Origin of the sequence: Microbispora rosea (assembly GCF_900156315.1) — a bacterium.
Taxonomy (GTDB): Bacteria; Actinomycetota; Actinomycetes; order Streptosporangiales; family Streptosporangiaceae; genus Microbispora; species Microbispora rosea.
Genome location: NZ_FTNI01000039.1, coordinates 1 through 56,350 on the forward strand (window position 1 = coordinate 1; position 56,350 = coordinate 56,350).

The following is a 56,350-nucleotide window of genomic DNA, read 5'->3' on the forward strand; positions in this document are numbered from 1 at the left end:
TGCCCGAGCAGACAGTGCACCTCGCCGGCCCTGACCTCAAGGTCCACACCGTCCAGCGCGCGTACGCCGGGGAACTGCTTGACGATCCCCCTCATCTGCAGCAGGGGGTGTTCGTCGCCCATGGGGATCTCCCAAACGATGATCAGTTGGCGGAGTAGACGTGATCGCTGATGAGGCGGGTGGCGCCGATGACACCCGCGGTGTCGCTGAGTTCTGACAGCACGATCGGCAGGTTTCCGGTGGCGAGCGGCAGCGACCTGCGGTAGACCACGCTTCTGATCTCCGCGAGCAGCAGGTGGCCGAGCTTGGCCACGCCACCCGCGATGATCACGAGGCCGGGGTTGAAGAAGCTGACCAGGCTCGCCAGCACCTGACCCACCCGGCGTCCGCCGTCGCGGATCAGCCCGATCGCGCCCGCGTCGCCCTGCGCCGCCGCGGCGGCGACGTCCTCGGCCGTCAGCGTGCCCGCGACCGCGAGCCGTTCGGCCAGGTAGGGCGAGCCGCCCGAGCGTGCCACCACGACGGCCTCGCGCGCCAGCGCGGCGCCGCCGAAGTACGCCTCCAGGCATCCGGAGTTGCCGCAGGAGCAGACCGGCCCGAGGTCGTCCACCCGGATGTGGCCGATGTCGCCGGCGCTGCCGGACACCCCGCGGTAGATCTTCCCGTCCACCACGATGCCGCAGCCGATACCGGTGCCGATCTTGACGAGCAGGAAGTCGCCGACGTGCCGCGCGAGACCGGCGTGCAGCTCCCCGAGGGCCATGATGTTGACGTCGTTGTCGACCACCGCGGGACAGCCCAGCGCCTGCCCGACCGTCTCCCTGACCGGGTAGCGGTCCCAGCCCGGCATGATCGGCGGCACCACCGGAACGCCTTCGGCGAAGCTCACCGGCCCGGGGACGCCGATGCCGGCGCCGCTGAGTTCGGTGAACAGCCCGTCCCTGCTCAGCTTGCCGAGCAGTTCGACGGCCCGGTCGAGCACGAAGGCGGGCCCCTCTTTTATGTCGCAGGGCTCGCTCAGGTGACCGAGCACCTTGAGCTCTCCGTCGGTGACCGCGACGTCGATCGAGGTGGCGCCGATGTCGATCCCGGCGAACCGGATGTTGCGGGCAAGTCGCACGCGTCCCGAGCGCCTGCCCCCGCGTGAGGCGGCCAGTCCGTCGGGCTCGGCGAGTCCCAGCTCGATCAGCCGGTCCAGCTCGACGTTGAGCTTGGAGCGTGACAGGTCCACCACGTCGCCGAGTTCGGCGCGGGAATGCCCGCCGTCCCTCAGCAAACGCAGGAGCGCGGCCTGATGGACGTTCTCCGGCCTGATGGTCGTCCTCTTCACGTACGCCTCCGCGTCCCGGTGATTGGCTGGAAACGTACCCCTTTTCCGCTGATCAGGGAAGAGCTTTTATCGTTTCGATGCAACCTTTCGCTGAAATCAACAAAAGTTAGGAACGGCTGACGGGGTAGGAGTGCAGGAGGACGGTTGGAGGGCGCATGCTGGGGTTGCCTGACGAGGTGCGCGGCTGCCTGTTCGACATGGACGGGGTGCTCACGCGCACGGCCCGGATCCACGCCGCGGCGTGGAAGGAGATGTTCGACGAATACCTGCGGGATCGGGCGGCCGCCACCGGCACGCCGTACGTGCCCTTCGACGAGGCCGGCGACTACGAGCGGTACGTCGACGGCAAGAAGCGCCTGGACGGCACACGGGGGTTCCTGCTGGCCAGGGGCATCGACCTGCCCGAGGGCAGGCCGGACGACCCGCCGGGCATGCCCACCGTCAACGGCCTGAGCAACCGCAAGAACGAGCTGGTCCAGGCGATCCTCGACCGGCAGGGCGTGGAGGTCTTCGAGGGCTCGCTGCGCTACCTGCGCGCCGTACGCGACGCGGGGCTGCGCCGCGCGGTCGTCTCCAGCAGCGCCAACACCGTGCGCGTGCTCGCCGCGGCCGGGATCGACGACATGTTCGACGCGCGGATCGACGGCGAGGTGGCCAAGGAGCGCGGGCTTGCGGGCAAGCCCGCGCCCGACATGTTCCTCGCCGCCGCCGAGGCGCTCGGGATCGCGCCGGTCGAGGGCGCGGTGTTCGAGGACGCGCTGGCGGGGGTCGCCGCCGGGCGCGCGGGCGGCTTCGCCGTCGTGGTGGGCGTGGACCGCGGGCATCAGGCGCAGGCCCTGCGGGACAACGGCGCCGACGTGGTGGTGACGGACCTCTGCGAACTGCTGGACGAGAAATGATCAAGCATCCCGCCTTCATCGTCGAGCCGTGGTCGGTGCGGGAGTGCCACCTGCACACCGACGTGCTCGCCCAGACCGAGTCGGTGTTCGCACTGTCCAACGGGCACATCGGGCTGCGCGGCAACCTCGACGAGGGCGAGCCGTACGGCCTGCCGGGCACCTACCTCAACTCCTTCTACGAGCTGCGCCCGCTGCCGTACGCCGAGGCGGGCTACGGCTACCCCGAGTCCGGGCAGACGGTCGTCAACGTCACCAACGGCAAGGTGATCCGGCTGCTCGTGGACGACGAGCCGTTCGACGTCCGCTACGGCACGCTGCACTCACACGAGCGGGTCCTCGACCTGCGGGCGGGGACGCTCATCCGGAAGGCCTGCTGGAGCTCGCCGACCGGGGCGCAGGTGCGCGTCACCTCGACCCGGCTCGTGTCCTTCACCCACCGGGCCGTGGCCGCGGTGCGCTACGAGGTGGAGCCGGTGGACCAGCCGCTCAACGTGGTCGTCCAGTCGGAGCTGGTGGCCAACGAGACCGTGCCGCCGCCGACCGCCGACCCCCGCGCCGCCGCCGCGCTGGAGGCGCCGCTGGTGCTGGAGGAGAACGTCACCGCGCGCAACAACGTGTGCGTCATGGTCCACTCCACCCGGGCCAGCAGGCTGCGGGTCGCCGCGGGGATGCGTCACGAGATCGAGGGCCCGGACGGCACCCGGGTCGAGTGCGACGGCGGCGGCAACGTCAGCCGGGTCACGATCGCCACCCGGCTCGTGCCGGGCGAGCGGCTGCGGCTGGACAAGTTCTTCGCCTACGGCTGGTCGGCCAAACGGTCCAGGCCCGCGATGCACGACCAGGTCGTGGCGGCGCTGGCGGCGGCCCGGCTCACCGGATGGGACGGCCTGTGCGCCGAGCAGCGCGCCTTCCTCGACGACTTCTGGGCGGGCGCGGACGTCGAGGTCGAGGGCGACGCCGAGGTGCAGCAGGCCGTGCGCTTCGGGCTGTTCCACCTGCTCCAGGCGGGCGCGCGGCTGGAGCGGCGGCCCATCCCCGGCAAGGGGCTGACCGGCTCGGGCTACGACGGCCACGCGTTCTGGGACACCGAGAGCTTCGTGCTGACGGTGGCCACCTACACCTACCCCCGGGCCGCCGCCGACGCCCTGACGTGGCGCGCCTCGATCCTGCCCCTCGCCCAGGCGCGGGCCGAGCAGCTCGGGCTGGCCGGGGCGGCCTTCCCCTGGCGCACGATCAACGGCGAGGAGTGCTCGGGATACTGGCCCGCGGGCACGGCGGCCTTCCACGTCAACGCCGACATCGCCGCCGCGGTCACGCGGTACGTCGACGCGACCGAGGACACCGATTTCGAGCGGGACATCGGCCTGCCGCTGCTCGTCTCGACCGCCCGGCTGTGGTGCGCGCTCGGCCACCACGACGCCGAGGGCCTCTACCGCATCGACGGTGTGACCGGCCCGGACGAGTACAGCGCCATCGCGGACAACAACGTCTTCACCAACCTCATGGCCCAGCGGAACCTGCGGGCCGCCGCCGCGACGGCCGTACGCCACCTCGACCGGGCCGAGCGGCTCGGGGTCACGCTGGAGGAGACGGCGATGTGGCGCGACTGCGCCGCCGCCATCTCCCTGCCGTACGACGAGCGGCTGGGGGTCCACGAGCAGAGCGAGGGGTTCACCGGGCACGCCGTGTGGGACTTCGCGGGCACGACGCCCGAGCAGTATCCGCTGCTGCTGCACTTCCCCTACTTCGACCTCTACCGCAAGCAGGTCGTCAAGCAGGCCGACCTCGTGCTGGCCATGCATCTGTGCGGTGAGGCGTTCACGCCCGAGCAGAAGGCGCGCAACTTCGCCTACTACGAGGCGCTGACCGTGCGGGACTCCTCGCTGTCGTCCTGCACTCAGGCCGTGCTCGCCGCCGAGGTGGGGCAGCTCGATCTCGCCTACGCCTATCTGGGCGAGGCCGCGCTGATGGACCTGCGCGACCTGGAGCACAACACCCGCGACGGCGTCCACATGGCCTCGCTCGCCGGGGCGTGGATCGCGCTGGTGGGCGGGTTCGGCGGCATGCGGGCACGCGACGGGCGGCTCCGCTTCGCGCCCCGCCTGCCGTCGGGCATCACCAGGCTCACCTTCCGCGTCCGCTACCGGGGCCGCCTGCTGCGGGTCGACATCACCCAGGACGGCACGACGTACCGGCTTCTGCACGGCCCGCCGCTCACGCTGTCGCACCACGGCGAGGAGCTCACGCTGGGCGCGCAGCCGCAGGCCCGGCGCAACGCGCCACCGCCCTTCCCCGACCTGCGGGTCAAGCAGCCGCCGGGCCGCGAGCCCGCACCCCGGCGGCCCGGGGACCTGTCCCGCGATCTCATCGGCCCGGCCGAGGAACCGGCCGAGGAGCTCTGACGGCCCGGCCGGCGCGACGAGGGAGGGTCAGAGCATCGCCTGCAGGGAGGCGCCGGCCTGCTGGCCCAGCGTGGTGGGGAGATAGGGCTGCTCGGCCATCACGGCCTCCCAGTTATCGCGGATCGCCTCGATGGTGAGGTCGTCGGTCCGCCAGCCCGGCCCCTCGGCCACGAACACCCTGGCGATCCGCCCCGCGCCGACCGAGAACACCTCGCCGGTGGTCTCGCAGCTCTCGTGGGCCAGGTAGGCCACCAGCGGGCTGACCCGCTCGGGGGTGAACCTGCTCTCGAACTCCGCGGGCAGCAGCGTCTCGGTCATGCGCGTCCACGCGACCGGGGCGATCGCGTTGGCCTTGATGTTCGCCCGCGCGCCCTCGATGCCGAGGGTCTTGGTGAGGCCCACCAGGCCCATCTTGGCCGTCGAGTAGTTGGCCTGGCCGAAGTTGCCGAACAGCCCGGCGGGCGAGGAGGTGTTCACGATCCGTCCGTACGCCTGCTCCTTCATATGCGGGAACGCCGCGCGGCTGACCAGGAACGAGCCGCGCACGTGCACGGCGATCACGGCGTCGAACTCCTCGACCGTCATCTTCCCGAACGACCGGTCGCGCAGGATGCCGGCGTTGTTGACGACGACGTCGACGCGGCCGAACGCGTCGAGCGCCGTCCGCACGATCGCCTCCGCGCCCTCCGGGGTGGCGACGTTGTCGGTGCTGGCCACCGCCTCCCCGCCGTTCTTCACGATCAGTTCGGCGACCTCCGCCGCGGGGCCGGAGGATGCGCCGGAGCCGTCGAGGGCGCCGCCGAGGTCGTTGACGACGACCTTCGCTCCGCGCCGGCCGAGCAGCAGCGCGTGCGACCGGCCGAGCCCGTGTCCGGCTCCCGTGACGATCGCGACCCTTCCGTCGAACCTCAGCTCGGACCCCTCAGCAGCCGTCATGGCGCCACCCTTCGATAAAGAGAACAAGGTTCTGGTAGCACTTTAACCTCTGGCGGCGGTGCCGGCCGGTGCCGCGTCGTGGTGCGCCAGACGGCTACGTCGCCGCCGGGTGCGACGGTATGGCCGCGGGCGGCCGTCAGGCGGACGGCGCGTACCAGAGGTCGGGCTCGCCCGGCACGCGGGTGACCCTGTCCCGCCGCTCCAGCCACACCAGGTGGGCGAGCGTCTCGTTGTTGGCCGCCCGCCGCATGTACGCGGGGATCTCCTCCCAGCTGCGCGACCAGGTGAGCCGGGTGGCGATGTCCCAGCAGGTGGAGCCGTCGCCCTCCGCCACGACGCGCCGCACCTCCGCCAGCCGCTCCTCGTGGTGCCCGATCACGTAGTCCACGCGCTTCGCCAGCTCCAGGAAGCGGTACTCGTGGGCGGGCAGCACCTCCTCGACGTCGAGCTTGCCCACCGCCCGCAACGCGTCGAGGTAGTCGGCGAGCGGGTTGGCCGTCGACTGGGGGTGCACGGCGACCATCGACGTGATCCGGGCGAGCACGTGGTCGCCGGAGAACAGCAGCCTGCGCTCCGGCTCCACGAAGCACAGGTGACCGGGCGAGTGGCCGGGGGTCCACATCGCCCGCAGGTTCCAGCCGGGCAGGTCGAGCCGGTCGCCGTCCTCGATGAGCCGGTCGGGCGTCGCCATCGTGACGAACTGGCGCACCATGACCGACGCCCCGGCGAGCTCCTGCGCCGTCATGTCCGGCACCCCGCACCTGACCAGCAGGGACCGCTCCCGCTGCACGAGCGACTCGATCGCCGACTCGTCGTAGCGGTCGTGCACGAGGCGGGCGTCGGCCGGATGCAGCCCGATCCAGGCGCCGGAGGCCTCCCGGATCCGCCCGGCCAGGCCGTAGTGGTCCGGATGGATGTGCGTGACCAGCACGGCCTTCACGTCGGTGATCTCGTACCCGGCCGTGGCGAGCCCCGCGACGAGCGCCTCGTACGCCTCCTCGGTGTTCCATCCGGCGTCGATGATCACAACCCCGTCCGGGATCTCCAGGGCGTAGACCAGGACGTAGCGCAGCGGGTTGATCGGGATCGGGACGGGAATCGACCACAGCCCCGGCCGCACTCGCTCGACCTCGGGCAGTCCTCCGCCCAGCCACGCCGCGCGCTGCGCCTCGTTCGCCGCGGTCACGATCACCTTGCTCATCCGGCTCCCGCCCCTTTCGCCGCCCTGCCCGCTTGATTGTGCCGTCTTACCGAATTTGGTTCTACTGGGGGTGCCTCGGAGCGGGACCGGCCGGGAGGCGTACGCACGCAAGCGCGGAGGCGAGGACGACCCCGGCGGTGAGCGCCCGGACGGGGCCCACGCCGGCGATCCCCGGCAGCGGCGCCAGGCGGGAGCGAGGAGCGCGTCCCGCTCGCGGACGACCGGCTCACCCGTGACCGGCCGCCGGGTCCCGGCGCGGATGGGCCGCGAGCACGACCGCGACCGGACGCGCGTCCGGGTCGTCCCGATCCCGCTCGGCGGCCTCCAGGAGCATGGCCGACACCCGCTCGTAGAGGGACGCCACCGTCGCCGGCGACAGCCGTACCACCACGTCGGACATCCCCGCGGCCTCGACCCACGCCTCGCTCCACAGGTCGCACTCGCGCTCGAAGTTCTCGACGTCGGCCGTGAGCTTTTCGAGCTGACGCCGCCGCGGGAACGCCGCGGCCTCCCGGCCCTCGGCGGTCGCGGCCATCTCCACGTCGCTCCAGGAGGTGAAGCGGTGGATCGCCCGCCACCGGCGCTCGCGCCGGTCGCGCCGGTCGGGATCGGCCTCCAGGAAGCCATACCTGGCGAGTTGGCGCAGGTGATAGCTGGTGGCGCCGGAGCTCTCCCCGAGGCGCCCGGCAAGCTCGGTCGCGGTCGCCGGGCCGTTCGCGCGCAACTCCCCCAGCAGCCGCGTCCGCAGCGGGTGGGCCACCGCCTTCAGAATGCGGGGATCGTCGACGTGGAAGACCTCGTGATCCATACGGCCGACGCTAACCTCGCAAAGATAGTTTTGCAAAAGTCTCTTTGCGGAAATGTAAGTTTCAGCCGCGTCCCCTCGCAATGGCCGGTCAGGCGCGTCTCGCCGCCCCGATCGTTGACGCCCACGGAAAGCCGAAGGAAGCATGCGAGTCGCCTCCCACCTTGGGAGCGCTCCCACTCTCCCCGAGGACCACTGTGCTCAGACGAATCGGCATCCTCGCCGTGGCGGCACTGGCCACGGCCTGCCTGACCGGCGCACCTCCCGCCACGGCGGACGAGGGCCCGGAACAGGTCCCCAACGGCACGTTCGACACCACCACCGACCCGTGGTGGCACACCGAGAACCTGAACTTCGAGCTGTCCGACGGCCGGCTCTGCTCCGACGTCCCCGCGGGCACGACCAACCCCTGGGACGCGATCATCGGGGTCAACGACATCCCGCTGGTCAAGGACGAGACCTACGCGTTCAGCTTCTTCGCCACCGCGAACCCCGGGAAGGTCGCCAGGGCGTACGTCCAGCTCCCGGTCGACCCCTACACGCAGTACGTGTCGGCCGCCCCCGAGCTGAGCGTCTCGGGCAACACCTACAGCTACACGTTCACCTCGCCGGTCGACCTGCCCAACGCGCAGGTCGTCTTCCAGCTCGGCGGCAGCGCGACGGCGTGGCGGTTCTGCATGGACAACGTCTCGCTCAAGGGCGGGGCGCCGCCTGAGGTCTACACGCCCGACACCGGCCCCCGGGTCCGCGTGAACCAGGTGGCCTACCTGCCCAAGGGCCCCAAGAACGCCACCGTGGTCACCGACGCCACCGAGGCGCTGCCCTGGCAGCTCAAGAACTCCGCCGGGACCGTGGTCGCGCACGGCACGACCACCCCGCGCGGCGTCGACGCCAGCTCCACCCAGAACGTCCACTCGATCGACTTCGGCGCGTACACGAAGGCCGGGACCGGCTACACGCTGACCGCCGACGGCGAGACGAGCCGGCCGTTCGACATCAAGCCCGACGCGTACGCCGGCCTCAAGCTCGACGCGCTGAAGTTCTACTACACCCAGCGCAGCGGGATCGCGATCGACGACGCCCTGCGTCCCGGCTACGGCCGGCCCGCCGGCCACGCGGGCGTCGCCCCCAACCAGGGCGACACGAACGTGCCCTGCCAGCCGGGCGTCTGCGACTACTCCCTCGACGTGTCCGGCGGCTGGTACGACGCGGGCGACCACGGCAAGTACGTCGTCAACGGCGGCATCTCGGTCGCCCAGCTCATGAGCGAGTTCGAGCGCACCAAGAACGCCGCGACCGCCAAACCGATCGGGAGCCTGAACATCCCCGAGAGCGGCGACGACGTCCCCGACGTGCTCGACGAGGCCCGCTGGGAGCAGGAGTTCCTGCTGAAGATGCAGCGCTCCGACGGCATGGTCCACCACAAGATCCACGACGAGAACTGGACCGGCCTGCCGCTGCTGCCGCACCTGGACTCGCAGAAGCGCGAGCTGCACCCGGTCTCCACGGCCGCCACGCTCAACCTCGCCGCGACGGCCGCCCAGGCGGCCCGGATCTTCGCGCCGTACGACGCCGGGTTCGCCGCGAAGAACCTCGCGGCGGCGAAGAAGGCGTGGACGGCGGCCAAGGCGCACCCGGACCTGCTGGCCTCCCCCTCCGACGGCGTCGGCGGCGGCACCTACGACGACGCCAACGTCAGCGACGAGTTCTACTGGGCCGCGGCCGAGCTCTACATCACGACGGGCGACAAGGAGTACAAGGACTTCGTCCTCGCCTCGCCGCACCACACGGCCGACATCTGGAAGACGGGCGCCATGGACTGGGGCAACGTCGCGGCGCTCGGCCGCCTCGACCTGGCGACCGTGCCCAACGCCCTGCCCGGACGCGACGAGGTGCGCGCCTCGGTGGTGGCCGGCGCGGACAAGTACCTCGCCGCGCTGAAGGCCCACCCGTACGGCCTGCCGTACGCCACGACGTCCTACGACTGGGGATCGAACAGCATCGTCGTCAACAACCTGGTGGTCATCGCCACGGCCTACGACCTCACCGGCGACGTGAAGTACCGCGACGGCGTGCTGGAGGGCATCGACTACATCTTCGGCCGCAACGCGCTCAACCAGTCGTACGTGACCGGTTACGGCGAGGTGGCGTCGAAGAACCAGCACACCAGGTGGTACGCCCACTCGCTGGACACCTCGCTGCCGAACCCGCCGCGCGGCACGCTCGCGGGCGGCCCCAACTCCGCCATCCAGGACCCGGTGGCCCAGGCGAAGCTCAAGGGCTGCGTGGCGCAGTTCTGCTACATCGACGACATCGGCTCCTGGGCGACCAACGAGCTGACGATCAACTGGAACTCGCCGCTGTCGTGGATCTCGGCGTTCGTCGCCGACCAGGGCGACGGCGCGGTCAAGGCGCCGGGCGGGTGCAAGGTCACCTACACCACGCACGGCTCGTGGCCGACGGGCTTCACCACCCAGATCACGCTCAAGAACACCGGCACGAAGGCGATCGACGGCTGGTCGCTGAAGTGGTCGTTCCTGGGCGGCCAGAAGATCGACATCGGCTGGAACGCCAAGTTCTCCCAGCAGGCGGCCACCGTGACCGCCGGGAACGAGTCGTACAACAAGACCATCCGGCCGGGCCAGTCGATCACCTTCGGCTTCAACGGCCAGGGCGCGCCGGGGGCCAACCCCGCGCCCGACCTGTTCACGCTGAACGGCGCCGCCTGCGCCTGACCCGATCCGCACCGGATCGGTAAGACTCCGGCCGCCGTCCCAGTAGGGCGGCGGCCGGTTCCATTCACCCCCTGCGCCGGGGGCGTTCCTCCTTGACCAAGGCGGCGAAACGGAAGGCGACCTCACCCCAGGCGGCCCGCGAGAGCGGGTCGTCGGTCACGGCGGCGGCGTACAGCTCGTCGACGTCGAGACCCCGCCTGCGGGTGTGCTCGACGTCCCACTTCCGGATGCGTTCCGGCCCGACCTCGGGGTGGAACTGCACGCCCCAGGCGCGGTCGCCCAGCCGGAACGCCTGGTAGGGGCAGCGTTCGGTCTCGGCGAGCCACACCGCGCCCGGCGGCAGGGCCGTGACGGCGTCGATGTGGTTCTCGATCGCCGGGACGGCCGCGGGCAGCCCGCCGAAGACCACGTCGTCCGCCGCCTCGGCCCTCATGGTGATTGACGTGCTGCCGTGCTCGGGCGCCCCGGCGTCGCCCTGGACCTTCCCGCCGCCGACCGAGGCCAGCATCTGGCCGCCCAGGCAGATGCCGAAGAACGGCGCCGACCGGGCGAGGGCCTGCTCGACGAGCGCGCGGGTGGCCGGCAGCCAGGGCGCCCTGTCGTCGTCGTCCGGCAGGTAACCGCCGCCGAGCACGAGCAGGCCGTCGTGCTCCAGTCGCGCCGGGAGGGCGGACCCGTCGAAGGCGGTGACCACGTCGACGGCGACCCCGGCGGCGTCCAGCCATTCCCCGAACCGCCCGGGACCTCCGTTCGCTCCGTTCTGTACGGCGAGCACACGTGGCGTGTCCGGCATGAGCCCGGACTCTACCGCCCTCGCCCCCGGACGCCGGGCGGCGGCCGCTCCCTCGCCCCCTGACGGGGGTCACAGGTCTGTCGTCCAGGGCACGTCCACCCAGGCCAGGGATGGCGCCACCCGGGCCGGCCTCGACGCGGTGGCGACGCTCGCCCTGCGGGCGTGGCCGTAGGCTGTCGGGCGTGATCGACGACATCTGGGTGGACGACGCCGTCACGGCGCTGCGTCCGGACTTCGCCGTCCTGGTGGTCTGCGCGTACGGCCTGCGCAACGGGCCCTCCGACGACCGTTCGCGAGCCTGGCTCGCCGACGCGGCGGCCGACGCCGTGCCGCTCGACGACGAGAGGATCGAGGCCTGGCGGGCGGCCTACCGCGCCTTCGGCGCCAAGCCCCAGCGCACCCGGCCTTCGGTCGACGCGCTGGTCCGCCGGATGCCGCTCCCCGAGATCAACCTGGTGGTGGACGCCTACAACAGCGTGTCCGTACGGCACGGCCTCCCGATCGGCGGCGAGGACCTGCGCCGCTACCAGGGCGCCGCCCGGCTGATGCGGGCCGCGGGAGACGAGCCCTCGGAGGAGGCGCTGGGCGACCCCGAGATCGGCGAGGTGGTGTGGCGCGACGACGCGGGCGTCACCTGCCGGCGGTGGAACTGGCGGCAGTGCGTCAGGACCAGGATCACCGAGGAGACGGTGGACGCCCTCTTCCTGCTGGAACGCCTCGAACCGCTCTCTCTCGACGCGCTGCGCGCCGCGGGCGACGACCTTGCCGGTATGCTGTCCGATATAGCTCCCAATATCCGGATCGAGTCGCGGCTCATCGGCTGACCAGTCGTTGTGACCAGAGGGTAAGGGACACCTCACCACCCAGACGGGCTATCCGCGCGTGACCTGTTTTATCGATCCTGGGAGGATGGGCCGGGACCTGCGACCCGCCGGGGCGCACGTCGGTGTGTGAGGCGAGTAGCCTTGGACAGGTTCACCAAACATCAACGCCGATCTGCGGAAGAGGGCGATTTCCGCCGTGTCGTCTGAGTCGTCGCGGTCAAACCCACTGGCAAGCTTTGGGCAAAATGAGTGGCTTGTCGATGAGTTGTACCAGAAGTATCTCGAAGATCCCGAGTCTGTTGACCAGGCCTGGTGGCACTTCTTCGCTGACTACAACGGGACGGCCAAGCCCGCTCCGTCCAAGTCCGCGGTCGGCGCGAACGGCGCGACCGCGACGGCCGCGCCAGAGGCTCCCGCTCCGGTGAGCCCGGCCCCGCAGACGGCGCCACCGCAGCCGAAGCCGCAGGCGAAGCCCGAGGCCAAGGCGCCCGCCAAGCAGCAGCCCCCGGCCGGCGCGGTCGAGGAGAAGCTGCGCGGCGCCGCCGCGCGCACCGCCGCCAACATGGAGGCCTCGCTGGTCGTTCCCACGGCCACGAGCGTCCGCGCGGTCCCCGCGAAGCTGTTGATCGACAACCGCATCGTCATCAACAACCATCTGTCCCGCGGACGCGGCGGCAAGATCTCCTTCACCCACGTCATCGGCTACGCGATCGTCCGGGCGCTGAAGTCCATGCCCGAGATGAACCACTCGTACGCCGAGGTGGACGGCAAGCCGGTCCTCGTCAAGCCCGAGCACGTCGGGCTCGGCCTCGCGATCGACGTGCAGAAGAGCGACGGCTCCCGCCAGCTCCTGGTGCCGTCGATCAAGCAGGCCGAGAGCATGGACTTCCGCCAGTTCTGGGTGGCGTACGAGGAGATCGTGCGCAAGGCCCGCGCGGGCAAGCTCGGCGTGGAGGACTTCCAGGGCACGACGATCTCCCTGACGAACCCCGGCACGATCGGCACGGTCCACTCGGTGCCGCGGCTGATGCCCGGCCAGGGCACGATCATCGGCGTCGGCGCGATGGAGTACCCCGCGGAATACCAGGGCGCCTCGGCGGAGACGCTGTCCCGCCTTGCCATCAGCAAGGTGATGACGCTCACCTCCACCTACGACCACCGGATCATCCAGGGCGCCCAGTCGGGCGACTTCCTGCGCCGCATCCACCAGCTCCTGCTCGGCGCCGACGGCTTCTACGACGAGATCTTCGAGTCGCTGCGCATCCCCTACGAGCCGGTGCGCTGGGTGCAGGACATCTCGGCCACCCACGACGACGACGTCGCCAAGTCCGCGCGCGTGCTGGAGCTCATCCACGCCTACCGGGTCCGCGGCCACCTCATGGCCGACACCGACCCGCTGGAGTACCGCCAGCGCAAGCACCCGGACCTCGACATCCAGTCGCACGGCCTGACGCTGTGGGACCTGGAGCGCGAGTTCCCGACCGGCGGCTTCGGCGGCAAGCCGCTGATGAAGCTGCGCGACATCCTCGGCGTGCTGCGCGACTCGTACTGCCGCACGATCGGCATCGAGTACATGCACATCCAGAACCCCGAGGAGCGGGCCTGGATCCAGGCGCGGGTGGAGCGGCCGCACTCCAAGCCCAGCCGCGAGGAGCAGCTGAACATCCTCCGCAGGCTCAACACCGCCGAGGCGTTCGAGACCTTCCTGCAGACCAAGTACGTCGGCCAGAAGCGGTTCTCGCTGGAGGGCGGCGAGTCGCTGATCCCGCTGCTCGACTCGGTGATCAGCGACGCGGCGGCGGAGCGCCTCGACGAGGTCGTCATCGGCATGGCCCACCGCGGCCGGCTCAACGTGCTCGCCAACATCGTGGGCAAGTCGTACGCCCAGATCTTCGGCGAGTTCGAGGGCAACATCGACCCCCGCAGTTCGCACGGCTCCGGCGACGTGAAGTACCACCTCGGCGCGAGCGGCGACTTCACGACCGTCGACGGCAACAAGATCAGCACGTCGGTGGTGGCGAACCCCTCGCACCTGGAGGCCGTCGACCCCGTCCTGGAGGGCGTGGTCCGGGCCAAGCAGGACCTGCTTGAGCGCGGCGAGGAGGGCTTCACCGTCCTGCCCGTGCTCGTCCACGGCGACGCGGCGTTCGCCGGTCAGGGCGTGGTCGCCGAGACCCTGCACCTGTCCCAGCTGCGCGGCTACCGCACCGGCGGCACCGTCCACATCGTGGTGAACAACCAGGTCGGCTTCACCACCTCCCCCGCGTCCTCGCGGTCGAGCGTGTACGCCACCGACGTCGCGCGCATGATCCAGGCGCCGATCTTCCACGTGAACGGCGACGACCCCGAGGCGGTCGTGCGGGTCGGCCGGCTCGCCTACGAGTACCGCCAGACGTTCCGCAAGGACGTCGTCATCGACATGGTCTGCTACCGGCGGCGCGGCCACAACGAGGGCGACAACCCGGCATTCACGCAGCCGCTGATGTACGACCTCATCGACGCCAAGCGCTCGACCCGCAAGCTGTACACCGAGGCCCTCATCGGCCGCGGGGACATCACGGTCGAGGAGGCCGAGCAGGCGCTGCGCGACTACCAGGAGCAGCTTGAGCGGGCCTTCACCGAGACCCGTGAGGCCGTCAAGCAGCCGCCGGCGCCCGGCGCGGTCCGGGTTCCGGAGCCCGACGAGCTGATCCCGTGGTCGCACGAGGACACCAAGACGGCGATCTCGGAGGAGGTCGTCAAGCGGGTCATCGACACCCAGCTCAACCTGCCTGAGGGCTTCACCGTCCACCCGCGTCTCGCCCCGGTGATCCAGCGCCGCGGCGCGATGGTCTCCGAGGACGCGATCGACTGGGCGACCGGTGAGCTGCTCGCGTTCGGCTCGCTGCTCATCGACGACCACCCGGTCCGCCTGGTCGGTCAGGACTCCCGGCGCGGCACCTTCGGCCAGCGTCACGCCGTGCTGGTCGACCGCGTCACCGGCGACGAGCACACCCCGCTCAAGACGTTCAACCAGGGCACCACGAAGTTCTACGTGTACGACTCGCTGCTCAGCGAGTTCGCAGCCATGGGCTTCGAGTACGGCTACAGCGTGGTCCGCCCGGACGCCCTGGTCGCCTGGGAGGCGCAGTTCGGCGACTTCGCCGACGGCGCCCAGTCGATCATCGACGAGTTCATCTCGTCGGGCGAGCAGAAGTGGGGTCAGCGCTCCTCGGTCGTGCTGCTGCTGCCGCACGGTTACGAGGGCCAGGGCCCGGACCACTCCTCCGCCCGCATCGAGCGCTACCTGCAGATGTGCGCGCAGGACAACATGACGGTGGCGCAGCCGAGCACCCCGGCGAACTACTTCCACCTGCTGCGCTGGCAGGTGCTGTCGGAGCGGCGCAAGCCCCTCATCGTGTTCACGCCCAAGTCGCTGCTGCGGCTCAAGGCGGCGGCCTCGGCCACCTCGGAGTTCACCTCCGGCGCCTTCCGCCCGGTCATCGGCGACTCGACGGTGGACCCGTCGGCGGTCCGCAAGGTCGTGGTCTGCTCGGGCAGGATCTACTACGACCTTCTCGCGCGGCGCGAGAAGGAGGGCAGGAAGGACGTGGCGCTGGTGCGCCTGGAGCGCATCTACCCGTTCCCGGAGAACCCGCTCAAGGCCGAGCTGGCCCGCTACGGCGCGGACGCGGAGCTGCTCTGGGCGCAGGACGAGCCCGTCAACATGGGCCCGTGGCCCTACCTGAGCCTGAAGATGGTGGAGAAGCCCGACCTGCTCGGGGGCCGCACCTTCCGCCGGGTCTCGCGTACGCCGAACTCCTCGCCGGCCGTCGGTTCGCACTCCAAGCACGACGAGGAGCTGCGCGGCATCCTGGACGAGATCTTCGGCTGAGCGAGGATTCCGTACCACTGAGGAGGTCCCCCACGCCCGTGGGGGGCCTCTCTCCATGATCAGGTCATTCACTGGAGCGAGGTATGTACTTCACCGACAGGGGGATCGAGGAGCTCGTCGAGCGCCGCGGCGAGGAGGAGGTCAGCGTGGGCTGGCTCGCGGAGCGGCTGCGCGAGTTCGTGGACCTCAACCCCGAGTTCGAGGTGCCCGTCGAGCGGCTGGCCACCTGGCTCGCACGCCTGGACGAAGACGACGACTGACGACCACGACCCACGAAGACGACTGACGAAGACGGCTGACGAGGACGGGCGCACGACGAGACCCAGGGTCCGGGGGCAGACGCGGAAAACGCGATACATCTTGACTTTGCACAAACGCGATATATCTTGTTTGTGGATGGTTCGTCCGTGCGGATGCCTACCCGCGCGGGCGCAGGACTTCGCGTGGAAGGGCCTGAGTGATGCCCCAGTGGACGATCGACACCCCCGGACGGCTCACGTTCGGAGCGGTCACCGCGCTCAACGTGCGCATCGTGGCCGGCCGGCTGGCCGTGCTGGCCAGTGACGGCCCGCCGACCCTCGAAGTGACGGAGGTGGACGGCGCGCCGCTGGTGGTGACCCATGACGACGACGGCCGCCTGACCGTCGCGTACAAGGACCTGACGTGGGACGGGATTCTCGGGTGGTTACGCCCGGGCCCGCGCAGGACCACGCTGACGCTGACCGTGCCGAGGACGTGCCCCGTCCAGGCCGGGGTCGTCTCCGCCTCCGCCGTCGTGGCGGGCATGGAGGCGACCACCGGCGTGAAGGGCGTGTCGGGGGAGATCGTCCTCGACGGCGTCAGCGGCGAGGTGCAGGCCGAGACGGTCTCGGGCTCGGTGGAGAGCCGGGGCCTGGCCGGCGACCTGTCCTTCTCGAGCGTCTCCGGCGACCTCACCGTGGCCGCGGGCCGGCCGCGGCGGCTTCGCGCCAACACCGTGTCGGGCCGCGTCACCGCCGACCTCGAACTGGAGCCCACCGGTCACGTCACCGTGAACAGCATGTCAGGCGCGATCGTCGTACGGCTCCCGCACGACGTGGACACCGACGTGTCCGTCCACTCGACCTCAGGCAGGATCGAGTCGGCCTTCCCCGAGTTGCGCGTCGCCTCGGCCCCGGGGGCCCGTTCGCTCAGCGGCCGGCTGGGCGGCGGCATGGCGTCCCTCTCGGCGATCACGGTGTCCGGCGCCGTCACCCTGCTCAGCGGCCAGCCCGCCGGCAGGAGAGAAGAGGAGAGAGCGTGAGCGAGCGAACAAGGCGACACCGTGGCGGGCGACGGCCGCTCCGAGCCGAAGGCGGGGAGACGGCATGAGCCCCGTGTTCGGGCACGGCAGGCTGCGGCTCTACCTGCTGAAGCTGCTGGAGGAGAGCCCGCGGCACGGCTACGAGATCATCCGGCTCCTGCAAGACCGCTTCCTCGGCGTCTACTCCCCCTCCCCCGGCACGATCTACCCCAGGCTGGCCCGGCTGGAGGACGAGGGCCTGGTCACCCACGAGGTCGTGGACGGCAAGAAGGTCTTCACCCTCACCGACAAGGGGCGGGCCGAGCTCAACGACCGGATGGACGAGCTGGCCGACCTGGAGCAGGAGATCACCGCCTCGGTGCAGGACATCGCGCGCGAGGTGAAGGAGGACGTGCGGCAGACCGTGCGATCCCTCCGCGAGGAGCTCACCCAGATGGCCAGGGACATCGGCCACGACAACCGCGACCCGCGGCGCGAGCAGAAAGACGAGTGGCGGCGGCAGCGCGACCACGCCAGGGAGGAGTGGCGCAGGCAGAAGGAGGAGTGGCGCCGCCACAAGCGCCAGTGGCAGGAGGAGAGCGAGCGCTGGCAGCACGAGTGGCGCCGGATCTGGGAGGAGTCCTGGGGGGCCGGCGGCGGCCGGCAGGGCGGGCACGACGCCGCGCTCAGCCGGATGCTGGCCGACTTCGTCGCCGACGTCCACCGGTCCTCCGGCGCGGGCGTGTCAGAAGGAGCCCTTGCCGAGTGCCGGGCCGCCCTCGACGAGGCCGCCGAGCGCATCCGCCAGGCGCTGCGTTCCTGACCTGGGTCGTCAGCCGGACCGCCGACGACCGAGCCGAACCGCCGGACGACCGGGCGTTCCGGCTCCGCCTCACGGCGCTCCGCCGCGCCGGGTCCCGTGGCCCGCCGCGGCGGACGGACGTGGGCCGGACGACGCCTTCCGCGCCCCGGCCCCTCGTCAGAGCGTGAAGACCACCTTGCCGAAGACCTCGCCGCGGTGCATGGCCGCGAAGCCCTCCTCCGCCTCGGCCAGGGGCAGCACCCGGTCGATCATCGGCCGGACACCCGTCTGCTCCAGGAACACCGCGAGCCGCGCGAGCTGCTCACGCGTCCCCATCGTGGATCCGATGATCGACTTCTGCAGGAAGTAGACCTGCGCGAGCTGTGTCGCGGCGACCATGCCGCTCGTCGCGCCGCAGGTGACGATCCGGCCGCCCGGGCGCAGGGAGCTGAGCGAGTGCTTCCAGGTGGCCTCGCCGACCGTCTCCATGACGGCGTCCACCCGCTCGGGCAGCCGTGCGCCCGTCTCGAAGACCCGGTCGGCACCGAGCGCGAGGGCCCGTTCCCGCTTGTCCTGCGAGCGGCTCGTCGCCCAGACGCGGAAGCCGCCGGCCCGGCCGAGCGCGATCAGCGCGGTCGCCACGCCGCCGCCGGCGCCCTGGACCAGGATGGTCGAGCCCGGCTCGAGCCCGGCCTTGTCGAAGATCATGCGGTAGGCCGTCAGCCAGGCCGTGGGCAGGCAGGCGGCCTCCTCGAAGGAGATCGCCGCGGGCTTGGGCACCAGGTTGCGGCGGGGCACCGCGACCTTCTCCGCGAACGTCCCGTCGTACTTCTCCGACAGCAGCGAACGCGCCGGGTCGAGCGTCTCGTCCCCGTCGACCGGCGTGCCGATGACGGAGTGGACGATGACCTCGTTGCCGTCCTCGTCCACCCCCGCCGCGTCGCAGCCGAGCACGATCGGCAGCCGCTCCTGGCTGATCCCCACGCCCTTGAGGGTCCACAGGTCGTGGTGATTGAGCGCGGCGGCCCGGACCGTGACGGTCGTCCATCCCTCCGGTACGACGGGCTCGGGGTGGTCCCCGAACGTCAGGCACTTGATCGGGTCGTCCGGATCGAACTGTGTGGCGGTGACGGCGAACATGCCAGAACATTACTCCGGCCGTCGCGCCCGGCCCGGACATCCCCCGCGCGGCTCGCCGCCGGGCGCCTTTTGATACCGGAGACCACCGCTGGGACCAGAGCGCCGGAAATCAAACAAGACCGGTCAAGAATGGCGCGTCAACCCGCCGGCGCCGCCACGCGACGCCGTACGGCCAAGGCACCATGACCTGGCACGATCAATCCCATAACCGCTCGCTATGGATAACAGATAGGGCAAAGTGCCGATTGTTCTCGTTATAGCCGCGGCAATTAGCAAGATCCGGTCATTAATCTCGGAGCGTTTTCCTGCGGAATGGGACGCACCCTCACCGTCCCAGGGAAAGGAGCTCCATGATCCCCCCAGCACGGCGTCTGGCCGTTCCCCTCACCGGCGCGCTCCTCGCGACCGGCGTGGCCGTCGCCATCCCGACGGCCTCCTGGGCCGCCACCGGCGCGGCCACCGCCATCGCGGCGGCACAGGCCGCCCCGGGCGACGTGACCGTCGAGGCCGCGCCCCAGACGCCCGACAAGGCCGCCGCCTTCTGGTCACCCCAGCGGTTGCGGGCGGCCACGGACTACACCGAGGAACTCGGCACCTCCGTCAAGGGCTTCGGCAGGGCCGGCGCCGCCATCCCGGACGGCAAGGCGGGCACGGTCCCGCCGATCGGCGCGGGCACAGGCGGAGCCGGCGGTTCCGGCACGATCAGCAAGCAGGTCAACCTGCCTCGCATGGTCGGCCGGGTGTTCTTCACCCTGCCGGGCAGGAACCCCCTGGACCCCAAGAGTTGGAAGTACTGCTCCGGCACCTCCGTGCAGGGCCGCTACCGCAACGTCGTCGCGACGGCCGGGCACTGCGTCTACGACCCGGTGACCACCCAGTTCTACGACAACTGGGTGTTCGTCCCGTCGTACTGGGACGGAGATCAGGCCGGGGAGGGAAAGGCGCCGTACGGCATCTATCCGGCGAAGTGGTTCCAGGTGCACGACGACTTCGTGGCCAGGGAGGACTACGACTACGACTACGCGTTCGTGAACGTGTCGTCGGGCTTCACGCTCACGCCCAGGAAGGACAGGGGCGTCACCCGGTACCCACGCACCCCGGCCGGCCGCCTCGGCGACAACGTGGGCGGCCAGGGCTTCACCTGGAACCGCAGCTCCAAGGTCACGGTCTTCGCGTTCGGCTATCCCGCCGGGCCGCACCCCGACGGCGACCGCCCCTTCACCGGACGGACGATGAAGTGGTGCTACGGCCGGTCGGTTCCGATGCCTGCCGTGCCGAAGCACGACATCCGGGAGCACCTCGGGATCGCGTGCGGCATGACCTCCGGCGCCGGCGGCGGCCCCTGGCTGATGGGCTACAAGAGCGCGACCCGCATGGGCTACCTGAACGGCATCAGCAGCGTGGCGTGGGACAGCGACGGCAACAACAGGTACGACAAGATCTCCTCGCCCTACTTCAACGGCGAGACCTACGACGTCTACAAGGTGGCCGCCAACCGGTGGACACCGTGACCGCGGACGTCTGACCGCACGGCCATTCGGTCAGGCAGGGGGCCCGGCGGGACGTCCCGCCGGGCCCCCTCGTGTCACGGCTCCCCTGCGCACCTTTACGTTCCCTGTACGCCGCGTGCGGTCGACTGGCATCGTCAGAAGTCGAACAGCGCCCCGGCGGCCGATTTCAGCTCACAGTCGTTGCCGAAGGTGCGCCCGAACTGGAAGTACTTCCCGTCCCATATGCCGCTGGCGGTGACCGTGACAGGTGCGTAGATCATCGTGCAGGGCTCGGCCGCGTTCACCCGTAGAGCGCTCGGGTCGACGCCCGCCCTGTTCAGCCACGCGCACGCCTTCTCCGCCGAAGGGTGCGAGCCGCCCACCGGAGAGCAGTTCAGGAACGCCGACCGCGCCGGCGGCTCCGCCTTCTCGCCGTTCGCGACGGTCAGGATCACCGCCCGCACCCGGGAGGCGACCGACGGCTGCGACGCCCGCAGGGCGACCTCGGGCGGCGGTGGAGCCGGCAGGGTGTCCGCCCGCGCCGGGGCCGACGTCGCCCCGGCGCCGGACACGCCCGGCTGGGCCCACGCTGAGGCAGAGGGGCCGGCGGCCAGCGCCGCACCGGCCAGTAGGACAAGCAGCGGTTTCATGCGATCCCCCCGTTTCCGCTGGTGACCAGCGTTCTCACGGGAGGCCTCCGGGGCAAGCGTCCACTCCGGACCTCACCGGAAACATGGCGTACCACAGATCACATCGGTTCCGCTCGATTCATAACGAGCTGGACAAGAAGGTGTGCCACAACCGTATGGATCTGGAAAAATCACCCCTTACTGACCATATCTCCGCCCCGAGAGGCTCACGGTGACCAGGAAGCTCACACTCGCCGCGGCCGGCGTCGTCGCCGCCGCGAGTGCGGTCGCCGTGATGTGGAGTCAGGAACCGGCCGTTCCCGCGACCGCCGTGGCCCACGCGGCCACGACGCCGGTCTCCGCGGTGACCGGCGTCAACAAGAACACCGGCGTCAACAAGAACGGGGTCAGCGCCTTCCCCCTCGCTTCCAGCCAGGCGGACGAGCAGCGGGTGGCGGCCTACTGGAGCCCCGAGCGGCTCAAGCAGGCGAGCAGCTACGTGCCGAGCACGAAACCGTCCCCCTCGACCAGGAGCACGACCTCCGCGGTGGAGGTGGGCCCCGGAGACGCGAAGACCCGCACGGGGGCTCCGCGGGCCGCGACGCCCCCGCCCGTGGCCACCCCGCCGATGGTGGGCAAGGTGTTCTTCAAGGTCGGTGACAAGGAGTACTGGTGCTCCGCCTCCGCGGTGCACTCCGCCCACCGCAACCTCGTCGCCACCGCGGGGCACTGCGCGTACGCGCTGTCGCAGGACAAGCCGGTGCAGAACTGGGTCTTCGTCCCCGGCTACCACGACGGCGTCGCCCCTTCCGGCATCTTCGTCGGCCACACGCTCTACATGCAGGAGGACTTCGCCGGCCAGGGCGACTTCGACCGCGACTACGCCTTCGTGACCGTGCACCGGGGCTTCTCCTGGCAGCCGTACGTGGAGAGCGGCAGGCTCAAGTACCGCTCCGTCGACGTGGGCCGGCTGGAGGACAAGGTCGGCGCCTTCCGTTTCGCCTCCGGCAAGCCGCTCGGACGAGCGACGTACGTCTTCGGCTACCCGGCGGGCGCCAATCCCGACGGCAGCCGCCCGTACTCGGGACAGGCGGTGAAGTCCTGCGACGGCACCACCGAGAAGAAGTTCGTCAGCGCGCCGACCTGGCAGCTCGAGCACGGGGTGCGGCTGCCGGGCTGCCCGTTCACCGCCGGCGCCAGCGGCGGCCCGTGGGTGACCGGCTACAACGCCGCCACGCGGACCGGCTACCTCAGCGGCATCACCAGCCTGACCTGGAACCTCAGCGGCGGCGGACGCCTCGACGCCGTCTCCACGCCCTACTTCAACCAGCTGACCAAGCGGGTGTACGCCCAGGCGAGCAAGCAGGGCACGGGCTGACCTTCTTCACACCCGGCGAACCTCTGTGTGTGATTTGCATCACACAGCAACGCTCTTCTCGACTGCGCCGCGTGCTCGATTTGACACGGACGGCGTCCGAGGGGACCTGCGCCGATCGCCCCGCACGCCTCAGCTCCTGACAAGCGCTGTCGAGGATCACGGAAAAGTCACGTGAGCGATGTGCCGGAAAACGCGTAAAACACGGATAAAGGCGAGAGGTACTGTCTTTACTAGCCCTTTACTGACGGGTGGGACGCATGTGGCGTGCCACGACAGCACCTGGAGATTCATGAACACGCGAGTCAAGCGCCTTATCCTCCCCATCGGGGGCGTGGCCGTCGCCGGCCTCGTCGGGGCCACGATGGCGGCGCCGGCTCAGGCCGCCGGTGACACGGCTCACGACACCCTGGCCGGCAGCGGCCTCGCCGCGAAGAACGTCATCGCCTACTGGCTCAACCAGAAGGCCTCCAACCTGGTCCACGCCACCCCGTACGGGTACGAGAGCCAGGTCAGCGCCAAGCACATCTCCACCGGCGGGCCGTCCGCCGACAGCAAGCCCGGCACCGTCTCCGCCGCCGGCGGCGGGAAGTCCGCCGGCAGCCTGAAGAACGTGAACCTGCCGCGCACCACCGGCAAGGTCTTCTTCCGCGGCGGCGACGGCAGGCCGCACTGGTGCAGCGCGACCTCCGTGCACTCGAAGTACGGCAACCTGGTCGCCACGGCCGGGCACTGCGTCTACGACACCAAGACGAACCGGGCCACCATGGACCGCTGGGTGTTCATCCCCGGCTACTACCAGGGCAAGGCGCCGTGGGGCATCTACGTCGGCAAGACGGCCTACACCCACTACGACTTCGACGTCTACGAGGACGGCGACCGCGACTACGCCTTCGTGACCGTCTACAACGGCATCAAGGCGGGGCGCGGCGGCGACCTGCGCAACGTCGCCGAGTGGAGCTGGAAGCAGGTCGACAAGAAGACCTACACCGGCCACGACCGCTTCCTGCGCAAGAGCAAGGGCGGCAAGTACTACGTCGTCAAGTTCACCGACGCCGGCCGGCTTGAGAGCAACGTCGGCGCGCAGGGCCTGGCCTACAACCAGAAGGTCGGCAGCTCGGTCTACGTGTTCGGCTACCCGAGCGGGTCGCACCCGGACGGCAACCACGCCTTCACCGGCCAGACCCTCAAGTGGTCGTACGGCAAGACCTTCGCCGCCAAGGCCCCCGCGGTCAAGGGCGAGGAGCTCGTGGGCGTCAAGTCGTCCTTCACCGGTGAGGGCTCCTCGGGCTCGTCGTGGCTGCTGCGGTACAGCAGCGCCAAGCGGCTCGGCTACCTCAACGGCGTCACCAGCGGCGTCTCGGACACCGACGGCAACAAGCGGATCGACACCAGCGTCTCCCCGTACTTCGACGGCGAGACCTACGGCGTCTACAAGGCCGCCGCCGGCAACTGGTCCGGCTCCATCGCCTGAGTCGCGGGCATCACGGCGCCGGTCCGCGAGTGGCATGCTGGGTGGACGGCGATCACGAGGAGATCAGGATGACCCACCCTTCCGGCACGCAGCCCGCCGTCCGGCGCACCCCCCTGAACGCGGAGGAAAGGGCGCGCGGTGAGATCGCCTTCTCGCAGCTCGTCGTCGAACACCTCACCACGCAGGGACGGTTCAGGATCACCGCGGACAGCCCGGAGATGACGGACCTGTGGCAGGCGGTCGCCCGCAGGGCGGGTGAGACGCTGCGGCGGCCGGTGGTCAGCTACGCCAACGGCCGGGACATCGTCATCACCTTCGCCCAGGAGGCCCCGGGTCTCACGTCACAGGCCTGAGCACCCCCAAGAAGTGCCCCGTCGCGCCGCGGCGGGGCACTTCGGCGTTCCGGGACGAACCGCGCTCCTTCCGCGTTGTTTTCCCGACTTGATCCCCGTCGCTGTATCTTCCTTCGCAGCCCGTTCACACCGCACTCCCGAGGGCGCCATCGGGCGAGGGAGACGTTCCACAGCAAGGAGATCCGGTTGAAGCGCATCCTCCCCCCGCTGTGGGGTGCGGCGGCGACGGCCGCGTTGCTCGTCAGCGGGACGGCGGTGCCCGCTCACGCCTACGAGATCACCGTGACCACGCCCCTCGTCACCGACGCGAAGGCGGCGGAGGTGATCTCCTACTGGCTCGGCGACGGCGGACGCCTGCTCGCGGCGGCCACCCCCGTCTCCGCGCCGGCCGGGATCGACGCCACTCCCCTCCCGGCCGAGGGCAGCGCTCCCGGCGGCGTACGGGGCGTGGTGCCGGCCTCCGCCGGGGTCAAGCGGGCCGCCGGTCCGTCGAGGAACGTCAACCTCCCGAGGACGACGGGCAAGGTCTTCTTCGTCGGCTCGGACGGCCTCCCCCACTGGTGCGCGGGCACCTCGGTGCAGTCCGATCACCGCAACCTCGTGGCGACGGCCGGACACTGCGTATACGCCACGAGGCCCACGGCCGCGGGCGCAGGAGAGTCCGCCCCGACGCCCTACCGCTACTGGGTATTCGTTCCGGGGTTCGCCGGCGGCGGCACGCCCTGGGGCGTCTACGCCGGCGAACAGGCCTTCGCCCACAGCGACTACACCAGATATGGCGACCTCGACCGCGACTACGCGTTCGTCAGCGTCCACGCGGGCGTGCTGCCCAAACGCGTCACGCTGCGGGACGCGGCGCAGTACGCCGCGTTCTCCGCCGGGCCGAAGTATCACACCGCCACCGGCTACACCGGGGTCAGGCTGCTGCCGGCGGGGCGTCTCGGCGACAAGGTCGGCGGGCAGGGCCTCGCCTACAACCTGCCGGTCGACCGGCCGCTCGCCATCTTCGGCTACCCCATGCGGACCGCCGAGGGCCACGCGAGCGGCAGCACCCGGCTCACCCGTGCGTACGGCAAGCCCTTCCTGGCCCGGGACCTGTCCAGGAGGGCGAACGAGCTGGTCGCCGTGCGCTCGGCCTTCACCGCCGCCTCCGGGTCGCCGTGGCTGGCCGCCTACCGCGGCGTCCGCGGTCTCGGATATCTGAACGGCCTGACGATCGGTCTGTCCGGCCCGGGGACCGGCCTGTCGCCGTACTTCGACGGGGAGCTGTTCCAGGTCTACAACACGGCCCGGCGCGCCGGCTGAGGACGCCGGTCGGCGTCCGCTCAGACGACGACCGCCGGCCTGCTCGCTCCCTGCCTGGTCGTGCTCTGCCTGGTCGCGCCTTCTCCGTCCCTCGCGCGGCCCCGGCCGCGCTCCAGCAACTCCGCCACCCGCGGCTCCGCGGCGTGCGGCGCGAACCTGCGGCACATGTCGGCCACGTACGTCCGGGTCCGCGCCGACTGGATGCCCTCGGCCAGGTCGAGGGCCGACGACGCCGCCTGGCAGGCCTCCTCCAGCTCGCCCTCCTGGATGAGCGCCGTCGCGAGCAGCGAGAGGTTGAACATCTTGCCGCGCACATAGCGCCCGTCCATCACCAGCGAGCGCCGGGCCTGCCGTACGGCCCGCGCCCCGTCGCCGAGGTCGCGCAGGCAGTGGGCCGACTTCGCGGCCAGGTAGGCCTCGTCGAAGTAGCCGATCCAGCCGGGCTCGTTCTGCGGTCTGCGCCGGTCGAAGGCGACCTCCGCCTCGTGCAGCGCGCCGCCGCACGCCGTGCGCTCCCCGAGCAGGGCCAGGGCGTGCGCCTCCAGCACCCGGGCCTCGGCCAGCAGCGTGCCGACCCCCGAGCGCCGGGCCGCCGCGACGGCCGCCCTGGCCAGCTCCAGCGCGTGCCGCGAATGCCCGATGTAGACGGCCTGATGGCTCATCCCGGCCAGGATCTCGCCGCACAGGGCGTGGTCGCCCGCGCCGCGCGCCAGGCCGAGCGCCTGGATCAGATAGCGCTGGGCCAGCCCGTGCTGCTCCAGGTCGTAGGCCATCCATCCGGCCAGCCGGGTCAGCTCGGCCGCCGCGGTCGCCAGCGATCGCCCGGTGGCCTCGCCGTACGCGCCCTCGCGCAGCAGCGGCGTCACGGCGGTGTGCAGGTAACGCACGACCGGACCGCGGATGCTGCCGCCGCCGAACCGGTTGTCCAGCTCGCTGAACGATCGGGTGACCTCACGGATCGCGGCCACGTCAGAGGGCCCGACCCGGCGCGGCCCGTTCGCGGAGAGCCGCTCCCCGCCGGGCGCCGCCAGCCAGCGGAACATGCCCGCCGAACCCGCTCCCAGGGCGAAGGTGGAGTCGAGCAGGAACCTCCGCCGCTCGACGTCGGCCCTCCACAGTGCTGTCACGCTTGCCACACCCTCCTCCCACGAATGGGGGAACTCCTGTCCCAGATCGGCGGGGACCGTTCCGCGCGGCATCCCGATGTCCTCCCTGGACACCTGCCGCCCCAGCCGCAGCGAGAAGATCTCGGCCAGCAGGCCGGGAACCGGTTCGCGCGGGCGGCGCCCGCCGATCCAGCGCAGCACGGAGCCGTGGTCGTACCGCATCCCCAGCAGGCCCCGGGCCGAGCCGAGACCGTTGAGCCGCCGGGCCAGGCCCTTGCGGGACAGTCCGGCTTCGGTGAGGTGCTGCTGGAGGAGGCGGTTGGGGTCACATCGCATTGCTCTCCAACCGGGACAGGCAATAGCCGAGTTGGTTACGGAGAGCTTTCTTTATAGCACTAACCGTGAGGACCTAAAGGGATTCCCAAATGTTTGACGGCCCTGGCATGGGCGCTGACGAGGAAAGACGAGGGGCCGCGCACCGCGCCTGTCACGCGGTGCGCGGCCCCTCGGGGTCCGTGCCTGGTCCGTGCCTGGTCCGTTCCTGCGTCCGTTCCTACGTCCGTGCCTGCATCCGTGTCCGCCTCGGGACGGCTACTTGCGGGCGACGCCGTCCTGCCGGGCCTGCCGCGCCACCGCGGCGATCACGGCGGGCGCGACCCGGGTGTCGAACGGCGAGGGGATGACGTAGCTCTCGGTGAGACCGTCCCCGACCACGGCCGCCAGCGCGTCCGCCGCCGCCACCTTCATGTTCTCGGTGATCGTCGTGGCGCGGACGTCGAGCGCGCCGCGGAAGACCCCGGGGAAGGCCAGCACGTTGTTGATCTGGTTGGGATAGTCGGACCGGCCGGTGGCGACCACGCGGGCGTGCCTGCCCGCCACCGCGGGATCCACCTCAGGGGTGGGGTTGGACAGCGCGAACACGATCGAGTCCGGCGACATCGCCGCGATGGCCTGCTCCGAGACCGTCGACCCGGACAGGCCGACGAACACGTCGGCGCCGGCGAGCGCCTGCTCGGTCGAGCCGGACAGGCCCGCCTTGTTGGTGTCGCGGGCCAGCGCCCGCTTGACCGGGTTCAGGTCCTCGCGGCCGGCGTGGATGACGCCCTTGGAGTCGGAGACCGCGATGTCGCCGATCCCGGCGTTCAGCAGCATCCGCGAGACGGCGACGCCGGAGGCGCCGGCGCCGGCCACCACCGCGCGCAGGTCGCCGAGGGACCGCCCGGTGAGGCGGGCCGCGTTGCGCAGCGCGGCGAGGACCACGATCGCGGTCCCGTGCTGGTCGTCGTGGAAGACGGGGATGTCGAGAAGCGCCCGCAGGCGCTCCTCCACCTCGAAGCAGCGGGGGGCGCTGATGTCCTCCAGGTTGATGCCGCCGAACGACGGCGCGAGCCTGGCCACGGTCTCGACGATCGCGTCCACGTCGGTGCAGTCGATGCAGATCGGCACGGCGTCGACGCCGGCGAACTGCTTGAACAGCAGGGCCTTGCCCTCCATCACGGGCATGGCCGCCGCCGGCCCGATGTCCCCGAGCCCCAGGACGGCGGTGCCGTCGGAGACCACGGCCACGACATTGGAGACCCAGGTGTAGTCGTTGACCAGGTCCGGGTTATCAGCGATGGCGGTGCAGACGCGGGCGACTCCCGGCGTGTACGCGAGCGACAGGTCGTCGGCGTCGCGGACCGGGACGGTCGAGCGGACCTCCAGCTTGCCGCCGCGGTGCAGCGCGAAAGCGGGATCCAGGTCGAGAGATTCCAAGGAAACAGGTGTTACGGTCACAGCGACCCCAGTGTCGAAAGGACGAGATTCCTTCGGTAGACGCCGTCAAGAGAACGAGAGCCCAGGCTTCGGTAGCCGCCGGAGGCCGTCGTCGTTGACGGTCGTCTCTTGAGGGGGGTACGGGGGTCACCCGTTCCCTGATTGTGCCACACGAAGTGACAAGCGCCCCTGCCCGATCGGGTCACATATCGTTGTACGTTCAGGTGTTCCCCCAGGCCATCGGGCGTGTAATACTCGGCTTTGCCAGTGATCTCTTACGTATTTGGGCGCCCCAGTGGACTTGACGTCTTACGCCGAGCTGGCCGTTCAGCTGGTCAACATGGGCGACGAGCTCAAAAACCCCTTCTCCCTGCGAGCCCTGCTGGAGGAGACGGGCCGCACGGAGGCGGCCGCCCGCCTCACCCGCCGTGACATCGACGCGCTGTGCGAGTTGCGCGACGAACTCGCGGAGGTCTTCACGTCCGCCGCCGAGGGCGACGACGCGGACGTGGTCGAGCGGCTCAACGGGTTGCTGGTCCGCCATCCCGTGCATCCGCAGATCTCGGGGCACGACGGGCAGCCCTGGCACCTGCACCTGACCGAGGGCGGCCGGGTCGCCGACGCCCTCGCGGTCGGGTCGGTCATGGGCCTGGCCAGCGTGGTGACCCGGCTCGGCGTGGACCGGCTCGGCGTCTGCCAGGCGGCGCCGTGCCGCAACGCCTATCTCGACACCTCCTCCAACCGGTCGCGCCGCTACTGCTCCGAGCGGTGCGCCAGCCGGGCCAACGTGGCCGCCTACCGGGCGCGCAAGCGAGGCGCCTGACCGGGCGTCCCTGCCCGGTCAGTGGGCGATCAGGGGGCGATCAGGGGGCGGGCGCGGGGAAGCGCAGCGCGGGCCGGGGCCAGTAACGCAGCACCACCCTGCCGACGACGTCCTCCTCGGGCACGGCGCCGAAGTCCCAGCTGTCGCGGCGCCCGGGGGCCGACTGGTTGTCGCTCTCCAGCCACCAGCCGTCGCCGGTGAGCCGGAAGGCCCGCTTGACGATCAGGCCATGCGGCCGCCTGGCGACCACCACGTCGCCCGGGCGGACGGGGGCTCCGAGCCGCACCAGCAGCCAGTCTCCCGGCCGCAGCGCGGGCAGCATCGAGTCGCCGGAGACACACACCGCGGTGAGCACATCCCCCTCCGCACAGTGATTTCGAGACGAGTAAGGTCGGTCCTGGAACAGTGCTGTCACCAGCATTCCTAAGGAAGGATTCCGATGCTCGCACGACTGCTGCGACCCAGGCACGAGGCGTCCGCCCACTGCGACCTGCCGTGCGGGGTCTACGACCCGGCGCAGGCCCGCATCGAGGCCGAGTCGGTGAAGGCGATCATTAAGAAGTACGCCGACAACGACGACCCGGTCTTCAGGACCCGCGCGCTGATCATCAAGGAACAGCGGGCCGAGCTGGTCAAGCATCACCTGTGGGTGCTGTGGACCGACTACTTCAAGCCCCCGCACCTGGAGCAGTACCCCCAGCTTCACCAGCTCTTCTGGGACGCCACGAAGCTCGCCGGCGCCGCCGGCGCCAAGGGCACCGTGGACCCCTCGCTGGCCGACGACCTCCTCGCGAAGATCGACGAGATCGCCAAGATCTTCTGGGAGACCAAGGCCGCCTGAGCCGCGGAATCTCGGGCCCCGCACGGCCTCCACGGTCGCGCGGGGCCAGATCATCTCAAGGCCCATACAAACTCCATATTCGGTAGTACGGAATTTACGTGCAGTTACCTCCAAGGATCGCCACAATCAGCGCGTCCAGCCGGGGCAGCACCGCGCGAGTGGCGGTAAGTTGCAGTCAGCGGCACTCAGCCGGCTGAAGGGGCGAGGAGGAACGTGACCGAGGAAACCGAGACGCCTGCGGTGGATCTGACCGGGATTCGCGATGCTGTGAGTGTCCGGCTGCCCGCCGTGAGCGCCTACCTGTCCGTGCTGCGCACGGCGACCGCCGGGCTCGCCGCGCGGCTCGACTTCACCCTCGATCAGATCGAGGACCTGCGTATCGCCGTCGACGAGGCGTGCGCCATGTTGCTGCGGCACGCCGTGCCCGGAACGGACCTCCTCGCGGAGTTCGAGCTCACGGGCCAGGAGATGACGGTCCGCGTCGAGGTCAACACGCTCGGCGTGAGCTCGCCCAACCGGGAGGACTTCGCCTGGATGGTGCTGACCGCGCTGGCCGACGACGTGGACGCCATCTCCGATCACGCGGACCACCTGGCGATCGTGCTGCGTAAGCGCCGGAGCCCGGCGAGGCCGTCGTGATGACGGAAAGGACGAGTGCGATGACCTCCGGCGACTCGGCGGTGCCGGACCGCGTACGCGCGCGCACACTCTTCGCCGAGCTGTCGGAGCTCCCGCCGGACGACCCGAGGCGCCAGCGCATCCGCGACGAGCTGGTCGAGCTCCACCTGCCACTGGTGGAGTACCTGGCCCGCCGCTTCCGCAACCGGGGCGAGTGGCTCGACGATCTCACGCAGGTCGCCACGATCGGGCTGATCAAGTCGATCGACCGCTTCGACCTCGCACGCGGCGTGGAGTTCTCCACGTACGCCACCCCGACCATCGTCGGCGAGATCAAACGGCACTTCCGCGACAAGGGCTGGGCGGTCCGCGTGCCGCGCCGGCTGCAGGAGCTGAAGCTCTCGCTCACCAAGGCGATAAGCGAACTCTCGCAGCGGGAGAGCCGGGCGCCCACGGTCGCCGAGCTCGCCGTCCACCTGGGCATGAGCGAGGAGGAGGTCCTGGAGGGCCTGGAGTCGGCCAACGCCTACTCCACCGTGTCGCTCGACGCGCCGGACTCCGGCGACGACGACGCTCCCGCCGTGTCCGACTCGCTCGGCATCGTGGACGAGTCGCTGGAGGGCGTGGAGTATCGGGAGTCGCTCAAGCCGCTGCTCGAGCGCCTGCCGCCGCGTGAGAAGCGGATCCTGCTGCTGCGTTTCTTCGGCAACATGACGCAGTCGCAGATCGCGACCGAGCTGGGGATCTCACAGATGCACGTGTCCCGGCTGCTCGCCCGGACGCTGGCCCAGCTCCGCGAGGGCCTCACCGCCGAAGACTGATCGTCCGGCCCGGGCGGCCTGGATAGATCAGAGACGGACGACCGCGACGCCGTGCTCCCCCCGGCGGCGCCCGGTCAGTGACCGGTGGCTGTCCCGCGGCTTGCCCGGTGTCGGCCCGCTATCGGCCGCGTGCCTGCCCGGTGTCGGGTCAGTGCCTGCCCGCCGTCCGCTCAGCGTGCACCGTCTTCGCCCATGAGGGCGTGGGTGGAGGCCGGCGCGAGCAGCGCGACCAGGGCGATCGCCGCCGCGGTGATGAGAGGGACGCCGAACCCGTACTGCGCGGACTGGATGAGGCTGATCGCCACCGGAAGCGCGAATATCTGCGTCACCACGGCCGGGCCCCGGCTCCAGCGCAGCACCTGCCACACGCCCCAGGCCACCCAGAGCAGCAGAGCTCCGCCGAGCACGCCGAATCCGGCCACCGCGATGCTGGTGACCAGGTCGGTGGGTTTGCCGATCACGGTCTCGACGCCGACATATCCGCCCAAGGCGAGGGCGAGCAGGCCTTCCGCGGCCAGAACGGCGGCGGCCACGGTCAGCGTGGCGGGGCGGCCGACGGAACTGCTGATCACACCGCCCAACCCTACCCGCAGACACCCGCGCCCCCGTGGGGGAGGCACCGGAGAGGCATCACTCGGCGCGAGCGGTAAACCGTTCGTTAACCTTCAGGCATGCGGGCACTCCTCCTCGTCAATCCCAAGGCGACCTCGACGCACCGGCGTACGCGCGACGTGCTGATCCGGGCGCTCGGCGCCGCCGTCGACCTGTCGGTCGAGGAGACCGCCTATCGCGGCCACGCGACCGCGCTCGCGGCCACCGCGCACGCCAAGGGCTTCGACACGGTGGCGGTCCTCGGCGGCGACGGCACGATCAACGAGACCGTCAACGGCCTGCTGGACGCCCGGCCCGCCGGCGGCGCGAACGAGCGGCCCGCGCTCATCGTGATCCCCGGGGGCAGCGCCAACGTCTTCGCCCGCGCCCTCGGGCTGCCCAACAACCCGGTCGAGGCGACCGGCGCCGTCCTGGAGGCGCTGCGCGAAGGACGCCGCAGGACCATCGGTTTGGGACAGGCGATTTGGCACGACGAGGTTTCAGGGCCGGACCCGGGGGCAGGTGCGCCACCTGACCAGCGAAGGTCTAGATATTTCACATTTTGTGCTGGGCTGGGATACGACGCCGAGGTCGTCCGGGCCGTGGAGGGCCTGCGAAGCGCGGGGCATCGCGCGCTGCCCGCTCTCTACGTGAACACGACGGTCCGCCACTTCTTCGTGACGGACCGCCGGCGGCCGGCCATCCGGCTGACACGTCCCGGCCGGCCACCAGAGGATGGGATCTTCATGGCGATCGTGTCCAACACGTCGCCGTGGACGTACGCCGGCACACGTCCGATCAACCCGACGCCGTGGGCCGGCTTCGAGACGGGGCTCGACATGCTCGGGCTCCGCAGGATGGGCCTGCCGACGGTGCTCGCGCTCGTCCGGCAGATCATCGGTGAGCACCGGGGATTGCCTCGCGGTAAACACCTCGTTCAGCTGCATGACGAGGCCGAGTTCACGCTCCATGCCTCCCGCCCGGTCGCCTTCCAGCTCGACGGCGACTACCTGGGAGAACACGAGTGGGTGATCTTCCGCGCTATCCCGGACGCATTACAAGTCCTCGTCTAGCTTGTTACATGTAGTCATAGTGTGACGCATCCGACAGCCACGACGGGCAAAACCTTGTTCCAAACCTCTTGTGTGGTGTTGGAACGGCTGAAAAGCTGAACTACGACGTCGGAACGTAGGACCTTTACGGAGACCACCGCCTCCGTGAGGAGCCCCGACGATCACGTGAACGAGCCCGGCCCCCATCCCAGGATCCGGGCGATCGTTCGCATCAGCTAGTGAAAGAGTTCACAAAGTTGACGGCTAGAGGAGCCACGGAGGCTCCACTTTACGAAGGAGTGGAACGCATGGACTGGCGCCACCGCGCTGCCTGCCGTGACGTGGACCCCGAACTGTTCTTCCCGATCGGGAACACTGGTCCGGCGCTCATGCAGATCGAAGAGGCCAAGCAGGTATGCCGGCGATGCACGGTCGCCGAGTCCTGTCTCAAGTGGGCCCTCGAGTCGGGTCAGGACGCCGGAGTCTGGGGCGGGCTCAGCGAGGACGAGCGTCGCGCCCTCAAGCGCCGTACGGCTCGCGCCCGCGCCCGCGCCGCCGTCTGACTCCCCCGCCGCACGCGAACGCCTTCGGTGAATGCCAGCGACGGCATTCACCGGATCGCGGGACCTCGGAGCCCGGCCGGGACGGCCGCGTAGCCTCCCGCCCACAGGGCCGTCTGTCCACCAACGCATCGCGTCCACTATGGCATCCCCCACACAGGTCTCGCACAGCGGGACCCCCTGTGGGGCCTCCCGCGAACCCTGTGGGGGATCGAAGCCCTCGGGGAGATCAGCCCGACTGCACCGGGATGCTGAGGCTGACCTCGGTGCCCCCGCTGTCTCTCGTGGCCACACCCAGGCGGCCCGAAAGTTCGCCGACGACCAGCGTACGGACGATCTGAAGACCGAGGCTCCCCGTGGCCTCCAGGTCGAAGTCCTCGGGCAGGCCCTTGCCGTCGTCGGCCACGGTGAACTCCAGCCGATCGGCGTCGCGGGAGACGACGATCTGGACGTTTCCGGAGGAGTGGGCGAACCCGTGCTCGACCGCGTTCTGCAGCAACTCGGTCAGCACCATGGCGATGGGGGTCGCGACCGCGGCGGGCAGCACGCCGAAGCTGCCGACCCGCTTGATCGCCACCTGCGCGACCGCCACCTCCGCCGTCATCGCGATGACCCGGTCGGCGATGTCGTCGAACTCGACCATCTCCTCCGGCATCTGGGCGAGGATCTCGTGGACGATCGCGATCGAGCCGACCCGCCGTACGGCCTCGTTCAGCGCCTCCTGGCCCTCCGGGTTGTTCAGCCGGCGCGCCTGGAGCCGCAGCAGCGCTGCCACGGTCTGCAGGTTGTTCTTGACCCGGTGGTGGATCTCGCGGATCGTCGCGTCCTTGGTGAGCAGTTCCCGCTCGCGCCGCCGCAGCTCGGTCACGTCGCGGATCAGCACCAGCGCGCCGATGCGGCCGCCACCGACGATCAGCGGGATCGCCCGTAGCTGCACGACCGTGCCGCCGTTCTCCACCTCGGTCTCCCGGGGGGCCCGCCCGCTGGCGACGAGCATCAGGTCCTCGTTGATCGGCTCGTCGGAGTAGCACAGGTCGGCGGTCGTCTTCCCCAGGTCCGCCCCCACGAGATCGGCGTGCAGGCCGAGCCTGCGGTAGGCCGACAGCGCGTTGGGCGAGGCGTAGGTGACCCGCCCGGCCTTGTCCAGGCGGAGCAGGCCGTCGCCCACCCGGGGCGACCTGACCAGGATCGGCTCCTCCTCCGCGAAGGGGAACCTGCCCTCGGCCACCATCTGCGCCAGATCGGACGCGCTCTGCAGATAGGTCAGCTCCAGCCGGGACGGGGTCCGCGCCGACGACAGATTGGTCGAGCGCTGGATGACCCCGATGATCGGGCCCTCCTTGTCCCGCCGCACCGGGATCGTCTCCTCGCGCACCGGCACGCCGCTGGACCAGTCGGGGTCGCCCTCCCTGCAGATGCGGTTCTCGGCCCAGGCCACGTCGATCAGCGGCCGCTCTCCGACGGCGATGGACATGCCCACGACGTCGTCGTGGTAGACGGTGGGACCGGTCGTGGGCCGCATCTGGGCCACCGCCACCCACCTCGTGCCGCTCTGATCGGGAACCCACAGTATGAGGTCGGCGAACGACAGGTCGGCGAGCAGCTGCCAGTCCGAAACCAGCGAGTGGATCCAGTCGACGCCGGCGGAATCGAGTGCGGTGTGGCGCGACACCAGGTCGCTGAGAGTCGGCACGACTGCATGATGCGCCGCTGTCCGGGTCGAAAGCGAATCGACCATCGCCACCTGGCAAGATGCACCTCATGACAGGGCCGTTGGACAGACTACGCGCGGCCGCCGCCGAGCGCGAGGCGGCCGGCCTGCGCCGCACTCTCCGCCCGCGCACGCCCGGCCACGACGGCCTGCTCGACCTGGCCTCCAACGACTACCTGGGGCTCTCGCGGGACGAGCGGCTCGTGGAGGCGGCCGTACGGGCGACCCGGGAGTGGGGGGCGGGCTCCACGGGCTCACGTCTGGTCACCGGCTCCACCCGGCTCCACGCCGAGCTGGAGGACCGGCTCGCCGCGTTCACCGGAGCGGCCGGGGCCCTGGTGTTCTCCTCGGGCTACCTCGCCAACCTCGCCGCTGTCGCCGCCCTCGGGCGGGGCGGCCTGATCGTCTCGGACGCCGGCAACCACGCCTCGATCGTGGACGCCTGCCGGCTGTCGCGGTCGCGGGTCGTGGTCACCCCGCACGGCGACGCGGAGGCGGTGGACAAGGCCCTGGCCGAGCGTGCCGAGGAGCACGCACTCGTCGTCACCGACGCCGTCTTCTCCGTCGACGGCGACCTCGCCCCGCTGCGCGCCCTGCACGAGGCGGCCGTACGGCACGGCGCGCTGCTGGTGGTGGACGAGGCCCACGCGCTCGGCGTGGTGGGCGACCACGGCAGGGGCGCCGTGCACGCGGCGGGCCTCGCCGGCCGCGCGGACATTGTGAGAACCGTCACGTTGTCGAAGTCCCTGGGTTCCCAGGGCGGCGCCGTCCTGGGCGCCCCCGAGGTGATCGGCACGCTCGTGGACACCGGCCGGTCGTTCATCTTCGACACCGGCCTCGCACCGGCCTGCGCCGGTGCCGCCCTGGCCGCTCTCGATATCCTTGAGAGCACCGCTGACCTGCCCGTACGCGCTCGGCTGAGAGCCGGGGAACTGGCCGCGACGGCCCGCGAGCTCGGCCTGGAGACGGCCGATCCGGCGGCCGCCGTCGTGCCGGTCGTGCTCGGCTCGCCCACGCTCGCCCTGTCAGCGGGAGCCCTGTGTGCGGAACTGGGGGTTCGCGTGGGATGCTTCCGCCCACCATCGGTGCCTCGTGGCCGGTCCTGTCTGCGGTTGACCGCGAGGGCCGATTTGAGGTCCGATGATCTCGCGGTGGTCCGGGGTGCGCTCACCGCTGTGGCCGAGTTGACGATGTTGCCTGAGTTGGGCGATGTGGCCGAGTTGAGGGTGGACAGGTGACGGAGCACAGCGAGGACTCTCCCCGGGTTCCGAAGTACTACGACGTGAAGCGCAGTCTTCTGGAGCTCACCAAGAGCCTGCCCGCGGGCAGCGCGCTCCCGCCCGAGCGCGCCCTGGCGGTGCGCTTCGAGACATCCCGGACGACGGTCCGGCAGGCGCTGTCGGAGCTCGTGGTCGAGGGGAGGCTGCTGCGCATCCAGGGCAAGGGCACGTTCGTGGCCCAGCCCAAGGTCGCCCAGGTCCTGCAGCTCACCTCCTACACCGGTGACCTGCGCACGGTCGGCCTGGAGCCGGACACCAAGATCCTCGACATCAGCTACATCACGGCCGACGAGGCGCTCGGGCGGCGGCTGGCCGTCAACCCCGGCAGCCGGGTCCTGCGGATCCACCGCCTGCGCCTGGCCAACGGCGAGCCGATGTCCATCGACACCACGCACCTGTCCGCCCGCCGGTTCCCCCGCCTGCGGCGCGAGCTGGAGGTGCACTCCTCGCTGTACGAGACGCTGCACAACGCCTACAACGTGCGGCTGACCGACGCCGAGGAGGTAATAGAGACCGTCCTCGCCACGCCGTACGACGCGCAGGTGCTGGGCGTGGACGTCGGCCTGCCCATGCTGCTGCTGACCCGGCACGCCTTCGACGCCGACGGCAACCCCGTCGAGTACGCCCAGTCGCTCTACCGCGGCGACCGCTACAAGTTCGTCACCCGCCTCCGCCGCCCCTGACCCCCACCCCCGCCCCACCCCCGTGATCATGTAATTTGTCGCAGCGCCCACATGTGACCTGCGGATTCACCATTCGTGATCTTGCAGAACAACGCCGGCCGCACGCCTGACCAGGCCATACGCCGTTCGTGATCAGGCAATTGCGTGATCACGAACGATGAACCGGCAGGCAGGCGGGATTTTCGGCCGATCTGTGCAAGATCACGAAAGGTGTCCGCGCAGGCCAGCGGCACCACGTGGAACAAATTACAAGATCACGGGGGGTGTCGGGTGGTTCGGTGAGCGGGGGGCGTTCTACTCTGCGGGGCGTGAGCATTCTCGTTGTGACGGGGACGGACACGGGGGTCGGGAAGACGGTGGTGACGGCGGCGCTCGCCGTCCTGGCCCTGGAGCGGGGCGCGACGGTGGCGGTGGTGAAGCCGGCGCAGACCGGGGTTGCGGCCGGGGAGCCGGGGGACCTCGACGAGGTGATCCGCCTGTCGGGGGTGACCACGACCTTCGAGATGACGCGGTATCCCGATCCGCTCTCCCCCGCCGCGGCGGCCCGCGTCTCCGGCATGCCGCCGCTGTCGCTCACGTCTGCGGCGGCGCGGATCGAGGAGCTGGCCGAGTCGCACCGGCTGGTGCTCGTGGAGGGCGCCGGGGGCCTGCTGGTCCGCTACGACGAGGAGGGCGGCACGCTCGCGGACCTGGCGCGGCGGCTGCACGCCCCCGTCCTCGTGGTGGCGCGCGCCGCCCTGGGCACGCTCAACCACACGGCGCTGACGCTCGAGGCCATGGCGGGCCGGGGCCTCGACCTGGCGGGTGTGGTGATCGGGTCCTGGCCCGCCGAGCCGGGGCTCGCCGAGCGGTCGAACGTCGCCGACCTGGAGATGCTCGCCGCCCGGCCGCTGTCGGGAGCGCTGCCGGAGGGCGCGGGCGCGCTCGGCCGGGAGGCGTTCGCCCGCGCCGCCCGCGTCGGACTCGCTCCCACGCTCGGCGGCATGTTCGACCCGGCCGGATTCCGCTCGGCCCTTAAGCTGCCCCTGTGACGGGAGTGCCGCCGAGGACCGACGGGAGTGCCGCGTGAAGACCGACATCCTGGAGATCGCCCGCGTACGGGTTCTGGACGAGGGCAGGGGCCTCGACGCGGCCCAGGCGCTGGAGTGCCTGACGCTGCCGGACGAGCGCCTGCCCGACCTGCTCGCCCTGGCGCACGAGGTGCGGATGAAGTGGTGCGGTCCCGAGGTCGAGGTGGAGGGGATCGTCTCGCTCAAGACCGGCGGTTGCCCGGAGGACTGTCACTTCTGCTCGCAGTCCGGCCAGTTCTCCTCCCCGGTTCGCGCGGCCTGGCTCGACATCCCCTCTCTCGTCCGGGCGGCCGTCGAGACGGCCGCGACCGGGGCGACGGAGTTCTGCATCGTCGCGGCCGTACGCGGACCCGACCGGCGGCTGATGGACCAGGTCCGTGAGGGCGTGAAGGCGATCCGCGAGGCGGTCGACATCAACGTGGCCTGCTCCCTCGGGATGCTCACGCAGACGCAGGTGGACGAACTGGCCGAGATGGGGGTCCACCGCTACAACCACAACCTGGAGACCGCCCGGTCGCACTTCCCCCGCGTGGTCACCACGCACACCTGGGAGGAGCGCTGGGACACCTGCCTCATGATCCGGGAGGCGGGCATGGAGCTGTGCTGCGGCGGCATCGTCGGCATGGGAGAGACCCTGGAGCAGCGGGCCGAGTTCGCCGCCCAGCTGGGCGAGCTGGAGCCCGACGAGGTGCCGCTCAACTTCCTCAACCCCCGCCCCGGCACGCCGTTCGCCGACCAGCCCCTCGTCTCGGGCTCCGAGGCCCTGAAGACGATCGGCACGTTCCGCCTCGCCCTGCCGCGCACGATCCTGCGGTACGCCGGGGGCCGCGAGCTGACCCTCGGCGACCTCGGCACGAGGGACGGCATGCTGGGCGGCGTCAACGCCGTCATCGTCGGCAACTACCTGACCACCCTGGGCCGCGCGCCCGAGCGCGATCTGGAGCTGCTCGCCGACCTCAAGATGCCCATCAAGGCGCTCTCCCAGACCCTCTGACGCCACCGGCGGGCGATCGGCTGGAATCCCAGCCCGCGGGGGCGGAGTAGCCGCGACGACACCGGGCATCAGCGGGAGTGACCGAGGTTCTCCTGTGGCTGGAGGGCATTGGCCGTTCCCCTGTTCCCAAGGGAGTGTCGAGGAAGTGCCGCCCGTCGCGCGACAGGGCATCACTTTCGAAACACGACCAAAGTGACCGACTGGTAGGTTTCACCCTATGGAGTCCCCCAAACACGCAGGCGACATCGCCGTCACCGTCTCCCAGGCCTACGGCGTGGACACGATGTTCACGCTGTCCGGCGGGCACGTCTTCCCCTTGTACGACGGGGCCGTCCATCAGAACATGCGCATCCTGGACGTGCGCCACGAGCAGAGCGCGGTGTTCGCGGCCGAGGCGACGGCCCGGCTGACCCGCAAGCCCGGCCTCGCCGTGCTCACGGCGGGCCCCGGCGTCACCAACGGCGTCTCGGGGGTCGCCACGGCCCACTTCAACGGCTCCCCGGTCGTCGTGCTCGGCGGACGCGCCCCGCGCTCACGCTGGGGTTCCGGGGCGCTGCAGGAGATGGACCATCCGCCGCTGTTCGCGCCCATCACCAAGCTCGCCTTCACCGGGTCGGGTGCGGACTCCATCGGGCAGGACGTCGAGATGGCCTTCAGGACCGCCCTGGCCCCGCACCGCGGCCCGGTGTTCCTGGACGTCTACATGGACGACCTGTTCTCCCCGTCGCCCGAGTACGTCTCGGAGACGCTGACCCCGTCGCCGCTCGAGCCCGACTCCGAGGCTCTCGCCGGCATCGCGCGGCTGCTCGCCGAGGCCGAGCGCCCGGTGCTGGTGTTCGGTTCCGACGTCTGGATGGAGCGCGCCGAGGAGGCCGCGCGGGACTTCGCCGAGGAGTGGCGCCTGCCCGTCGTCCCCAACGGCCAGGGCCGGGGCATCGTGCCCGCCGGGCACGAGCTGCTGGTGACCCGCGCCCGGGGCGTCGCCTTCGGCCAGGCCGACCTCGTCATCGTGGTCGGCACCCCGCTCGACTTCCGGCTCGCCTACGGCTGGTTCGGCGGCAAGGAGGGCGCGCCGCTCGCCAGGGTCGTCCACATCGCCGACGCGCCCTCCCAGCTCGCCACACACACCGGCCTGTCCGGCTCGGCCGCCGGCGACCTGTCGGTCGTCTTCTGGGGCCTGTCGGCGGCCTGCGGGGCCGCCGGGGTGAACCCCAAGGCGTACGAGCCGTGGGTGACCAGGCTGAGCGAGGCCGCGGCGGCGGCGACCGCCGGGGACGCGGCCCTGCTGGAGTCGGACGCCGACCCGATCCACCCGATGCGCATCTACGGCGAGCTGAACAAGGTGCTCGCCGACGACGCGGTCGTCATCGGCGACGGCGGCGACTTCGTCTCCTACGCCGGCAAGTACGTCGAGCCGCGCAGGCCCGGCAACTGGCTCGACCCCGGCCCGTACGGCTGCCTCGGCACCGGGCTCGGCTACTCCATCGCGGCGCGTCTCGCGAGGCCGTCGTCGCAGGTCGTGCTGCTGCTCGGCGACGGCGCGGCGGGCTTTTCGCTGATGGACGTCGACACGCTGGTCCGCCACCGCATGCCGGTCGTCATGATCTGCGGCAACAACGGCATGTGGGGGCTGGAGAAGCACCCCATGCAGATGCTGTACGGCTACGACGTGGCGGCCGAGCTCCAGCCGCAGTGCCGCTACGACCAGGTCGTCACCGCGCTCGGCGGCGGCGGGGAGCTCGTCACGTCGCCGGGCGAGATCGGCCCGGCGCTGCGCCGCGCGTTCGACTCCGGCGTGCCCTACCTGGTCAACATCGCCACCGACCCCGCGATCGCCTACCCGCGCAACACGACTGGGGTGTGACCACCGGCGGAGCCCCGCGTACGTCCGTCGCGCGGGGCTCCCGTCGGGGCGGTTTCAGGACGTCGCGGGAGAGCGGCTCCCGGCCGCGCTGGGCGACGGGCTGGGCGAGGGAGGCGGGCAGTCCTTCTTCACGGTGAACGTGACCGCCGTGCCCTCCTTGACGGACGTGTTCGCCGCCGGTTTCTGGCCGACGACCGTCCCCTTGCACTCCCCTTCGCCGTCGTAGACGGGTTTCGGACTGAGACCCAGCATGTTGAGCCGCGCCAGCGCCGAGCTCTCGGGCAGGCCCTTGAGATCGGGCACCTTGACCAGGCCCTTCGTCGAGCTCGGCGAGGGCGTCGGGGAGGCGGTGGGGCTCGGCGACGAGCTGGGAGTCGGGCTCGGCGTGGGGCTCGGCCTTCTCGGCTTGGCCGGGCTCGGCTGCGTCACCGGCACCTCGTGGGACGGCCTCACGGGGGGCCGCGAGTTGCGGCTCCGTGACGGACTCGGGGACGGGTCAGCGGTGGCCACCGTCAGGGCCGGCGCGGGCGACTCAGAGACGCCCGACCCGGCCGAGGCCATGTTGATGCCGAGGACGGCCAGACCGCCGACGACGGCGAACCCGGCCACCCCGGCCGCGACAGGCATTCCCTTGCCCTTCTTGGACCGCTGCGCCGCGCGCCGCGCCGTACGGGAGCCCTGCTGCGGGGAGGCGACGGTCGTCGGCGGCACGGCCGGGGCGTCGTTCCACGACTCCCGTGTGACGCGATAGGTGGCGCCGGTCGCCGGGACGGCCTCCGGCCCGCCCTGGTAGGGGCCTGCCTGGGTGGTCGCCCCCGTGGGAAGAGGCGGGGCCCCCATGCCCGTGGACGCCGGGCCCCCCGTGACACCCTGCGGGCCGTATCCCGCGCCGGCCATGCCCTGTGGGCCATAGCCGGGCGCGGCGTCCGGGACCACGGTGCCGGGCATCCCGGGACCAGCGGCCAGCACCGACTGCCGGGCGGCCTGGCTCATCGCGGCGGCCGACGGCCAGCGGCGCGCCGGATCCTTCGACATGGCCCGTTCGACGACGGCCCGGATGGCGGGCGGCACGTCCGGCGGGAGTGGCGGCGGCTCCTCGCGGATGTGCTTGAGCGCGATCGTCACCGGCGAGTCGCCGTCGAAGGGACGCTGCCCGGCCAGGCACTCGTACGCCACCACGCCCAGCGCGTAGATGTCGACGGCGGGCGTGACAGGAGCGCCCTCGGCCTGCTCCGGCGCGCAGTAGGCCGCGGTGCCGAGCACCATTCCGGCGTCGGTGAGGCGGCTGCCCTGGTCGGCGCGGGCGATGCCGAAGTCGGTCAGCACCAGCGTGCCGTCGGACCGCACCAGCAGGTTGCCCGGTTTGACGTCCCGGTGCACGATCCCCCGCTCGTGCACGGCCTGGAGGGCGGAGGCCGCCTGTGCGATGAGCTCCATCGCGGGCTCGGCGCCGATGCGGCCGAGGCGCATCAGCAGGCGGTCGAGGGGCTCGCCGTCGACGAACCGCATGACCAGGTACGCGGTGGAGCCGTCGCCGGGGACCTCGGTGACCCCGTAGTCGTAGACGTCGACGACGCCGGGGTGGTTGACGGTCGCCATCGCGCGGGCCTCGCCCTGGAAGCGGACGGCGAATCCGGGGTCGTCGAGACGACCGGGGAGAAGCACCTTGACGGCGACGGTGCGCGCGAGGACGGTGTCCTCACCACGCCATACCTCGCCCATGCCCCCGGCGCCGAGTCGGGCGTCCAACCGGTAACGCCCAGCCAGGGTCATGCCTTGGGCCACCATTTGCGCCCCGTACCCCCTAAGTCAATCGACCCCCGAAGGTGTCCAACAAAGCAGGTTCGTGTCGCGGGTAGATAACGACAACTTCACGGAACCCTGTACGCGTAAGGGATCCAGGCTCGGGGGATCGAAAGTCGAGCCTACCTGTTATCCGTCCCTACTACCGTGCACCGAGCACCGTGCCGTCCATTTCCTGGGCGTGACCTGGACAACCATGCGGCGACGGCAGTGCGGGCAGTAACGCGGTGGCTCCATCACCCTGGCGGCCAGGCAGGCCGCGTGATCACCGTTTCCGGCCGGACGGCCGCAGTGATCGCAGTAGAGGTCCACAGTGCACCACCCTAACCGCTGCCCGCCTCCGCCGCCCGGAAAGCATCATGGAGTCCCCGCTGCCGTTTAAGACGCTTCCCGGCCCCATTTAGTTGCCTCGCGGCCTCCACAAGCGCCGGTGAATGCCGACCCAATAGGCTGACCCGCATGAGTGTTGCTCCAGGTCTGCGCGCCGAGGTCCTCATCATGGTGGAGCGCGGGGACACGGCGATCCGGGTCGGCAGCGGCGACGTGCCGGTGCTGGGCACGCCGCGGCTGCTGTCGTTCGCCGAGGGAGCCACGGTCAAGGCCGTCCAGCATCACCTGGAGCCGGGGCAGACCACCGTGGGGACCAGGGTGCTGATCGAGCACCGTCTGCCCAGCCCGGTCGGGATGCACGTCGAGATCGGCGTCGAACTCACCGAGGTGGACGGCAGGCGGCTCGTCTTCTCCGTCAGGGCCGTCGACAAGACCGGCGCCCTGGTCGCCACGGGCACGATCGAGCGGGTCGTCGTCGACCGGGAACGGTTCCTCTCCCGTCTCTGAACGTCCGTCCCGCGCTACTCGATGACGGCGATGGGGTCTCCCTCCTGGACGACGTCGCCCTCCTTCACGTGGAGCTTCGAGACGGTCCCGGCGTCCTCGGCGAGGACGGGGATCTCCATCTTCATCGACTCCAGGATCACAAGGGTGTCGCCCTCCTCGACGACCTCGCCCTCGCTCACGACGATCTTCCAGACGTTCGCCACCATCTCGGCGCGCACCTCGGCCACCCGGAAACTCCCCTCAACGTAATTCGGCAGATCAGGCTTTTCTCATTCGGGAGACCAGCCCGGTGTCGTAGTTCCCGCTCACGAACTCGGGATGGTCGAGCAGCTCGGCGCAGAACGGCAGGTTGTGCTTCGGGCCCTCGATGCGGAACGCGGCGACGGCCTCCCTGCCCCGCTCCAGCGCCTCCTCACGGGTGGCGCCGACGACGCAGAGCTTGGCCATCAGCGGATCGTAGAACGGCGTGACGGTGTTGCCCGCCGCGTATCCCGAATCGACGCGCACCCCCTCGCCCACCGGCTCCTCCCATACCCCGATCTTGCCAGGACCCGGCAGGAACCTGCGGGGGTCCTCGGCGTAGACGCGGAACTCTATCGCGTGGCCGCTCACCCGCGGCTGGAGGGAGTAGGTCTCGCCGGCCGCGATCCGGATCTGCTGCTCCACGAGGTCGAGACCGGTGACCAGTTCGGTGACGGGGTGCTCCACCTGGAGCCGGGTGTTCATCTCCAGGAAGACGAAGTCCTGGGCGTCCGCGTCCACCAGGCACTCCACGGTGCCCGCGCCGCGATAGGCCACGGCCTCCCCCGCCCGTACGGCCGCCGCGAGCATCCGCTCGCGCAGCTCCGGGGTCACGCCGGGGGACGGGCTCTCCTCCACGACCTTCTGGTGGCGCCGCTGGACGGAGCAGTCGCGCTCGCCCAGGGCGACCACGGTGCCGTCGGCGAGGCCGAGGATCTGCACCTCGACGTGCCTGGCCCGCTCGATGTAACGCTCGAGCAGGATGGCCGGCTCGCCGCCGAAGCGGGCGGCCGCCCGGCACGCCTGCTCGAACGCCTTGGCCAGCGACTCGCTGTCGCGCGCCACGCCCATGCCGATCCCGCCGCCCCCGCCGGCCGCCTTCACCATCACGGGGAACCCGATCTCCTCGGCGGCTCGTTCGGCCTGCGCGAGGTCGGAGACCGGCTCCCTGGTCCCGGCGGCGACCGGCACGCCCGCGGACTCCATCAGGTTGCGGGCGTTGATCTTGTCGCCCATCTGCTCGATGGCCTTGGGGTCCGGGCCTATCCATACGAGACCGGCGTCGACCACCGCACGGGCGAACGCGGCGTTCTCCGCGAGGAACCCGTATCCGGGGTGCACCGCCTGCGCTCCCGTCGTACGGGCGGCCTGGAGAACCTTGTCGATGTCGAGGTAGCTCTGGGCCGGGTTCGCGGGCCCGAGGAGCACGGCGTCGTCGGCCTCACGCACGAACGGCAGATCGGCATCCGCCTCGGAGTGGACCGCGACGGCGCGCAGCCCCATGCTCCGCACCGTACGGATGATGCGGCGGGCGATTTCACCACGATTGGCGACGAGAACTGAGTCGAACACGCACCCAACTCTAGGATGATCCCCCGCTCCGTCCCCCCGCCCGTTCCGACTGAACGCGGGGGCCGAATCTGTAGGGTCGCCACAACAACGACGGGCTCGGCGTGCCGTTGGAGGCGGTCCGATGCTACGTCTGCTACAAGCGAGTGACGAGCACGAGCCGGTCGACGACGCGCGCCATCGCCTCCACCACCCCGGGGTCGTAAGCCGACCCCCCGTCGAGGCGCAGCCGCTCCAGTGCCGCCGCCGCGCGGTCCCTGTCGGTCGATCCGCCCACCAGGTCGTCGTAGGCGTTGGCGGCCTTGATGATGCGGCTGGCCGTGGGCGGGGACTCGCCGAGCGTCTCGCACTGCCGCCGGACGATCTCCGCGACGCCGTGGAGGACGCCGGTCTTCCTGATCACCTCGGCACCCAGCTCGGCGATCCGCCGCGCCTGAGCGGGGTCGGCCAGCACGGTCGCGCCGCCGGGGATCGGGTCGCGCAGCGACAGCTGGCCGATGTCGTGCATGAGCGCGGCGTACTCCAGCTCCAGCAGCTGCGGCTCCGCCATGCCCAGCTCCCGGCCGATGGCGACCGACAGCTGGCTGACGCGGCGCGAGTGGCCCGGCTCGACGTATCCGCCGACCTCGGTGACCCGGCTCAGCGCGCGCACGGTCTGCAGGTAGGTCGCCCGGATGCCGGCGTACTTGCGGAACGCCACCTGCGTGACGAGCAGCGGCGCGGCGAACGCGGGCAGCGCGGTCATGTCCATGCTGTGCGAGGCGAGCGCGAGCAGGATGCCCGACGCCGCGACGGCGGCGCCGAGCGGCGCGGCCATCCTGATCTCGTCCCGTACGGCCACGGCGAACGCGGTCCTGACCTGGTCGGCCCGGTGCATGGCCGCGATCACCACGTCGGCCACGAGCATGATCGTGACGAGCACGGCCATCACGCCGAGCGCCGGCCACCAGTTGCCGTTCCGGTCGCCGGTGTCCCGTGCGAGCTCCCCCAGCGGGCCGGTGAGCGGCCGGTAGGCGAAGGCGAGCAACGACCCGGCGAGCAGCCGCCGGGCCATCGCGTCGAGACGTGGCGGCCGGCCGACCGCCAGATGCGGCAGCCCGCCCGCGATCATGCCGACCGACATCACCGCCACGACCTGCAGGGCCGAGTGGTGCGCCGGCCGTCCGCCCACGTCGAGCAGCAGGGCGTATCCGAGGGAGGCGGCGGTGGAGATCGGGGCGACCTCGCGGTTGCCCGGCATCGTGAGCCGGGCCAGCTCTCCGGCCGCGATGAGCGCGCCGAACCCGATGGCGACCCGCGGATCGGTCAGGCCCTCCGCCGCCGTGTGGGCGATCCCCGCCACGGTCAGCATCCCGGCGGCGCAGATGAGCAGGAGCTGGCCCGAGTCGAGCCCCACCGGCCTGGCCGTCAGCCGACGCTCCCTCACCGCTCCGACACCACCTGGATGGGCGTCGTCGGGTCGTCGTGATCCTTCACGGTGGTTTCCACGGCGGCGTCGTCCAGGGGGACGGGCACCGGCTGCGCCATGTCCCAGCCGTGCCGGTCGAGCGCCTCGACGAACGCGCACACCATGTCGGGGTCGAACTGGGTCCCGGCGTTCTTGCGCAGCTCCGCCACCGCGAACTCGATCGACTTGGCCTTCCGGTAGGAGCGGTCGGAGGTCATGGAGTCGAACGCGTCGGCCACCGCGATGATCCGGGCGAACTCGGGGATCTCCGAGCCGGCCAGGCCCATCGGGTAGCCCCTGCCGTCATGTCGTTCGTGGTGGTGCATGATCCCGGCGAACGCCTCGTCGAGGAAGTCGATGCCCCGCACGATCTCCAGCCCGCGCATCGGATGGAGCTGGATCGCGGCGTACTCCTCCTCGGTCAGGCGGCCGTCCTTCTGCAGCACCTTGGTCGGCACGCCGAGTTTGCCCACGTCGTGGAGCATGCCCGCGTATCGGATCGCGCGCAGCCGCTCGGTGCCCATGCCGATCTCCTCAGCGATCATCGAAGACGCCGCGGAGACCCGCGTGCAGTGCCCGCGCGTGTAGTAGTCCTTCGTCTCCACCGCCTGGCACAGCGCGGCGATGGTCGCGTCGTACGCCCGTTGCTCGGCGTGGTAGTGCCCCAGCGCCCACCGGGCCACGAACAGCGGCAGCAGCACGAGCACGGCCGAGATCGACTGCACCGTCGACCACAGGGCCGCGATCAGCAGGCCGAAGGTGGCGAAGCCGACGTAGGAGCTCAGGAACTGCACCATCGCGCGGAGCGAGACCTGGTCTTTGTGCACCGCGGACGCCAGCCGCAGGATGACCGCGGTCAGCGCGAAGTTGACGGCCACGAAGACCACCGTCGCGGCGGCGTACGGCACGAGGATGCCCGGGAAGTCGGCCGGCTCCGGCAGGTGGGCCCGTCCCCCCGCGCTCTCGTACGCCCACCCGGCGGCGTAGCCGCACAGGGCGTACTGCGCGCCGTTGAACAGCCGTTTCACCATCGGCAGGCCGGGGCGCACGCTCACGACCGCGGCCAGCCCGACCAGGGCCGCGCCCTCCGGGCCGACCAGCACCACGGCGGCCAGCGCGGCGGAGAAGCTCACCGACACCGCGACGTGCGGCACGTTGAGCAGGGTCGGCACCGACTCACAGAGCAGGAAGAGCAGCGCCAGAACGAGAAGCGCCGACCAGTCCTCCGCCACGAGCCCGTGATGAACGAGGAGACCGCGCGTGATCACGAGACCGGCGGTTCCGACGAGTGCGACGAAGTAGACCCTGGCGGGCCACGGCAGTTCCCGCATGGCGGCCACCTTGAATGCGGTTCGGACCCGTGGGCCGGCCCTGCCGGACCGGCCCACGGGCAGTGACTACGTCCAGGAGATCCCCGGGGTGCCGGCCGCGAGACCGGCCAGAGCCACCACCGGAGTAAGCAGCGCCAGCGCCACTATCAGCCTGACGACGGTCTTCCCAAGCATTGCGCCGCCTCCACGTCGATGTCGCACTCAGGCTACAGAAGGGCCGACGGCGGATCTGGGATGTCGCGACCATCGCAGCCAAACCGTAACCAAGCAATCACACCGCGTGCAATTGCACCGGTTTGTCGCCACCTGCCGCGGACCCGAGCCGGGAAAGCCGCCGCGGCGGCCGGCGATCTCGGCATGCTCAACTAGTAACACGCCGCATCCGGTAATCAAAGCGATCAGACGAGCGCCTGCCGGGCCCATTCGACGGTGGCCTTGAGGCCCGTGGGCAGGTCGTGCCGGGGACGCCAGCCGAGGGCCTCGTACGCCGGAGCGGGGTCGACGGCCATCGCGGGGAGGTCGCCCAGGCGAGGAGGCTCGAAGCGCGGCTCGTCCGGCGCTCCGGCCGCCGCGGCGATCAGGCTGTGCAGCGCGCGGTCGGTGGTCTGGACGCCGGTGCCGAGGTTGACCCGGCGGCCGTCGCCGTGGGGCCCGCAGGCGCGGGCGAAGCCGTCCACCACGTCCTCCACGAAGACGTAGTCGCGCGTCTGGGAGCCGTCGCCGTACACGACCGTGGGCTTTCCCGCCAGCAGGGCGTCGGTGAAGATCGCGACCACTCCGGCCTCACCCTCGGGCGACTGGCGCGGCCCGTAGACGTTCGACAGCACGAGCGTGGTGTATTCGAGCCCGTGCAGCGCCCGGTAGGTGGCGAGGTACAGCTCACCGCCGAGCTTGGAGGCGGCGTACGGCGAGCGGGGATCTGTGGGGGCGTCGCCGGGGACCGGAATCACGGCCGGCCTGCCGTAGACGGCGACGGAGGAGGCGTAAACGATCTTTCGGGCCCCGGAGCGGCGAGCCGCCTCCAGGACGTTCACCGTGCCCTCGACGTTGATCCCGGCGTCGGCCACCGGGTCGGCCACGCTCCTGCGCACGCTGATCTGCGCGGCGAGGTGACAGACGACCTCCGGCCGCCAGCGCTCCGCGAGATCGGCCAGCGCGGGGTCGCGCACGTCCATGACGTGCAGGGGGGCGTCGGGGTTGCGCACGTGACCGGACGACAGGTCGTCCACCACCGCGACCTCGTGACCGTCCGCCAACAGCCGATCGACGAGGGTGGACCCGATGAACCCCGCCCCGCCGGTGACCAGTGCCCGCATGTCCCCGCCCTTCCCGGCCTTCCCGGCCTGTAACGGGAGATCCTAACGAGCATTGCCCCGGCCCGGCCCGATCACACCCCCGCGACGGAGGCGCGCTCCGCGGGGACAGGCACGGCGACAGAGCGTGGCGAAGGGGCGCGGCGAAGGGCCGCGCCGGCCGTCACCCTGCCGGGACCGCCGAGCTAGTCCGCCATCTCGGCGCGTACCTGCTCGATCCGGGTGAGCACCTTGCTGCGCAGGTCCTGCGGGACGGGGTCGCACCCGCAGTGTTTGGCCACGAGCCGTTTGACGGCCTCCTCGAGGCCGTACTCCTCCAGGCAGGGGGAGCACTCGTCGAGGTGCTTCCTGATCTCGGCGATGCGGTCGCTGTTCAGCTCACCGTCCAGGTAGGTGTACACCCGGTCGAGCACCTCGCTACACGGGGTGTCGTGGTGGTTCCCGCAGCTCATCGCTCCTCCTCGCCAAGCGTCCCGCCGTTACCCGCGCCGCGGGAGTCCGACCGCACGAGGCCGCGCTCGCGCGCGTAGTCCTCAAGCTGGTTACGCAGCTGCCGGCGTCCACGGTGGAGGCGCGACATCACGGTCCCGATGGGCGTGCCCATGATCTCGGCGATCTCCTTGTACGGGAAGCCCTCGACGTCCGCCAGATAGACGGCGATGCGGAACTCCTCGGGGAGCGCGGCGAGAGCGTCCTTCACGTCGCTGTCGGGAAGGTGTTCGAGCGCCTCGATCTCGGCCGACTTCAGCCCGCTCGACGTGTGCGACTCCGCCCGCGCGAGCTGCCAGTCCTCGATCTCCTCGGTGCCCGCCTGCTTGGGCTCCCGTTGCTTCTTCCGGTAGCTGTTGATGAACGTGTTGGTGAGGATGCGGTAGAGCCAGGCCTTGAGGTTCGTCCCCTCCTGGAACTGGTGGAAGGAGGCGAACGCCTTGGCGAAGGTCTCCTGCAGGAGATCCTCCGCATCCGCTGCGTTTCGGGTCATCCGGAGCGCGGCCGAGTAGAGTTGATCGAGAAACGGCATGACGTCGCGCTCGAACCGCTCACTGCGCTGCTCCAGAGTCTCCTCGGCTGTCTTGGAGACCGGACCCACCCCCTTCAGGACACCGTACCCAGCCGAGGATACCGGCCCGGCAAGGTCCAGCCCGTCGAGGCCTTCTGGCAGCACCAACGTCTTCATGCCCAACTGCAACAGGGCGGGCGTAGAGTCTGTTCCCGGTGCAGATTGAGGTGACGAACGGCCCGGTGCGGGGAAAAAAGTAAGCACCGGCTTGGTAGCCCGGAAACCGAGTTTCGCTGCCGCACGCCCATGCGCGGGGCAGCCAGAGTCCAGGAGTCGCTCGTGCTGCCTATACCGGCCAACGAACTCAACGGCCCGGGCACACTCGGGCCGTACTGGACCTTTTATCACGCGGTCGTCGCCGAACAGTTGCGCCAGTGGCTGCCCGGCCGTCCCTCCCTGCTGCTGGACCTGTCCGGCGGACGGGGGCGATGGCCGGCCCAGGCGGCGCGCGCCGGTCACCGGGTGATCGAGGTCATGGACTTCCGCAGGCCGGCGGAACCGTGGTTGCGCGACGCCTCCGAGCGGATACAGAAGGTGCGCGCCGACAACCTCGGCTTCCTGCCCGACTGCAGTGTGGACGGCGTGATCGCCGAGGAGCGCGCGCTGTCGGTCGAGATCATGGCCGAGTCCGTCGTCGAGGACGTGGCCCGGGTGCTGCGGCCCGGCGGGCGCGCGCTGCTGTGCGTCGACTCGCTGGTCCTCGGTATGGCGATCCTCGCCGAGCAGAACTACTGGGCGCACCTGTGCCAGACGGGCGAGGTCATGCTCATCCCCTGGCCCGACGGCAGCATCACCCGCTGCTTCACCAGTCAGCAGATACGCGAGCTGATCACCGGCGCCGGCCTGGAGGTGGAATGGGTGCGCCCGCGCACCGTGCTGTCCCCCTCCACCGTCGACCACGTGCTGAGCGGGGAGAGCAAGTCGCTGTCCTGGCTGGTCCGCACCGAGCTGGAGACGCAGGCCGACGGCGACGACACCGTCGGCATCCACCTGGTGGCGAGCGCCCGCAAGCCGTTGTGAACGCTCTAAGGGAACGCGGCGCGGACAGGCGCTCGCGGGAGGCTCGGGCGGATCACCTGCGGCGCTCGGCCCGCGACTGGCACTGCACGCAGCGGGCCGCCTCGGGGCGGGCCTCCAGCCTGCCCTCGGGCACGAGCGTGCCGCAGTCGACGCAGCGACCGTAACCGCCGTCGTCCAGCCGCCGCAGCGCGGCCAGCACGGCCGTACGCTGCCGGGAGGCGGCGTCGAGCATGGCCCGGGTCCGGTCCGCGTCGGTGAGGTCGGCTCCCGCGTCGGCGAGGCATCTGTCGCGCCCGGCGGCCGGATCCCCACGCAGCACGCTGATCGACCGGTCGAGCTCGGCGAGCATGCTTTCCAGGCGCATACGCGCGGTCGCGACGTCCACGGATCCGCACCTCCGGGAGTGGGGGAATCACCCGTCCAGGAGCCCCCGGTCTCCTGGTCGGTCAGCGGCCGGTCACCTACCGAGCGACCGCTTTCTCGAACGGATGCCCACTTCGCGCGCCGCCTACACCCCCGTCACGGGTCAGAGCAGGCGCGGGACGTCATCGCCCTCCAGGGCCTCGATCAGTTCGGGACCGTTGTGACGGACGCTGTTGACGGCGTCGGAAACGGCGTACGCCTCCAGCCGGTCCGGGCCGGCCGGGACGAGCAGGCCCGTGGGGTCGGTCACGCGCGGGTCGAGCCACTCCGTCCAGCGATCGCGCTCGACCATCATCGGCATCCGGTCGTGGATGCGGCCCAGCTTGTCCGTCGCCGTGGTGGTGATCACCGTGCAGGTGCACAGCCACTTCAGCGGGTCGTCGTCCGGGCGGGTGGGGTCCTTCCAGAACTCGTACAGACCGGCCATGGCGAGCACGCCGCCGTCGGCGGGATGGATGAAGAACGGCTGCTTCTTCTTGCCCTCCAGCGGCATCCACTCGTAGTAGCCGTCCGCCGGGATCAGGCAGCGCCGCGACTTCAGCGCCCTGCGGTAGGACGGCTTCTCCGCCACGGTCTCCACCCTGGCGTTGATCATCCGCGAGCCCACCGACGGGTCCTTGGCCCAGCTCGGCACGAGCCCCCACCGGACCACCCGCAGCTGCCTGACCGGCTCGTCGCCCGGGCGCTCGCCGTCGTCGTCCTTCTGCACACGGCTCATGACCGCGTAGACGTTCTTGGTGGGCGCGACGTTGTAGTCGGGCCGGAGCTCGCCGCCGGGCACCTGGTCGGGCACCCCGTCCAGCTCGACCTGGAACTCCTCCAGCAACTCCTGCTTCTTGCGCGCAGACGCGTACCTCCCGCACATGCCACCAAGACTGCCACGAAGTCGTGTCCCGGGGCGGGCCGCACCGTTCTCACGGCTTCTCACGACGGTGCGGACGAGCGTGCGCGCACTAAGCTTGCGGCATGGCCTCTCCGCAGTCCGCGTCCGGCGGCGCCGCGCCGCACGGCATCGATCAGAACGGCGTCGAGAACAACGGCGTCGAGAAGAGCGCCGGCGCACCGCTCTGGCCCGCCCCCGTGGCCGCCGAGCCGGTTCGCGCGACGGTCCGCCTGCCCGGCTCGAAGTCGGTGACCAACAGGGCGCTGCTGCTCGCCGCGCTGGCCGACGCCCCCGGCGCCGTACGGCTCGCACTGCGCAGCCGCGACGCCGACCTGATGGCGGCCGCGCTCCGCTCGCTCGGCGCCGAGATGACGCCGTCCAACGAGAGCGCCGACAGCGTGGACTGGTCGGTGACCCCTCATCCCGTACGCGGCGGGGCGTCGATCGGCGTCGGGCTGGCCGGGACCGTCATGCGGTTCGTGCCCCCGGTCGCCGCGCTGGCCGACGGGCCGGTCTTCTTCGACGGCGACCCCCACGCCCGCAAGCGGCCGATGGGCCCGATCCTGGGCGCGCTGCGCGCGCTCGGCGCGTCGGTGGACAACGACGCGCTGCCGTTCACGATCCGCGGACCGATCCCCGGCGGCGAGGTCACCCTCGACGCCTCGGTCTCCTCGCAGATGGTCTCCGGACTGCTGCTGGCCGCCGCGCGCTTCGAGAAGGGCGTGACGGTGCGGCACGACGGCCCGCCCGTCCCGTCGATGCCGCACATCGAGATGACCGTGCAGATGCTGCGCCAGGCGGGCGTCGACGTGGACGACTCCGAGCGCGACGTGTGGCGGGTGCAGCCCGGCCCGATCCGGGCCAGGGACGTCACGGTCGAGCCCGACCTGTCGAACGCCGCTCCCTTCCTCGCGGCGGCCCTGGTCACCGGCGGCTCGGTCGTCGTACCGGACTGGCCGGAGGAGACGACGCAGGGCGGCGACGCGCTGCGCGAGCTGCTCGCCGAGATGGGCGCGCGGGTCGAGCGGGTGCCGGAGGGCCTGCGGGTCACCGGCGAGGGCGCAGTGCGCGGCATCGACGCCGACCTGCGCGACGTCAGCGAGCTCACCCCCACGATCGCCGCGCTCGCCGCGCTGGCCGACGGGCCGTCCCGCATCCGGGGCGTGGCGCACATCCGGGGGCATGAGACCGACCGGATCACCGCCCTCGCCACGGAGATCAACCGGCTGGGCGGCGACGCCCGGGAGACCGACGACGGCCTGGACATCCACCCCCGGCCGCTGACCGGCGGCGTCTTCCACTCCTACGCCGACCACCGCATGGCCACGGCGGGCGCGGTCATCGGCCTGGTCGTGCCGGGCGTCGAGGTCGAGGACATCGCGACGACATCCAAGACACTGCCCGAATTCCCGCGCATGTGGGCCGCGATGCTGGGCAGCGCGCCAGGCGAGGAGACGGCATGAGCGAGCGGCTGATCCCCGGACGATCGGGGCGCGGGCACTGAGAAAGCGGCATTACGACGAGGACGACGTCAGGGTCAGGCCGGGCAAGGGCTCACGGCCGCGGACCCGGATCCGGCCTGCCCACAGCGAGGCCGTCGAGGGCTTCGTGGTGGCCGTCGACCGCGGGCGTTACACCTGCCTGGTCGGTGAGGGCGTCCCCCGCTCCACGACGCCGAAGAAGCGGCGGGGCGAGCGCACCCTCGTCGTGGCCATGAAGGCCCGCGAGCTCGGCCGCAAGGGCATCGTGGTGGGCGACCGCGTGGCGCTGGTGGGCGACGTGACCGGGCAGCCCGACACGCTGGCGCGCATCGTCCGCGTGGAGGAGCGCACCTCGATGCTGCGCCGCAGCGCCGACGACGTGGACGACATCGAGCGCCCCATCGTCGCCAACGCCGACCAGTTGGTCATCGTCACCGCGCTCGCCGATCCCCCGCCACGGCCCCGGATGATCGACCGGATGCTCGTCGCGGCCTACGACGCCGACATCGAGCCGCTGCTGTGCCTGACCAAGGCCGACCTGGCCCCCGCCGACGACCTCGTCGCGCTGTACGAGCCTCTCGGCGTGCCGTACGTGGTCGTGCGCAAGGGCGGCCCGGTCGACGACCTGGCCGAGGCGCTCGCGGACCGGCTCAGCGTGCTGGTCGGGCACTCCGGGGTCGGAAAGTCGACCCTGGTCAACGCGCTGGTGCCGCACGCCCACCGGGCCGTGTCCCATGTGAACGCCGTCACCGGCCGCGGCAGGCACACCTCCACCTCCGCGGTCGCCCTGGAACTGCCGGAGGGCGGCTGGATCATCGACACCCCCGGGGTGCGCAGCTTCGGGCTCGCCCACATCTCGGTGGAGACCGTGCTCGCCGCCTTCCCCGACCTGGTGGACGCCACAACCGAATGCCCCAAGGGCTGCACCCACCTCGGCGACGACTGCGCCCTCGACCGCTACGTCGCGGAGGGGCACGCGGAGCCCGCACGCCTGGAGTCCCTGCGGCGGCTGCTCGCCAGCCGCGAGGGCTCTTCCGACGAAGACTAGAACGACGCGCTCCGGCTGAAGGCGAGCATCACGGCGAGTGCTCCGAGCATGCTCCCCATGGCGATCCGCTGGGCTCGCAGCCACGCCGGCCGGTGCGCCAGGAATCCCGCGACGCTTCCGGCGGCCAGCACGATCGAGAAATTCACCGTCGCGGCCACCGCGATCTGGAAAAGGCCGAGAACGACGCCCTGCGCCAGCACGTTCCCCGCTCGGATATCGACGAACTGCGGAATGACGGAGACATAAAGAATGGCGATCTTCGGATTGAGCAGGTTCGTCATCAGTCCCATGGCGAAAAGCCGGGGCGGCGGGTCGTGCGGCACGTCCCGCACGGTGAACACCGAAGCGCCGCCCGGCCTGATCGTCTTCCAGGCGAACCACATCAGGTAACCCGCCCCGGCCAGCCGTATCGCCGTGAGAACCTGCGGGACCGCGGCGAACAGCGCCGCCAGGCCGAGATTCGTCGCCGTCAGATAGACGAGGAATCCCGCCACCACTCCGCTCAACGAGATTATTCCGGCCCGGCGTCCCTGACTGATGCTCCGCGATACGAGATACATCATGTTCGGGCCCGGAGAGAGCACCATTCCGAGCGCCACGGACACGACACCCAGCACCGCATTCGGTTCGACCATGACGCCGCCCTCTCCTCGCAGGTCATCAATGCCGGTCCGGACGGCCTCCTCAGGCTATTTCACTCCGAACAATAAATGCAAT

54 protein-coding genes and 1 pseudogene are annotated in these 56,350 nt (G+C 70.9%); 29 read left to right on the top strand and 26 right to left on the bottom strand.

The window, feature by feature from the left end; translation table 11 throughout:
* Together BXA11_RS45105 and BXA11_RS36775 are read right to left on the bottom strand one after the other, a co-directional pair.
* Positions 1-122: pseudogene (locus BXA11_RS45105) on the bottom strand (sugar ABC transporter ATP-binding protein); the annotation flags it as partial.
* Between the two features lie 20 nt (positions 123-142).
* Positions 143-1,330 (bottom strand): ROK family protein, encoded by a 1,188-nt coding sequence (locus BXA11_RS36775; protein ID WP_030511473.1) that lies wholly within the window; start codon positions 1,328-1,330, stop codon positions 143-145.
* A 155-nt stretch (positions 1,331-1,485) separates the two neighbouring features.
* Between BXA11_RS36775 and BXA11_RS36780 the strand changes: the two genes are divergently transcribed.
* Both BXA11_RS36780 and BXA11_RS36785 read left to right on the top strand, forming a co-directional pair.
* Positions 1,486-2,229, top strand: a complete 744-nt coding sequence (locus BXA11_RS36780) for a beta-phosphoglucomutase family hydrolase (protein WP_076442138.1) — start codon at positions 1,486-1,488, stop codon at positions 2,227-2,229.
* Positions 2,226-4,631, top strand: a complete 2,406-nt coding sequence (locus tag BXA11_RS36785) for a glycoside hydrolase family 65 protein (RefSeq protein WP_051762500.1) — start codon at positions 2,226-2,228, stop codon at positions 4,629-4,631. The genes BXA11_RS36780 and BXA11_RS36785 overlap by 4 nt, the downstream gene beginning before the upstream one ends.
* A 27-nt stretch (positions 4,632-4,658) precedes the next feature.
* Here BXA11_RS36785 and BXA11_RS36790 read toward each other — a convergent pair whose 3' ends face one another.
* The 3 genes from BXA11_RS36790 to BXA11_RS44150 form a co-directional block, all read right to left on the bottom strand.
* Positions 4,659-5,567 carry an SDR family oxidoreductase gene (locus BXA11_RS36790; RefSeq protein WP_076442140.1) on the bottom strand — a complete coding sequence of 303 codons (909 nt, stop codon included), beginning with the start codon at positions 5,565-5,567 and terminating at the stop codon, positions 4,659-4,661.
* A 136-nt stretch (positions 5,568-5,703) separates the two neighbouring features.
* Entirely contained in the window at positions 5,704-6,768 is a 1,065-nt protein-coding gene (locus BXA11_RS36795; RefSeq protein WP_076442142.1) for an MBL fold metallo-hydrolase, read from the bottom strand.
* Positions 6,769-6,994: 226 nt separating this feature from the next.
* Complete coding sequence (locus tag BXA11_RS44150) at positions 6,995-7,576, bottom strand: ArsR/SmtB family transcription factor (protein WP_076442144.1); 582 nt, start codon at positions 7,574-7,576, stop codon at positions 6,995-6,997.
* A gap of 194 nt (positions 7,577-7,770) precedes the next feature.
* Here BXA11_RS44150 and BXA11_RS36805 point away from each other — a divergent pair, with 194 nt between their 5' ends.
* Positions 7,771-10,308, top strand: a complete 2,538-nt coding sequence (locus BXA11_RS36805) for a glycoside hydrolase family 9 protein (RefSeq protein WP_076442146.1) — start codon at positions 7,771-7,773, stop codon at positions 10,306-10,308.
* A 64-nt stretch (positions 10,309-10,372) separates the two neighbouring features.
* Here the strand turns inward: BXA11_RS36805 and BXA11_RS36810 are convergent, their stop codons facing one another.
* A complete protein-coding gene (locus BXA11_RS36810; protein ID WP_076442147.1) occupies positions 10,373-11,101 on the bottom strand; it encodes a type 1 glutamine amidotransferase in 729 nt (242 codons plus the stop codon).
* On the opposite strand from BXA11_RS36810, the gene BXA11_RS44155 reads away from it, so the two are divergent.
* The 6 genes from BXA11_RS44155 (at position 11,100) to BXA11_RS36830 (ending at position 17,883) form a co-directional block, all read left to right on the top strand.
* Entirely contained in the window at positions 11,100-11,273 is a 174-nt protein-coding gene (locus tag BXA11_RS44155) for a hypothetical protein (protein WP_204054046.1), read from the top strand. The genes BXA11_RS36810 and BXA11_RS44155 overlap by 2 nt on opposite strands.
* A gap of 10 nt (positions 11,274-11,283) precedes the next feature.
* A complete protein-coding gene (locus BXA11_RS36815; protein ID WP_076442149.1) occupies positions 11,284-11,925 on the top strand; it encodes a B3/B4 domain-containing protein in 642 nt (213 codons plus the stop codon).
* 196 nt (positions 11,926-12,121) lie between these two features.
* Positions 12,122-15,799 carry a multifunctional oxoglutarate decarboxylase/oxoglutarate dehydrogenase thiamine pyrophosphate-binding subunit/dihydrolipoyllysine-residue succinyltransferase subunit gene (locus tag BXA11_RS36820; protein ID WP_076442151.1) on the top strand — a complete coding sequence of 1,226 codons (3,678 nt, stop codon included), beginning with the start codon at positions 12,122-12,124 and terminating at the stop codon, positions 15,797-15,799.
* An 83-nt stretch (positions 15,800-15,882) separates the two neighbouring features.
* On the top strand, positions 15,883-16,059 hold the full coding sequence (locus tag BXA11_RS43765) for a DUF6104 family protein (RefSeq protein WP_167769298.1): 177 nt from the start codon (positions 15,883-15,885) through the stop codon (positions 16,057-16,059).
* A 200-nt stretch (positions 16,060-16,259) separates the two neighbouring features.
* Positions 16,260-17,081 (top strand): DUF4097 family beta strand repeat-containing protein, encoded by an 822-nt coding sequence (locus BXA11_RS43520; protein ID WP_030511462.1) that lies wholly within the window; start codon positions 16,260-16,262, stop codon positions 17,079-17,081.
* Between the two features lie 64 nt (positions 17,082-17,145).
* The gene (locus tag BXA11_RS36830; RefSeq protein WP_030511461.1) at positions 17,146-17,883 is read left to right on the top strand and encodes a helix-turn-helix transcriptional regulator; all 738 of its coding nucleotides are present in this window, start codon (positions 17,146-17,148) and stop codon (positions 17,881-17,883) included.
* Between the two features lie 156 nt (positions 17,884-18,039).
* Here BXA11_RS36830 and BXA11_RS36835 read toward each other — a convergent pair whose 3' ends face one another.
* On the bottom strand, positions 18,040-19,002 hold the full coding sequence (locus BXA11_RS36835) for a zinc-binding dehydrogenase (protein ID WP_076442154.1): 963 nt from the start codon (positions 19,000-19,002) through the stop codon (positions 18,040-18,042).
* A 350-nt stretch (positions 19,003-19,352) separates the two neighbouring features.
* Between BXA11_RS36835 and BXA11_RS36840 the strand changes: the two genes are divergently transcribed.
* On the top strand, positions 19,353-20,513 hold the full coding sequence (locus tag BXA11_RS36840; RefSeq protein WP_076442157.1) for a trypsin-like serine peptidase: 1,161 nt from the start codon (positions 19,353-19,355) through the stop codon (positions 20,511-20,513).
* Positions 20,514-20,647: 134 nt separating this feature from the next.
* Here BXA11_RS36840 and BXA11_RS36845 read toward each other — a convergent pair whose 3' ends face one another.
* The gene (locus BXA11_RS36845) at positions 20,648-21,142 is read right to left on the bottom strand and encodes an SSI family serine proteinase inhibitor (protein WP_076442160.1); all 495 of its coding nucleotides are present in this window, start codon (positions 21,140-21,142) and stop codon (positions 20,648-20,650) included.
* A 211-nt stretch (positions 21,143-21,353) separates the two neighbouring features.
* On the opposite strand from BXA11_RS36845, the gene BXA11_RS36850 reads away from it, so the two are divergent.
* The 4 genes from BXA11_RS36850 (at position 21,354) to BXA11_RS36865 (ending at position 25,628) form a co-directional block, all read left to right on the top strand.
* A complete protein-coding gene (locus BXA11_RS36850; RefSeq protein WP_076442163.1) occupies positions 21,354-22,499 on the top strand; it encodes a trypsin-like serine peptidase in 1,146 nt (381 codons plus the stop codon).
* 289 nt (positions 22,500-22,788) lie between these two features.
* On the top strand, positions 22,789-23,970 hold the full coding sequence (locus tag BXA11_RS36855; RefSeq protein ID WP_076442165.1) for a trypsin-like serine peptidase: 1,182 nt from the start codon (positions 22,789-22,791) through the stop codon (positions 23,968-23,970).
* Positions 23,971-24,038: 68 nt separating this feature from the next.
* Positions 24,039-24,323 (top strand): hypothetical protein, encoded by a 285-nt coding sequence (locus BXA11_RS36860; RefSeq protein ID WP_143734732.1) that lies wholly within the window; start codon positions 24,039-24,041, stop codon positions 24,321-24,323.
* Between the two features lie 186 nt (positions 24,324-24,509).
* Positions 24,510-25,628, top strand: a complete 1,119-nt coding sequence (locus tag BXA11_RS36865) for a trypsin-like serine peptidase (RefSeq protein ID WP_076442169.1) — start codon at positions 24,510-24,512, stop codon at positions 25,626-25,628.
* A 20-nt stretch (positions 25,629-25,648) separates the two neighbouring features.
* On the opposite strand, the gene BXA11_RS36870 is transcribed toward BXA11_RS36865, so the two are convergent.
* Together BXA11_RS36870 and BXA11_RS36875 are read right to left on the bottom strand one after the other, a co-directional pair.
* Positions 25,649-27,070, bottom strand: coding sequence for an NsdA family TPR-like regulatory protein (locus BXA11_RS36870; RefSeq protein WP_051762495.1), 1,422 nt, complete (start codon positions 27,068-27,070; stop codon positions 25,649-25,651).
* 255 nt (positions 27,071-27,325) lie between these two features.
* Positions 27,326-28,489 carry an NAD(P)-dependent malic enzyme gene (locus BXA11_RS36875; RefSeq protein WP_239105288.1) on the bottom strand — a complete coding sequence of 388 codons (1,164 nt, stop codon included), beginning with the start codon at positions 28,487-28,489 and terminating at the stop codon, positions 27,326-27,328.
* Positions 28,490-28,784: 295 nt separating this feature from the next.
* Here BXA11_RS36875 and BXA11_RS36880 point away from each other — a divergent pair, with 295 nt between their 5' ends.
* The gene (locus BXA11_RS36880) at positions 28,785-29,312 is read left to right on the top strand and encodes a CGNR zinc finger domain-containing protein (RefSeq protein ID WP_030511451.1); all 528 of its coding nucleotides are present in this window, start codon (positions 28,785-28,787) and stop codon (positions 29,310-29,312) included.
* Positions 29,313-29,352: 40 nt separating this feature from the next.
* On the opposite strand, the gene BXA11_RS36885 is transcribed toward BXA11_RS36880, so the two are convergent.
* On the bottom strand, positions 29,353-29,667 hold the full coding sequence (locus tag BXA11_RS36885) for a S24 family peptidase (RefSeq protein WP_239105287.1): 315 nt from the start codon (positions 29,665-29,667) through the stop codon (positions 29,353-29,355).
* Between the two features lie 84 nt (positions 29,668-29,751).
* Between BXA11_RS36885 and sodN the strand changes: the two genes are divergently transcribed.
* The 3 genes from sodN to BXA11_RS36900 all read left to right on the top strand — a co-directional run bounded on the left by sodN (position 29,752) and on the right by BXA11_RS36900 (position 31,592).
* A complete protein-coding gene (gene sodN / locus BXA11_RS36890; protein WP_030511449.1) occupies positions 29,752-30,153 on the top strand; it encodes a superoxide dismutase, Ni in 402 nt (133 codons plus the stop codon).
* A 213-nt stretch (positions 30,154-30,366) separates the two neighbouring features.
* The gene (locus tag BXA11_RS36895) at positions 30,367-30,792 is read left to right on the top strand and encodes an ATP-binding protein (protein WP_030511448.1); all 426 of its coding nucleotides are present in this window, start codon (positions 30,367-30,369) and stop codon (positions 30,790-30,792) included.
* A complete protein-coding gene (locus BXA11_RS36900) occupies positions 30,792-31,592 on the top strand; it encodes an RNA polymerase sigma factor SigF (protein ID WP_030511447.1) in 801 nt (266 codons plus the stop codon). Before BXA11_RS36895 ends, BXA11_RS36900 begins: the two co-directional genes overlap by 1 nt.
* Positions 31,593-31,762: 170 nt before the next feature.
* On the opposite strand, the gene BXA11_RS36905 is transcribed toward BXA11_RS36900, so the two are convergent.
* Positions 31,763-32,164 (bottom strand): hypothetical protein, encoded by a 402-nt coding sequence (locus tag BXA11_RS36905; RefSeq protein ID WP_231514131.1) that lies wholly within the window; start codon positions 32,162-32,164, stop codon positions 31,763-31,765.
* A gap of 99 nt (positions 32,165-32,263) precedes the next feature.
* Between BXA11_RS36905 and BXA11_RS36910 the strand changes: the two genes are divergently transcribed.
* Both BXA11_RS36910 and BXA11_RS36915 read left to right on the top strand, forming a co-directional pair.
* Entirely contained in the window at positions 32,264-33,256 is a 993-nt protein-coding gene (locus tag BXA11_RS36910; protein ID WP_076442174.1) for a diacylglycerol/lipid kinase family protein, read from the top strand.
* Positions 33,257-33,543: 287 nt separating this feature from the next.
* Positions 33,544-33,798: a WhiB family transcriptional regulator gene (locus BXA11_RS36915; protein ID WP_030511444.1), complete on the top strand. Its 255-nt coding sequence runs from the start codon at positions 33,544-33,546 to the stop codon at positions 33,796-33,798.
* Positions 33,799-34,024: 226 nt separating this feature from the next.
* On the opposite strand, the gene BXA11_RS36920 is transcribed toward BXA11_RS36915, so the two are convergent.
* Positions 34,025-35,488, bottom strand: coding sequence for a sensor histidine kinase (locus BXA11_RS36920; protein ID WP_030511443.1), 1,464 nt, complete (start codon positions 35,486-35,488; stop codon positions 34,025-34,027).
* Between the two features lie 68 nt (positions 35,489-35,556).
* Between BXA11_RS36920 and BXA11_RS36925 the strand changes: the two genes are divergently transcribed.
* A complete protein-coding gene (locus BXA11_RS36925) occupies positions 35,557-36,744 on the top strand; it encodes an 8-amino-7-oxononanoate synthase (protein ID WP_076442177.1) in 1,188 nt (395 codons plus the stop codon).
* Entirely contained in the window at positions 36,741-37,469 is a 729-nt protein-coding gene (locus tag BXA11_RS36930; RefSeq protein WP_076442180.1) for a GntR family transcriptional regulator, read from the top strand. The genes BXA11_RS36925 and BXA11_RS36930 overlap by 4 nt, the downstream gene beginning before the upstream one ends.
* Positions 37,470-37,495: 26 nt before the next feature.
* Here the strand turns inward: BXA11_RS36930 and BXA11_RS42765 are convergent, their stop codons facing one another.
* Positions 37,496-37,705: a hypothetical protein gene (locus BXA11_RS42765; RefSeq protein WP_143734733.1), complete on the bottom strand. Its 210-nt coding sequence runs from the start codon at positions 37,703-37,705 to the stop codon at positions 37,496-37,498.
* A 72-nt stretch (positions 37,706-37,777) separates the two neighbouring features.
* On the opposite strand from BXA11_RS42765, the gene bioD reads away from it, so the two are divergent.
* The 3 genes from bioD (at position 37,778) to BXA11_RS36945 (ending at position 41,397) form a co-directional block, all read left to right on the top strand.
* Positions 37,778-38,500 carry a dethiobiotin synthase gene (bioD, locus tag BXA11_RS36935; protein WP_076442182.1) on the top strand — a complete coding sequence of 241 codons (723 nt, stop codon included), beginning with the start codon at positions 37,778-37,780 and terminating at the stop codon, positions 38,498-38,500.
* 34 nt (positions 38,501-38,534) lie between these two features.
* Positions 38,535-39,533, top strand: a complete 999-nt coding sequence (gene bioB, locus BXA11_RS36940) for a biotin synthase BioB (protein WP_076442184.1) — start codon at positions 38,535-38,537, stop codon at positions 39,531-39,533.
* Positions 39,534-39,750: 217 nt separating this feature from the next.
* Positions 39,751-41,397: an acetolactate synthase gene (locus tag BXA11_RS36945; protein ID WP_076442186.1), complete on the top strand. Its 1,647-nt coding sequence runs from the start codon at positions 39,751-39,753 to the stop codon at positions 41,395-41,397.
* Between the two features lie 54 nt (positions 41,398-41,451).
* On the opposite strand, the gene BXA11_RS36950 is transcribed toward BXA11_RS36945, so the two are convergent.
* Both BXA11_RS36950 and bsaP read right to left on the bottom strand, forming a co-directional pair.
* Positions 41,452-43,170 (bottom strand): serine/threonine-protein kinase, encoded by a 1,719-nt coding sequence (locus BXA11_RS36950; protein ID WP_239105286.1) that lies wholly within the window; start codon positions 43,168-43,170, stop codon positions 41,452-41,454.
* A gap of 159 nt (positions 43,171-43,329) precedes the next feature.
* Complete coding sequence (gene bsaP / locus BXA11_RS45955) at positions 43,330-43,512, bottom strand: biotin synthase auxiliary protein BsaP (RefSeq protein WP_076442192.1); 183 nt, start codon at positions 43,510-43,512, stop codon at positions 43,330-43,332.
* Positions 43,513-43,659: 147 nt separating this feature from the next.
* Here bsaP and BXA11_RS36960 point away from each other — a divergent pair, with 147 nt between their 5' ends.
* Positions 43,660-44,037 (top strand): thioesterase family protein, encoded by a 378-nt coding sequence (locus tag BXA11_RS36960; RefSeq protein WP_030511436.1) that lies wholly within the window; start codon positions 43,660-43,662, stop codon positions 44,035-44,037.
* Positions 44,038-44,051: 14 nt separating this feature from the next.
* Here the strand turns inward: BXA11_RS36960 and BXA11_RS36965 are convergent, their stop codons facing one another.
* The 7 genes from BXA11_RS36965 to BXA11_RS36995 form a co-directional block, all read right to left on the bottom strand.
* Positions 44,052-44,264: a biotin/lipoyl-binding carrier protein gene (locus BXA11_RS36965; RefSeq protein ID WP_030511435.1), complete on the bottom strand. Its 213-nt coding sequence runs from the start codon at positions 44,262-44,264 to the stop codon at positions 44,052-44,054.
* Positions 44,265-44,295: 31 nt separating this feature from the next.
* Entirely contained in the window at positions 44,296-45,630 is a 1,335-nt protein-coding gene (locus tag BXA11_RS36970) for an acetyl-CoA carboxylase biotin carboxylase subunit (protein WP_076442194.1), read from the bottom strand.
* Between the two features lie 133 nt (positions 45,631-45,763).
* Entirely contained in the window at positions 45,764-47,053 is a 1,290-nt protein-coding gene (locus BXA11_RS36975) for an HD-GYP domain-containing protein (protein WP_051762494.1), read from the bottom strand.
* Positions 47,050-48,405, bottom strand: a complete 1,356-nt coding sequence (locus BXA11_RS36980) for an HD-GYP domain-containing protein (protein WP_076442196.1) — start codon at positions 48,403-48,405, stop codon at positions 47,050-47,052. Before BXA11_RS36980 ends, BXA11_RS36975 begins: the two co-directional genes overlap by 4 nt.
* A gap of 398 nt (positions 48,406-48,803) precedes the next feature.
* Complete coding sequence (locus BXA11_RS36985) at positions 48,804-49,721, bottom strand: NAD-dependent epimerase/dehydratase family protein (protein ID WP_076442198.1); 918 nt, start codon at positions 49,719-49,721, stop codon at positions 48,804-48,806.
* 182 nt (positions 49,722-49,903) lie between these two features.
* Positions 49,904-50,170: a mycothiol system anti-sigma-R factor gene (gene rsrA / locus BXA11_RS36990; protein ID WP_076442200.1), complete on the bottom strand. Its 267-nt coding sequence runs from the start codon at positions 50,168-50,170 to the stop codon at positions 49,904-49,906.
* Entirely contained in the window at positions 50,167-50,808 is a 642-nt protein-coding gene (locus BXA11_RS36995) for a sigma-70 family RNA polymerase sigma factor (RefSeq protein ID WP_076442202.1), read from the bottom strand. Before BXA11_RS36995 ends, rsrA begins: the two co-directional genes overlap by 4 nt.
* Before the next feature lie 249 nt (positions 50,809-51,057).
* Between BXA11_RS36995 and BXA11_RS37000 the strand changes: the two genes are divergently transcribed.
* A complete protein-coding gene (locus BXA11_RS37000; RefSeq protein WP_083744851.1) occupies positions 51,058-51,798 on the top strand; it encodes a class I SAM-dependent methyltransferase in 741 nt (246 codons plus the stop codon).
* 52 nt (positions 51,799-51,850) lie between these two features.
* On the opposite strand, the gene BXA11_RS37005 is transcribed toward BXA11_RS37000, so the two are convergent.
* Positions 51,851-52,183: a TraR/DksA family transcriptional regulator gene (locus BXA11_RS37005; protein WP_030511427.1), complete on the bottom strand. Its 333-nt coding sequence runs from the start codon at positions 52,181-52,183 to the stop codon at positions 51,851-51,853.
* A 141-nt stretch (positions 52,184-52,324) separates the two neighbouring features.
* Entirely contained in the window at positions 52,325-53,086 is a 762-nt protein-coding gene (locus BXA11_RS37010; protein ID WP_076442204.1) for an SOS response-associated peptidase, read from the bottom strand.
* Between the two features lie 101 nt (positions 53,087-53,187).
* Here BXA11_RS37010 and aroA point away from each other — a divergent pair, with 101 nt between their 5' ends.
* Positions 53,188-54,567 (top strand): 3-phosphoshikimate 1-carboxyvinyltransferase, encoded by a 1,380-nt coding sequence (aroA, locus tag BXA11_RS37015; protein ID WP_083744852.1) that lies wholly within the window; start codon positions 53,188-53,190, stop codon positions 54,565-54,567.
* Positions 54,568-54,604: 37 nt separating this feature from the next.
* Positions 54,605-55,633, top strand: coding sequence for a ribosome small subunit-dependent GTPase A (rsgA, locus tag BXA11_RS37020; RefSeq protein ID WP_076442207.1), 1,029 nt, complete (start codon positions 54,605-54,607; stop codon positions 55,631-55,633).
* On the opposite strand, the gene BXA11_RS37025 is transcribed toward rsgA, so the two are convergent.
* The gene (locus BXA11_RS37025) at positions 55,630-56,268 is read right to left on the bottom strand and encodes a LysE family translocator (RefSeq protein WP_076442210.1); all 639 of its coding nucleotides are present in this window, start codon (positions 56,266-56,268) and stop codon (positions 55,630-55,632) included. The two genes, rsgA and BXA11_RS37025, sit on opposite strands and share 4 nt — an antisense overlap.
* Between the last annotated feature and the right edge of the window lie 82 nt (positions 56,269-56,350).

Bases quoted from the DNA above. Each gene is read 5' to 3' on its own strand.
- BXA11_RS36945 (WP_076442186.1), top strand. From the start codon at position 39,751: ATGGAGTCCCCCAAACACGCAGGCGACATCGCCGTCACCGTCTCCCAG.
- BXA11_RS36835 (WP_076442154.1), bottom strand. From the start codon at position 19,002: ATGTTCGCCGTCACCGCCACACAGTTCGATCCGGACGACCCGATCAAG.
- aroA (WP_083744852.1), top strand. From the start codon at position 53,188: ATGGCCTCTCCGCAGTCCGCGTCCGGCGGCGCCGCGCCGCACGGCATC.
- BXA11_RS37010 (WP_076442204.1), bottom strand. From the start codon at position 53,086: ATGTGCGGGAGGTACGCGTCTGCGCGCAAGAAGCAGGAGTTGCTGGAG.
- BXA11_RS36795 (WP_076442142.1), bottom strand. From the start codon at position 6,768: ATGAGCAAGGTGATCGTGACCGCGGCGAACGAGGCGCAGCGCGCGGCG.
- BXA11_RS36925 (WP_076442177.1), top strand. From the start codon at position 35,557: ATGACAGGGCCGTTGGACAGACTACGCGCGGCCGCCGCCGAGCGCGAG.
- BXA11_RS36830 (WP_030511461.1), top strand. From the start codon at position 17,146: ATGAGCCCCGTGTTCGGGCACGGCAGGCTGCGGCTCTACCTGCTGAAG.
- BXA11_RS36980 (WP_076442196.1), bottom strand. From the start codon at position 48,405: ATGCGGGAACTGCCGTGGCCCGCCAGGGTCTACTTCGTCGCACTCGTC.
- BXA11_RS44150 (WP_076442144.1), bottom strand. From the start codon at position 7,576: ATGGATCACGAGGTCTTCCACGTCGACGATCCCCGCATTCTGAAGGCG.
- BXA11_RS43520 (WP_030511462.1), top strand. From the start codon at position 16,260: ATGCCCCAGTGGACGATCGACACCCCCGGACGGCTCACGTTCGGAGCG.
- BXA11_RS36840 (WP_076442157.1), top strand. From the start codon at position 19,353: ATGATCCCCCCAGCACGGCGTCTGGCCGTTCCCCTCACCGGCGCGCTC.
- BXA11_RS36900 (WP_030511447.1), top strand. From the start codon at position 30,792: ATGACGGAAAGGACGAGTGCGATGACCTCCGGCGACTCGGCGGTGCCG.
- sodN (WP_030511449.1), top strand. From the start codon at position 29,752: ATGCTCGCACGACTGCTGCGACCCAGGCACGAGGCGTCCGCCCACTGC.
- rsrA (WP_076442200.1), bottom strand. From the start codon at position 50,170: ATGAGCTGCGGGAACCACCACGACACCCCGTGTAGCGAGGTGCTCGAC.
- BXA11_RS36845 (WP_076442160.1), bottom strand. From the start codon at position 21,142: ATGAAACCGCTGCTTGTCCTACTGGCCGGTGCGGCGCTGGCCGCCGGC.
- BXA11_RS36960 (WP_030511436.1), top strand. From the start codon at position 43,660: ATGAGTGTTGCTCCAGGTCTGCGCGCCGAGGTCCTCATCATGGTGGAG.
- BXA11_RS36860 (WP_143734732.1), top strand. From the start codon at position 24,039: ATGACCCACCCTTCCGGCACGCAGCCCGCCGTCCGGCGCACCCCCCTG.
- BXA11_RS36915 (WP_030511444.1), top strand. From the start codon at position 33,544: ATGGACTGGCGCCACCGCGCTGCCTGCCGTGACGTGGACCCCGAACTG.
- BXA11_RS36790 (WP_076442140.1), bottom strand. From the start codon at position 5,567: ATGACGGCTGCTGAGGGGTCCGAGCTGAGGTTCGACGGAAGGGTCGCG.
- BXA11_RS37025 (WP_076442210.1), bottom strand. From the start codon at position 56,268: ATGGTCGAACCGAATGCGGTGCTGGGTGTCGTGTCCGTGGCGCTCGGA.
- BXA11_RS36950 (WP_239105286.1), bottom strand. From the start codon at position 43,170: ATGACCCTGGCTGGGCGTTACCGGTTGGACGCCCGACTCGGCGCCGGG.
- BXA11_RS36870 (WP_051762495.1), bottom strand. From the start codon at position 27,070: ATGCGATGTGACCCCAACCGCCTCCTCCAGCAGCACCTCACCGAAGCC.
- BXA11_RS36855 (WP_076442165.1), top strand. From the start codon at position 22,789: ATGAACACGCGAGTCAAGCGCCTTATCCTCCCCATCGGGGGCGTGGCC.
- BXA11_RS36780 (WP_076442138.1), top strand. From the start codon at position 1,486: ATGCTGGGGTTGCCTGACGAGGTGCGCGGCTGCCTGTTCGACATGGAC.
- BXA11_RS43765 (WP_167769298.1), top strand. From the start codon at position 15,883: ATGTACTTCACCGACAGGGGGATCGAGGAGCTCGTCGAGCGCCGCGGC.
- BXA11_RS44155 (WP_204054046.1), top strand. From the start codon at position 11,100: ATGAGCCCGGACTCTACCGCCCTCGCCCCCGGACGCCGGGCGGCGGCC.
- BXA11_RS36810 (WP_076442147.1), bottom strand. From the start codon at position 11,101: ATGCCGGACACGCCACGTGTGCTCGCCGTACAGAACGGAGCGAACGGA.
- BXA11_RS36985 (WP_076442198.1), bottom strand. From the start codon at position 49,721: ATGCGGGCACTGGTCACCGGCGGGGCGGGGTTCATCGGGTCCACCCTC.
- BXA11_RS36785 (WP_051762500.1), top strand. From the start codon at position 2,226: ATGATCAAGCATCCCGCCTTCATCGTCGAGCCGTGGTCGGTGCGGGAG.
- BXA11_RS36910 (WP_076442174.1), top strand. From the start codon at position 32,264: ATGCGGGCACTCCTCCTCGTCAATCCCAAGGCGACCTCGACGCACCGG.